Annotated in this window: 49 protein-coding genes and 6 pseudogenes; 25 read left to right on the top strand and 30 right to left on the bottom strand. The window is 72.6% G+C overall.

The window, feature by feature from the left end:
• The first annotated feature begins 257 nt into the window (after positions 1–257).
• Complete coding sequence (locus AB0E83_RS18985; protein WP_362112596.1) at positions 258–809, top strand: hypothetical protein; 552 nt, start codon at positions 258–260, stop codon at positions 807–809.
• Positions 810–906: 97 nt separating this feature from the next.
• Here AB0E83_RS18985 and AB0E83_RS18980 read toward each other — a convergent pair whose 3' ends face one another.
• Together AB0E83_RS18980 and AB0E83_RS18975 are read right to left on the bottom strand one after the other, a co-directional pair.
• Entirely contained in the window at positions 907–1,536 is a 630-nt protein-coding gene (locus tag AB0E83_RS18980) for a DUF4291 domain-containing protein (RefSeq protein WP_362112593.1), read from the bottom strand.
• 4 nt (positions 1,537–1,540) lie between these two features.
• Positions 1,541–1,750 (bottom strand): annotated as a pseudogene (locus AB0E83_RS18975) (hypothetical protein); the annotation flags it as partial.
• Between the two features lie 224 nt (positions 1,751–1,974).
• Between AB0E83_RS18975 and AB0E83_RS18970 the strand changes: the two are divergent.
• Complete coding sequence (locus AB0E83_RS18970; RefSeq protein ID WP_362112590.1) at positions 1,975–2,316, top strand: hypothetical protein; 342 nt, start codon at positions 1,975–1,977, stop codon at positions 2,314–2,316.
• Between the two features lie 304 nt (positions 2,317–2,620).
• On the opposite strand, the gene AB0E83_RS18965 is transcribed toward AB0E83_RS18970, so the two are convergent.
• The 3 genes from AB0E83_RS18965 to AB0E83_RS18955 all read right to left on the bottom strand — a co-directional run bounded on the left by AB0E83_RS18965 (position 2,621) and on the right by AB0E83_RS18955 (position 4,768).
• Positions 2,621–3,184 carry a dihydrofolate reductase family protein gene (locus tag AB0E83_RS18965; RefSeq protein WP_362112587.1) on the bottom strand — a complete coding sequence of 188 codons (564 nt, stop codon included), beginning with the start codon at positions 3,182–3,184 and terminating at the stop codon, positions 2,621–2,623.
• Positions 3,185–3,388: 204 nt separating this feature from the next.
• Positions 3,389–3,862 carry a hypothetical protein gene (locus tag AB0E83_RS18960; RefSeq protein WP_362112584.1) on the bottom strand — a complete coding sequence of 158 codons (474 nt, stop codon included), beginning with the start codon at positions 3,860–3,862 and terminating at the stop codon, positions 3,389–3,391.
• A 273-nt stretch (positions 3,863–4,135) separates the two neighbouring features.
• Positions 4,136–4,768, bottom strand: coding sequence for a hypothetical protein (locus AB0E83_RS18955; protein WP_362112581.1), 633 nt, complete (start codon positions 4,766–4,768; stop codon positions 4,136–4,138).
• An 87-nt stretch (positions 4,769–4,855) separates the two neighbouring features.
• On the opposite strand from AB0E83_RS18955, the pseudogene AB0E83_RS18950 reads away from it, so the two are divergent.
• Positions 4,856–5,763: pseudogene (locus AB0E83_RS18950) on the top strand (IS5 family transposase).
• On the opposite strand, the gene AB0E83_RS18945 reads toward AB0E83_RS18950, so the two are convergent.
• The 7 genes from AB0E83_RS18945 to AB0E83_RS18915 form a co-directional block, all read right to left on the bottom strand.
• Complete coding sequence (locus tag AB0E83_RS18945; protein WP_362112578.1) at positions 5,760–6,275, bottom strand: DinB family protein; 516 nt, start codon at positions 6,273–6,275, stop codon at positions 5,760–5,762. The pseudogene AB0E83_RS18950 and the gene AB0E83_RS18945 overlap by 4 nt on opposite strands.
• Before the next feature lie 270 nt (positions 6,276–6,545).
• On the bottom strand, positions 6,546–8,147 hold the full coding sequence (locus AB0E83_RS18940; RefSeq protein WP_362112575.1) for a peptide-N4-asparagine amidase: 1,602 nt from the start codon (positions 8,145–8,147) through the stop codon (positions 6,546–6,548).
• A gap of 263 nt (positions 8,148–8,410) precedes the next feature.
• On the bottom strand, positions 8,411–9,304 hold the full coding sequence (locus tag AB0E83_RS18935; RefSeq protein WP_362112572.1) for an alpha/beta hydrolase: 894 nt from the start codon (positions 9,302–9,304) through the stop codon (positions 8,411–8,413).
• Positions 9,301–9,894: a WHG domain-containing protein gene (locus tag AB0E83_RS18930; RefSeq protein WP_362112569.1), complete on the bottom strand. Its 594-nt coding sequence runs from the start codon at positions 9,892–9,894 to the stop codon at positions 9,301–9,303. Before AB0E83_RS18930 ends, AB0E83_RS18935 begins: the two co-directional genes overlap by 4 nt.
• A 452-nt stretch (positions 9,895–10,346) precedes the next feature.
• Positions 10,347–11,822: a hypothetical protein gene (locus tag AB0E83_RS18925; RefSeq protein ID WP_362112566.1), complete on the bottom strand. Its 1,476-nt coding sequence runs from the start codon at positions 11,820–11,822 to the stop codon at positions 10,347–10,349.
• A gap of 111 nt (positions 11,823–11,933) precedes the next feature.
• A complete protein-coding gene (locus AB0E83_RS18920) occupies positions 11,934–12,080 on the bottom strand; it encodes a hypothetical protein (RefSeq protein ID WP_362112563.1) in 147 nt (48 codons plus the stop codon).
• A gap of 222 nt (positions 12,081–12,302) precedes the next feature.
• On the bottom strand, positions 12,303–12,773 hold the full coding sequence (locus tag AB0E83_RS18915) for a hypothetical protein (RefSeq protein ID WP_362112560.1): 471 nt from the start codon (positions 12,771–12,773) through the stop codon (positions 12,303–12,305).
• Between the two features lie 246 nt (positions 12,774–13,019).
• On the opposite strand from AB0E83_RS18915, the gene AB0E83_RS18910 reads away from it, so the two are divergent.
• Positions 13,020–14,207, top strand: a complete 1,188-nt coding sequence (locus AB0E83_RS18910; protein WP_362112557.1) for a hypothetical protein — start codon at positions 13,020–13,022, stop codon at positions 14,205–14,207.
• A gap of 230 nt (positions 14,208–14,437) precedes the next feature.
• Here the strand turns inward: AB0E83_RS18910 and AB0E83_RS18905 are convergent, their stop codons facing one another.
• Positions 14,438–15,994: a hypothetical protein gene (locus tag AB0E83_RS18905; RefSeq protein WP_362112554.1), complete on the bottom strand. Its 1,557-nt coding sequence runs from the start codon at positions 15,992–15,994 to the stop codon at positions 14,438–14,440.
• A 163-nt stretch (positions 15,995–16,157) separates the two neighbouring features.
• Between AB0E83_RS18905 and AB0E83_RS18900 the strand changes: the two genes are divergently transcribed.
• Together AB0E83_RS18900 and AB0E83_RS18895 are read left to right on the top strand one after the other, a co-directional pair.
• A complete protein-coding gene (locus tag AB0E83_RS18900) occupies positions 16,158–17,372 on the top strand; it encodes a HAMP domain-containing sensor histidine kinase (RefSeq protein WP_362112551.1) in 1,215 nt (404 codons plus the stop codon).
• Positions 17,369–18,040: a response regulator transcription factor gene (locus AB0E83_RS18895; RefSeq protein ID WP_362112548.1), complete on the top strand. Its 672-nt coding sequence runs from the start codon at positions 17,369–17,371 to the stop codon at positions 18,038–18,040. The genes AB0E83_RS18900 and AB0E83_RS18895 overlap by 4 nt, the downstream gene beginning before the upstream one ends.
• A 69-nt stretch (positions 18,041–18,109) precedes the next feature.
• On the opposite strand, the gene AB0E83_RS18890 is transcribed toward AB0E83_RS18895, so the two are convergent.
• Both AB0E83_RS18890 and AB0E83_RS18885 read right to left on the bottom strand, forming a co-directional pair.
• Positions 18,110–18,835: a hypothetical protein gene (locus tag AB0E83_RS18890; RefSeq protein WP_362112545.1), complete on the bottom strand. Its 726-nt coding sequence runs from the start codon at positions 18,833–18,835 to the stop codon at positions 18,110–18,112.
• A 309-nt stretch (positions 18,836–19,144) separates the two neighbouring features.
• On the bottom strand, positions 19,145–19,354 hold the full coding sequence (locus AB0E83_RS18885; protein WP_362112542.1) for a hypothetical protein: 210 nt from the start codon (positions 19,352–19,354) through the stop codon (positions 19,145–19,147).
• Positions 19,355–19,524: 170 nt separating this feature from the next.
• On the opposite strand from AB0E83_RS18885, the gene AB0E83_RS18880 reads away from it, so the two are divergent.
• From AB0E83_RS18880 to AB0E83_RS18870, 3 genes are all read left to right on the top strand, one after another.
• Positions 19,525–23,874: a hypothetical protein gene (locus AB0E83_RS18880; protein WP_362112539.1), complete on the top strand. Its 4,350-nt coding sequence runs from the start codon at positions 19,525–19,527 to the stop codon at positions 23,872–23,874.
• A gap of 118 nt (positions 23,875–23,992) precedes the next feature.
• On the top strand, positions 23,993–25,210 hold the full coding sequence (locus AB0E83_RS18875) for an RNA ligase (RefSeq protein WP_362112536.1): 1,218 nt from the start codon (positions 23,993–23,995) through the stop codon (positions 25,208–25,210).
• Positions 25,211–25,212: 2 nt separating this feature from the next.
• The gene (locus AB0E83_RS18870) at positions 25,213–26,127 is read left to right on the top strand and encodes an AAA family ATPase (RefSeq protein ID WP_362112533.1); all 915 of its coding nucleotides are present in this window, start codon (positions 25,213–25,215) and stop codon (positions 26,125–26,127) included.
• Positions 26,128–26,271: 144 nt separating this feature from the next.
• On the opposite strand, the pseudogene AB0E83_RS18865 reads toward AB0E83_RS18870, so the two are convergent.
• The 3 genes and pseudogenes from AB0E83_RS18865 to AB0E83_RS18855 form a co-directional block, all read right to left on the bottom strand.
• Positions 26,272–26,946 (bottom strand): annotated as a pseudogene (locus AB0E83_RS18865) (SMI1/KNR4 family protein); the annotation flags it as partial.
• A gap of 163 nt (positions 26,947–27,109) precedes the next feature.
• Positions 27,110–27,844 carry a translation initiation factor IF-2 gene (locus AB0E83_RS18860; protein ID WP_362112530.1) on the bottom strand — a complete coding sequence of 245 codons (735 nt, stop codon included), beginning with the start codon at positions 27,842–27,844 and terminating at the stop codon, positions 27,110–27,112.
• A 191-nt stretch (positions 27,845–28,035) separates the two neighbouring features.
• Positions 28,036–29,055 carry a DUF389 domain-containing protein gene (locus tag AB0E83_RS18855; RefSeq protein ID WP_362112527.1) on the bottom strand — a complete coding sequence of 340 codons (1,020 nt, stop codon included), beginning with the start codon at positions 29,053–29,055 and terminating at the stop codon, positions 28,036–28,038.
• A 281-nt stretch (positions 29,056–29,336) separates the two neighbouring features.
• Here AB0E83_RS18855 and AB0E83_RS18850 point away from each other — a divergent pair, with 281 nt between their 5' ends.
• The 4 genes from AB0E83_RS18850 to AB0E83_RS18835 all read left to right on the top strand — a co-directional run bounded on the left by AB0E83_RS18850 (position 29,337) and on the right by AB0E83_RS18835 (position 33,212).
• The gene (locus AB0E83_RS18850; protein WP_362112524.1) at positions 29,337–29,774 is read left to right on the top strand and encodes a hypothetical protein; all 438 of its coding nucleotides are present in this window, start codon (positions 29,337–29,339) and stop codon (positions 29,772–29,774) included.
• Positions 29,775–29,959: 185 nt separating this feature from the next.
• Positions 29,960–31,342, top strand: coding sequence for a GAF domain-containing protein (locus AB0E83_RS18845; protein ID WP_362112521.1), 1,383 nt, complete (start codon positions 29,960–29,962; stop codon positions 31,340–31,342).
• Between the two features lie 58 nt (positions 31,343–31,400).
• Complete coding sequence (locus AB0E83_RS18840) at positions 31,401–32,924, top strand: aldehyde dehydrogenase family protein (RefSeq protein ID WP_362112518.1); 1,524 nt, start codon at positions 31,401–31,403, stop codon at positions 32,922–32,924.
• A 123-nt stretch (positions 32,925–33,047) separates the two neighbouring features.
• Entirely contained in the window at positions 33,048–33,212 is a 165-nt protein-coding gene (locus AB0E83_RS18835; protein ID WP_362112515.1) for a hypothetical protein, read from the top strand.
• A gap of 114 nt (positions 33,213–33,326) precedes the next feature.
• Here AB0E83_RS18835 and AB0E83_RS18830 read toward each other — a convergent pair.
• A pseudogene (locus AB0E83_RS18830) lies at positions 33,327–33,833 on the bottom strand (transposase family protein); the annotation flags it as partial.
• Positions 33,834–34,200: 367 nt separating this feature from the next.
• On the opposite strand from AB0E83_RS18830, the gene AB0E83_RS18825 reads away from it, so the two are divergent.
• The 4 genes from AB0E83_RS18825 (at position 34,201) to AB0E83_RS18810 (ending at position 37,695) form a co-directional block, all read left to right on the top strand.
• Positions 34,201–35,211: an aldo/keto reductase gene (locus AB0E83_RS18825; RefSeq protein WP_362112512.1), complete on the top strand. Its 1,011-nt coding sequence runs from the start codon at positions 34,201–34,203 to the stop codon at positions 35,209–35,211.
• Positions 35,212–35,248: 37 nt separating this feature from the next.
• Positions 35,249–35,668, top strand: a complete 420-nt coding sequence (locus AB0E83_RS18820) for an SRPBCC family protein (protein ID WP_362112509.1) — start codon at positions 35,249–35,251, stop codon at positions 35,666–35,668.
• A gap of 187 nt (positions 35,669–35,855) precedes the next feature.
• Positions 35,856–37,016 carry a low temperature requirement protein A gene (locus AB0E83_RS18815; protein WP_362112506.1) on the top strand — a complete coding sequence of 387 codons (1,161 nt, stop codon included), beginning with the start codon at positions 35,856–35,858 and terminating at the stop codon, positions 37,014–37,016.
• A gap of 154 nt (positions 37,017–37,170) precedes the next feature.
• Entirely contained in the window at positions 37,171–37,695 is a 525-nt protein-coding gene (locus tag AB0E83_RS18810; protein ID WP_362112503.1) for a VOC family protein, read from the top strand.
• Between the two features lie 55 nt (positions 37,696–37,750).
• Here the strand turns inward: AB0E83_RS18810 and AB0E83_RS18805 are convergent, their stop codons facing one another.
• A complete protein-coding gene (locus tag AB0E83_RS18805) occupies positions 37,751–38,224 on the bottom strand; it encodes a MarR family transcriptional regulator (protein ID WP_362112500.1) in 474 nt (157 codons plus the stop codon).
• Positions 38,225–38,362: 138 nt separating this feature from the next.
• Between AB0E83_RS18805 and AB0E83_RS18800 the strand changes: the two genes are divergently transcribed.
• Genes AB0E83_RS18800 through AB0E83_RS18785 form a run of 4 tightly spaced genes read left to right on the top strand, consistent with a single transcriptional unit; the run spans position 38,363 to position 41,257 of the window.
• Complete coding sequence (locus AB0E83_RS18800) at positions 38,363–39,568, top strand: MFS transporter (RefSeq protein WP_362112497.1); 1,206 nt, start codon at positions 38,363–38,365, stop codon at positions 39,566–39,568.
• Between the two features lie 48 nt (positions 39,569–39,616).
• Positions 39,617–40,060 (top strand): heme-binding protein, encoded by a 444-nt coding sequence (locus tag AB0E83_RS18795; RefSeq protein ID WP_362112494.1) that lies wholly within the window; start codon positions 39,617–39,619, stop codon positions 40,058–40,060.
• Positions 40,057–40,404 carry a nuclear transport factor 2 family protein gene (locus tag AB0E83_RS18790; RefSeq protein ID WP_362112491.1) on the top strand — a complete coding sequence of 116 codons (348 nt, stop codon included), beginning with the start codon at positions 40,057–40,059 and terminating at the stop codon, positions 40,402–40,404. The genes AB0E83_RS18795 and AB0E83_RS18790 overlap by 4 nt, the downstream gene beginning before the upstream one ends.
• A gap of 22 nt (positions 40,405–40,426) precedes the next feature.
• On the top strand, positions 40,427–41,257 hold the full coding sequence (locus tag AB0E83_RS18785) for an aldo/keto reductase (protein WP_362112488.1): 831 nt from the start codon (positions 40,427–40,429) through the stop codon (positions 41,255–41,257).
• Positions 41,258–41,562: 305 nt separating this feature from the next.
• Here AB0E83_RS18785 and AB0E83_RS18780 read toward each other — a convergent pair whose 3' ends face one another.
• The 9 genes from AB0E83_RS18780 to AB0E83_RS18740 all read right to left on the bottom strand — a co-directional run bounded on the left by AB0E83_RS18780 (position 41,563) and on the right by AB0E83_RS18740 (position 51,232).
• Positions 41,563–43,038, bottom strand: coding sequence for a non-reducing end alpha-L-arabinofuranosidase family hydrolase (locus AB0E83_RS18780; protein ID WP_362112486.1), 1,476 nt, complete (start codon positions 43,036–43,038; stop codon positions 41,563–41,565).
• Positions 43,038–43,745, bottom strand: coding sequence for a cupin domain-containing protein (locus AB0E83_RS18775; protein ID WP_362112617.1), 708 nt, complete (start codon positions 43,743–43,745; stop codon positions 43,038–43,040). Before AB0E83_RS18775 ends, AB0E83_RS18780 begins: the two co-directional genes overlap by 1 nt.
• Complete coding sequence (locus AB0E83_RS18770) at positions 43,742–44,602, bottom strand: PmoA family protein (protein WP_362112483.1); 861 nt, start codon at positions 44,600–44,602, stop codon at positions 43,742–43,744. Before AB0E83_RS18770 ends, AB0E83_RS18775 begins: the two co-directional genes overlap by 4 nt.
• Positions 44,599–45,645, bottom strand: a complete 1,047-nt coding sequence (locus AB0E83_RS18765; protein ID WP_362112481.1) for a Gfo/Idh/MocA family oxidoreductase — start codon at positions 45,643–45,645, stop codon at positions 44,599–44,601. The genes AB0E83_RS18770 and AB0E83_RS18765 overlap by 4 nt, the downstream gene beginning before the upstream one ends.
• Complete coding sequence (locus AB0E83_RS18760; RefSeq protein ID WP_362112479.1) at positions 45,642–46,682, bottom strand: endo-1,4-beta-xylanase; 1,041 nt, start codon at positions 46,680–46,682, stop codon at positions 45,642–45,644. Before AB0E83_RS18760 ends, AB0E83_RS18765 begins: the two co-directional genes overlap by 4 nt.
• 26 nt (positions 46,683–46,708) lie before the next feature.
• Positions 46,709–48,094, bottom strand: a complete 1,386-nt coding sequence (locus AB0E83_RS18755) for a glycoside hydrolase (protein ID WP_362112476.1) — start codon at positions 48,092–48,094, stop codon at positions 46,709–46,711.
• Between the two features lie 33 nt (positions 48,095–48,127).
• Positions 48,128–48,958, bottom strand: coding sequence for a carbohydrate ABC transporter permease (locus AB0E83_RS18750; RefSeq protein WP_362112473.1), 831 nt, complete (start codon positions 48,956–48,958; stop codon positions 48,128–48,130).
• The gene (locus tag AB0E83_RS18745) at positions 48,955–49,863 is read right to left on the bottom strand and encodes a sugar ABC transporter permease (RefSeq protein WP_362112614.1); all 909 of its coding nucleotides are present in this window, start codon (positions 49,861–49,863) and stop codon (positions 48,955–48,957) included. The genes AB0E83_RS18750 and AB0E83_RS18745 overlap by 4 nt, the downstream gene beginning before the upstream one ends.
• A 76-nt stretch (positions 49,864–49,939) precedes the next feature.
• Complete coding sequence (locus tag AB0E83_RS18740; RefSeq protein WP_362112470.1) at positions 49,940–51,232, bottom strand: extracellular solute-binding protein; 1,293 nt, start codon at positions 51,230–51,232, stop codon at positions 49,940–49,942.
• A gap of 237 nt (positions 51,233–51,469) precedes the next feature.
• On the opposite strand from AB0E83_RS18740, the gene AB0E83_RS18735 reads away from it, so the two are divergent.
• The 4 genes and pseudogenes from AB0E83_RS18735 to AB0E83_RS18720 all read left to right on the top strand — a co-directional run bounded on the left by AB0E83_RS18735 (position 51,470) and on the right by AB0E83_RS18720 (position 55,871).
• Positions 51,470–52,483 carry a LacI family DNA-binding transcriptional regulator gene (locus AB0E83_RS18735; protein ID WP_362112467.1) on the top strand — a complete coding sequence of 338 codons (1,014 nt, stop codon included), beginning with the start codon at positions 51,470–51,472 and terminating at the stop codon, positions 52,481–52,483.
• A gap of 140 nt (positions 52,484–52,623) precedes the next feature.
• Positions 52,624–53,724: pseudogene (locus AB0E83_RS18730) on the top strand (family 43 glycosylhydrolase); the annotation flags it as partial.
• A gap of 127 nt (positions 53,725–53,851) precedes the next feature.
• Positions 53,852–54,082, top strand: coding sequence for a hypothetical protein (locus AB0E83_RS18725; protein ID WP_362112611.1), 231 nt, complete (start codon positions 53,852–53,854; stop codon positions 54,080–54,082).
• Positions 54,083–54,410: 328 nt separating this feature from the next.
• Complete coding sequence (locus AB0E83_RS18720) at positions 54,411–55,871, top strand: endo-1,4-beta-xylanase (protein WP_362112464.1); 1,461 nt, start codon at positions 54,411–54,413, stop codon at positions 55,869–55,871.
• Positions 55,872–55,935: 64 nt separating this feature from the next.
• Here AB0E83_RS18720 and araD read toward each other — a convergent pair.
• A pseudogene (araD, locus tag AB0E83_RS18715) lies at positions 55,936–56,039 on the bottom strand (L-ribulose-5-phosphate 4-epimerase); the annotation flags it as partial.

The following is a 56,039-nucleotide window of genomic DNA, read 5'->3' as shown; positions in this document are numbered from 1 at the left end:
ACCCCTCGTACCGGCTGTGTCTCGGCCCAGCGGATCCCGCCCAGCCGCTCGGGGCTTCCAGACGGACCGAGAAACCGCTCGCCGGAACGGTCCCGTTCAAGAGCGCCTAGGATGAGCAGCCCTGACAGGCGGCGCGGACCGGAAGGCCACGACGCGATGAGGATCCGGGTCCGCAGCAGATCGACCGCGTGGCGGACACCGGCCCCTTGAAGCGGCCGTCACGAAGGCGGTCCACAGTGAGCAAAACCGGGGGAGCCATGAACCGACCTCTGCTGTTCCTCGACGTGGACGGGCCGCTCAACCCCTACGCGGCCAAGCCGGAGAGGCGTCCCGACGGCTACACCACGCTCCGGGTCCCCCGGAGCGACACCCGGCAGGAAACCAGCGGCCTGTCGTCCCGACGACGCCCCCTGCGGGTCTGGCTCAACCCGGACCATGGGCGAATCCTGCTCCGGCTCGGCTTCGAGCTGTGCTGGGCCACCACCTGGATGGACGACGCCAACCGGTGGATCGCACCGGTCCTCGGCCTTCCGGAACTTCCCTTCGTGGACTTCGGCGACGTCCTCCTCCAAGAACGCCCTGATGGAGTCCACTGGAAGACCGGACCGCTGGTGGACTACGCGGGCGGCCGTCCTTTCGCCTGGGTGGACGACGAGCAGAGCGAGCCGGACCAGACCTACGTGACCGCCCACCACCCAGGGCCCGGTCTCCTCCACCACGTCAACCCCCGGATCGGCCTCCGGGAGAACGACTTCCACACACTCGCCGACTTCGCCCGGTCCCTGGACACCTCACGAACCACCGTCTGAACGCCTCGCCGGCTCCGCAGGCCGCTCCGCGCTCGGAGCCAAGATCTTCGCGGGGCGGCCCTCAGACGTCGGACGTCATCTCCTTCGGTGCTCGTAGCTACCGGTACAGGTGAGCCAGAACCTCGTCACTCACGGGGTAGGGGCGTTCATGCGGTAGGAGTCGCTGGGCGGCGTCCAGGTCTCCGTCCTGCACATGGGCATGCACCAGGCGGGCCGGCGCTGTGACGTCGGTGATGGAGACGATCCACTCGTCGGCGTAGAGGCGGGCGGCTTCACCGGCCAGGCCGAGCTGGAGTGTTCGGTGGGGAAGCGGCTGGAGACGCAGGTCGCGTTCGGGGTCCCATTGCACGCGGGCAGGGGCCCGCTTCAGCCGGCGCCTCCACGTGTCGTGGTCGGTGTGGAGTCCGCGCTCATAGTGCGACAGGCAGGCGTGCCGCAGTGCCCACTCGAAGCCTTCCCGGGTGATCTCGACGGCGAGGACGTGCTCCTGACCTTCCTTGGTGCCCCATCCGCAGCGGTACATCATCCACAGGAACGACGGCTTGATCCACGTCATCCGGTCCCGCTTCCACACTGCTGGGAAGCGATCGTCCCGGGCCGCCGCCGGACCGATCTCCGGCGAGTACGCCTGGTAGACGGTGACCGTGGCGTCCGTGTGAAGGGCTCGGATCTGATGCTTGGGTTCTGTCACTTGATCAGGGTGATCACACCCCTTCGCGGGCGCCATCGAATTACCGAGGAGGGAGGCCGCCGAGTCTGCGGTAGCAGATGAGGGTGCAGGCGACGGCGGCAAAGGCGAGAAAGGGTGCCGCTTTGCGTTCGTAGCGGCGGTGGAGTCGTCGGCAGCCGGCGGGCCAGGCCATGATGGTGCGCTCGATGGTCCGGCGATGGCGGCCCAGTCGCTGCGAGGACTCGACGCTCTTGCGGGCGATGCGGTGGGTGGTACCACGCTCGCGTAGCCATCGTCGCAGGTGGGAACGGGACTCCGGCCGTAACCACGTTCCTACGCACACCGACAGTGCCCCGTGGGGACAGCAGAGCTTCTGATCGGCGCGATGTCTTCTTCACGACATCGCGTTGCCGGTGTCGGGCGTGCCGGGGTGGGGTATGCCCGCCCTGGCAACACCGAACGGGGCGACGGGGGTTGGCGATGAGTCGTGGGCGTGTGGACGTGGGGTGCCTGGCCGTCGGGGTGGTCTTCCTGCCTTTTGGCCTGGGGCTCGGGTATGTGTTGGTGATGGCGGTCTGGCGGTTCGGGCGTTATCTCTGGACCACGGGTGGGCCGCGGCTTGCCGAAGGCGATCCGGCGGCGTGGACCGTCCTCGGCATGGTCCTCTTCTTCGTCGCGGTGGTCGCTTTCATTCACTGGCATGCGGGCCGGGACGGTGGGCCGAACCCTCTTCCCGGCCGGGAGGTCCACCGGGGAGAAGACTGGTACTGGGAGGCCGAACGGGTCGAGTACCCGCCGAAACCAGAGACCGATCTCCGACGGCCGCCCTCTCCGTGACCCGGCCTCTCGCACGGACCCGGCCTCTCGTACGTCGGATCCCTCACCTGGTTCTTTTCCTGTCCCACCCCGCCTGACGGTCCCGCTTGCCCCACGGGACGTCGTCCCTCGAGTACGGGTCGGCCACCGTGGGGCCTCGATGCGGCGGTTCGTCGCCGGTGGGTGCGTGGTGGGGCCGTCTGGGGCAGCGGCGGTACCGTTCGGGAGCAGGTCGGCAGGGGCAGGATCAGTACGCGTCCGGGAGCCTTGCCGATCTGGATCGCCGAGTACGAGGGCCGCGGTCGCCCCGTTCCGAAACGGGCGGTCAGCGCGCTACGCGGTAGCGGAGGTAGACGACTCCCGAGTTGAAGGTGCGGGTCTCGACGAGTTCGAGGTCCACTCGGCGTTCGTGCTGGGGGAAGAACGGGATGCCGCCGCCGACGAGTACCGGGTAGAACACGACCCGGTACTCGTCGATCAGACCCGCCTCGGCCGCCTCTGCGGCGAGGCTCGCGCCTCCGATCGCGATGTCGCCCTCCGCCTGCTCGGCCCGCAAGCGCTCGATCTCCTCCGCCAGACCGCCGGAGACCAGGCGTGCATTGCCCTGCACCGCCGACAGCGTGGTGGAGAACACCACCTTGGGAAGCGGGTTCCAGAGCGCGGTCCACTCGCGCTCCGCGGCGCCGAGCGATGGATCCTGGTCGGCGGTCTCCCAGTACAGCATCGTCTCGTACAGCCGTCGCCCCAGCAGGTGGACGCCGATGTCGCGGAGCTCATCGATCCAGAAGCGAAAGACCTCCGCGTCAGGCTCCGACCAGTCGAAGCCGCCGTCCGGTCCGACGATGTAGCCGTCGAGGGAAACGTTCATCGAATAGGTCACTTTGCGCATCAGCGGTCCTCCTCCGTGCCGGGTTCGACAGTACGACCGCCGACGCCGCAGGGCACATCGCGGCTCGCGGGATCACCCGGGCTACGGCGTTTCCTTCCGCTGTACCCCCCATCTGCGCCCGGTGCGGAATCCGTCGATCGCCTGCTGGTGGTCCCGCCGTCTGCCGCAGCGCCTGTTGCTGGTCGGCGGGAACCGCTGCGGCCGTCATTCCGTGACGAAGGGTGCGTATCCGGCCGGTACCTCGCTCACCTGGAGGTCGGAGAAGAGCAAGGTCACGTTGTGCGCGTTGGTTTCGATGCGCACCTCGTGGAAGTCGATCCCGAGGGCTTTCGACCAGCGGCGGGTCGCCTCGGACTCGGGAAGGAGTCTGGCTCCCGGGTACAGGGCGTGCCACTTCACGCCCCAGACGTATCCGTCGAGGTCGACACCGGTTTCGTGGTCGATGAGCCGGTCGTCCAAGGAGACCTGCCAGATCTCCGCCGGCACCGACGTCTCGCACCGGGCCTCGACGCAGTACCGGAAGAGATACCGCAGGTGGGACGGGGCGATGCCGGTACGGGGATCGGCCGTCGCGTGGACGATGACCTCGTAGTCGCGCATGTAGTCGGTGTATCCGTGGTGCACGACAGCGAGATCGAAGGTCTCGTCCAGCATCTGCTCGAGTACGGCGGTGTCCATGCCGCCCTTCTACCTCACTCGGCAGGACCTTCGACAACGAGATTCCTGGGGCCTGGGGCCTGGGGTCTGGGGTCTGGGCGCCGTTTCCCTCAGGGCGGGGGCCGTCCGGACAAGCCCTGGACGGTTTCTTTCGGACGACCGCGCCGTTCGCGCTTTACGGGCCGGCCGGGCGTGGGGGCGAAATCCGGCGGGCGGGCGGCAGCGGCTGTTCGGCGTGCCCGGCGCGGGAGGTGTCCGGTGGCGTGCCACTGGGGTCGATGCCTTCCCGCGGGCTCAGGGACTCCAGCAGTCCCCACGCAAGTCGCCAGGACAGATCGCGCTGCCGTAAAGGAGGACCCTCTCGGGCTGACCGCTCGGCAGGATGGTCACCTCGTGACTCTCCCGTGGCGTGCCGTCCACGGTGATGCGTATCCGCTCGGGCGACGTCCACACCGCGTCCCGGAGTCCGTCCTCCTCGCCCATGAAGCAGCTGACCGTCCAACGGCGTTCCCCGAGCAGGCCGTCCTGGTGGACGTAGAGGCAGCGCGCGGGGTCGAAGTCGTCGTGTTGCACCATGACCAGCCTGCGGTCGCTGCGGCCCGGTGCCGCCTGCGTCTTCACCTCCCGCTCGGCGTGGTCGTACAGGCCGAGAGTTCCGCCGATCCAGGTCGACGGAACGCCCAGGAGCAGCAGCAAGGTGGCCAGTGCCGTGCGCAGCGGGGACTTCGTCAGACCGCGCAGGACCGCTACGGCCAGGAGGATCAGAACCGTGCCGGCCAGCAGGAATGCCTGCTCACGAGGCCAGGTCAGCAGTATCAGGCCGCCTTGGCCCCCTGTCGCCACCCCGGCCAGGGCCGCGGTGCCGAGAAGGAACGCCGGTGTCAGCAGCAGGAAGACCGAGCGTCTTCGTTCGCGTATGAAGCTCATGTTCCCCCCGAGCGATGCGGATCACGCAGTTTAGGGCCTGTCCGGCGGATCTTGTGATCGCGGTGCTCTCGTCTCGTTGGCGTAGTCATGGGGCGGGGAGATCTCACCAAGGACGAGTGGGCCCGGCTGAAGCCGCACCTGCCGAGGTCGGGGCAGCGTGAGCGTGGCGGACGCCGGGCCAGCCATCGCCGGATCATCAACAGGTCCTGTGTCGACAGCGCACCGGGGTGCCATGGCGGGATCTGCCTGCGCCGTTCGGGAAGTGGAAGACCATGTACGAGCGGCGCAGACGCTGGTCGGCGGACGGAAGGAACAGAGGACAGGCTCTTCGCGGCCGTCCTGGTCGCCGTCGACGCGGGCGGCCGCGTCGACTGGTCGACGGTGAGCGTCGATTCGGCCTCCTGCCGGGCCCACCAGCATGCCGCCGGGGCTCGCAGGAGCTCGCCACGAGTGCCGGGAGAAGACGCACGCCCCGGCACCACCGCCCCGACGAGGGGCTCGGACGCTCCCGGGGCGGCCTGACCCGCAAGATCCGTCTCGCCGGCGAGGGCGGACGGCGCCCCTTGGCCCTGCTGCTCGCACCCGGGCAGTGGGGTGACGCCCCGCAGTTCATCCCGGTCATGGACCGCATCCGAATCGGTCGGCCGGGCGGCGGGCGCCCACGCACGCGGCCGGATCACGTCGGCGGTGATAAAGCGCGTTCCTCCCGCCGAAACCGCAGCTACCTGCGCAGTCGCCGGATCAAGCACACCATTCCCGCACCGGGGAACCAGCGGGCCGACCGTCAGGCCCGCGGCGGCAAAGGCGGCCGACCCGCAGGCTTCGACAAGTCGATCTGCGAGCGGAGAAACGAAGTTGAGCGCACGATCAACTCCCTCAAGAACTTCCGGGCCGTGGCAACGCGGTTCGACATGCGCGCCTGCGTCTTCCACGGCACCGTCACCGTCGTCTCCATCCGGCTTCGGCTCCGGTCGCAGTCCGCCGGGGCGATCTAGTAGTACCCCTTCACCCCGTCGAGCAGCTCCCTCACGATGTCCGCGTGTCCCGCGTGCCGCCCGGTCTCCTCGACGAGGTGGATGAGCATCCAGCGGAGGTTGGCGCTGCCGGCGCGGAAGTCGGGGTGGCGGCCGACGTCGTCCAGGGAGGCCGCGGCCACGATCTCGTTGCTGCGGGCACACTGGGCCTCGTACTGCACGAGCAGCTGCTTCAGCGGAACGCCGTCGACCCGCCATTCGGCGCCCTCGTCCGCCTCGTCAAAGGACGGATTCCGTGTCTTGTCGCCGCCGAGGAAAACCACCTCCAACCAGGCGTGCTCGACCCACCGCATGTGGCTGATCAGCCCGGCCATCGTCATCGCCGGCGAGGTCGGGATCACGGAACGGTGCGCGTCGGCCTCGCTCAGACCGTCGCACTTCCACCGCAGGATCTGCCGCTGGAGGTCGAGCCAGCCGATGAGCGCCGTGCGTTCATCGGCCTGCAAGGGGGGACGCTCAAGTGAAGGTGCCATGCCTGCACGTTACGCGGTCACAAGATCCACCGGGCAGGCCCTGAGGGAGAAGGTGAGGCGGAGGCCAGAGCTTGTCTACAGAACGCGGGCCGCGAGCGTTCTCTCCTGTCCCGCTACACACTCGCGGTCATCCGTGGCGTGGCGTTCCGGCCGTGCCGGGTGCTTGCGGCTCGCCGTTCGTGCACGCGGGGAACCTTTTGCGTTTTGACGGTGGGTCAGGGTGTCCGGGCCTCGCGTGGCGGGGCCCGGACGGTTCGGCGGGCTCTCTCGTCAGCAGCGGTGGAGGTCTTCCACGAGGGTGCCCTGGACGGTCTTGAGGGAGTGGTCGTAGCAGCCGTCGGAGGAGTACAGGCGATAGCGCTCGGTGCTGGTGCCGACCGCGCGGCGCTGTTCGCGCGGGACGCCGAGGGTGAAGGAGGCGTCGCCGGTGTACGTGTCGTCGAGCCGGGACCAGAAGAGGCGCTTGCCGTTCCGTATGACGTCGGAGGAGGCGCGGTCACCGATGGTCAGGACGGTGCGGAGCCGGTTGTCGGTGCCGACGGTGATCTCGCCGTCCATGGTGTACGCGCGGTGGGTGCGGGTGGTGGTGCGGCCGGCGGTCACCGTCTCGTCGTCGCTCCAGGACGCGTCGAGCGCGTCCGGGTTCTCGTCGGCGCCCCAGGTGTGCGCGGAGCGGTGGCCGACGGTGCGGGTGACGGTGGTGGAGACCCGGCCGTGCGAGGTGTTCAGGTGGCCCGCGACGGTGAGCGTGTGGCCGCCGGTGGTCTCCAGGCGGTCGGGCGAACCGGCGGTGTACGTCGCGGAGTTGCGGAGGTCGCCGACCTCGTGGCGGTCGAGGGCTCCGGTGACGACCGCGCTGCTCTCGTCCTGCCAGAGCAGTACGTTGGTGGGGACGCTCCAGCCGGTCTGTCCGGCCGGGACGCCGGCCACGGACACCTCGACGCGGTGCGCGCGCCCGTCGTTGAGGAGCGACGCGAACGGGGTGAGGTCGTAGACGATCGGCTGGACGTCGAAGGCGCGCGGCGCGGGGGTGACGTACCAGAGGAAGGGGTTGGACCAGCCGCCGGTCCACACGTGCGGGAACGGCGCGGCGATGCCGGCCAGTCTGCCGTCGACGGAGATCTGCACCTCGCGGTACGGGCCGTCGGTGGCCTTGCAGGAGTAGGGCGCGGCGTCGGGGACGGTGAGGTACCAGAACTCCTCGCAGCCGCCGCCCGAGCCGGTGGCGTACACCTCGGCGAGGATGCGTTCGGTGTTGCGCGGGGTGGTGAGGGTGGCGCCGGTGAGCGGCAGGACCCGGTCGGGGGTGCCAGCGGCCGGTTCGACCGCGCCCCGGGCCGCGTAGAAGGTGAGGGTGACCTTGACGTCGAGGACACCGGTGTAGGTGTCGTTGACGACGTTGCCGATGAGCATCTCGATGTTCTGGGGGCGGCTGAGGGTGTCGCGGTAGCGGGTGACGTCCTTCTCCACCGACCAGGCGATGCCGTCGGGCGACGGCTCGGGGGTGGAGGTGCGGAAGATCTCGACACCGCCGACGGTGAGGTGGCCGAGCCGGTCGTACTGACGGCCCTTCACGGTGCCGTCGAGGCGGAGCACCACCTTGTTCCAGCGGTTGCCGCACTCCTTCGGCGGGGCGTAACTCCCCTTGTACGGCGTGAAGTCGCGGAACTCTGTCTCGACCAGCGTCACTTGGCAGGAGCGGGTGTCGGGGACGGCGACCGGCGGCGCGGCGGTGACCGGGTCGTGCCAGTCGGTGGTGAACTCGGGCGGCGGTGTCGGGGTTCCGTCCGCCTGCGCCGCAGGAGCGGCGAGCAGCAGCCCGGCGGCCAGGGTCAGGCCGCCGATCATGCTCATGATCTTCCGTTGTCTCATGGGGCAGCAGTGAAGCGCGGGTTCCCTGTCGCGGTCCAGAGGGCGTGGGTTCGGGTTGGCGAGATCCGGGCGGAGCGGCGGCCTGATCGGGTTCTTGCGGATCGGGTTCTTGCGGATCGAGTTCTTGGTGGCCTTCTTCGGCTCGGGTGGAGTGGCGCGGGAGCCTCCGGTGTTCTTTCCGGCGGCGGTGGGGCGGGCGGTCGGGGGTGGGTGCGTCGCGCCGGTGGCCGCGCCATGGCTCCGGCGCGGGGCGGGAGTCGGTGTCAGGCGCGGAGCGCCTTCGCCAGGAAGGCGCCGAATTCGGCCGGGTGCGTGGTCAGGCCGGTGTGTCCGCCGGGGAAGTGCCGGAGCTCCGTGCCGGTCTTCTCAGCCAGGGCGGCGGCCGCGCGGTGGGGCAGTTCGCCCTCGGAGTCCGTACCGACGGCGAGGACGAGCCGGTCCGGCCGTGCCGCCAGCGTGCGGATGTCGGGGACATAGGTCATGAACGGGGGCACGATGGACCCGACGAAGTACGGCAGGTCGGCCATCGTCCGCTCGGCGCGCGCCGCCGCCTGCGGCGGGAGTTCGGGGGCGGCCGGGGCCGCCTTCGGTGCGGTGGGTGCGCCCTCCTTCGGTGCGGTGGGTGCGCCCTCCTTTGACTTGGTGGGTGCGCCGTCCTTCGCCAGGCCCGCCGCGAACGCGGCCATCGCCGGCATGAGGCCCTGGGTGTGGAGGGTCTCCCGGACGCGTGCGACGAACGCGCGGTGTTCGGGCGCGTCCGGCAGGACCTCCACGACCGGCGGCTCGTGCGCCACGAGGCGGGCGACGCGTCCGGGGTGGGCGGTGAGGAGGTGCAGGCCGGCGATCGCTCCCGAGCTGCTGCCGAAGACGCGGGCCGGCTCGTCGGGCGAGAGCAGGTCCAGCAGGCGGAGGGCGTCGTCGGCGTGCTCGGCCACCCGCTGCTCGGCGCCGGGGTCGTCGAGCGGGCTGCGGGACAGGCCGCGCGGGTCGTAGGTCGCGACCGTGTACTCGGCGGCCAGGTCGTCGGCGACGGCGTCGAAGGCGGCGGCGCCACCGCTTCCTCCGGGGATCAGCAGCAGGAGCGGTCCCCGGCCGCGCACTTCGTAGCGCAGGGTCGCGCCGGGCACGCGCAGGCTGCCGATGGTCGGGGTGGTCATGCGGATTCTCCTTCGCGGGTGGAGGGCCAGTGCTCCAGGAGCGTGTGCAGGGCGTCGAGGGCGCGCGTCCAGGACTCCTGGGCGGGGCGCGCGTGCGCGAAACCGCCCGCCGCCTCCAGGGCGACGAACCCGTGGAACGTGCTGCGCAGCAGCCGGACCGCGTCGGTCAGGTCGGGTTCGGCCAGGCCGTAGCCGCGCAGCATGCCGTACGTCAGCTCGACCGCGCGTCGCGGGCCGGGCGCCCGCGCGGCCAGGTCGGGGTCGATCTCGATCGGGGTCTGGGTCGCCGTGTAGCGGCCGGGGTGCTGGTGGGCGTACTCCCGCCAGGCGTTCGCGAACGCGACCAGCGCGTCCTTGCCCGCCCGTCCCGCGGTCGCCTCCGCGATGCGGACGGTCTTCTCGTCCGCCGCCAGGAGGGCGATCCGGCCCCGGAGGTCGTCCAGGCCGCGGACGTGCGCGTAGAGGCTCGCGTCCTTCACGCCGAGCCGGCGCGCCACCTCCGTCATGGTCACCCGGTCGAGTCCGACCTCGTCCGCCAGCTCGGCGCCCGCGACCGTCACCCGCTCCGCCGTCAGCCCGGCCCGCGCCATGAACCCTCTCCCTCTCTCTTCTCCTAGGAGTTCTAGGTTTAACCTAGGGTCTCTAGGTACGTCAACCTGGCGCCCTTGCGGGCGGCGCGGATCCGGGCGGCCGACGCCGTCCCTCCCGCGCGGGTGACGGTCTCCACCGGTGGCGCTCCTCGGCGCGGCCCCGGCACGGATCGGGGACCTGGTGGTTGTCGAGGACCTGGCCTGCGCCGAGTACCTGAGTCGGCTCCTGGCCTCGGGTCGTCCCGGTTCTCGCCCCCGCTCCGAAGCCCCGCCGGCCAGCGGCAGGCTTCTGAATCCCCTGGCGGGGGCCGGTGTCCTCCGCCCCCGATTCAGTAGCGGGTGCTGTCGTGGCGGCGCAGGCGGGCGGCCAGGGGCCTGTCCGTGGCGCCGAGTGGCGCGTGACCACACTGTCGGCGGTGGGTCGGGAAGCCGCTGACGGCACCGGGCGTGGGTCAGTGCGCGGACGCGCTCCAGCCGGTTCCGGTCGCGATGAGCAGGGCTCCCTGGTGCAGGCCGAGGCTGCAGGCAGCGGTGGGCGTGCCCACCTGGACGAGGGCCCCGGAGCCCTGGAACGCGTCGGTGCGCAGGTGGAAGGCGTCCGGCTCGGTACAGCCGACGGTCCGCAGCCGCCAGGGTCCCGCGGGGTTCTCGCCGGGGCGGGGCGGCAGGGCGAGTTGGAGCTGGGCGGCGGCCGGACGTTCCGTCCCGTGATCGGCGTGCGCCGCCGTCCAGGACGTCATGACGAGGGCCGCCTGCTCGGGCGGTCCGGATGCGGGCGGGCCGGCGGTGAGGGAGGGGATCGTTCGCTCGGGGAGCCGGAGCGTCCCGATGAGGTCCGGACGGCCCACGTCGTGCCTGAGCACGGTGGCGAGCCAGCGGGTGAGGGCCGGGTCGCTCCGGTCGAGCCAGGTGCGCATCACCTCGCGGAAGGCCGCCTCACGGCGGGCGCCCCGCCGCGACCCCGCGGCCAGAATCGCTCCACCCGCTCCGGAGAAGGCATGGCAGAGCGCGAGCACCGGGACGCGACCGGCGTGCTCGGCGTAACGGACCGAGCGGAGCTCCCACATGGCGCGGCGCAGAAGCGTGGCGGCGGCATGCGCGTCGGAGCCCAGTTCTCCGTCCGGCGGGCGGCGGAGGCGGTCCGACCCGTCGGTGCGGGGCGGGGTGACCGCGTCTGCGCGCCGGCCGGCGGCCGACAGGTACCAGGAGCGGTCGTCCACGTAGTACTCGCCGCCGGCGGCGCGGAGCCGGCCGGCCGGGCCCAGGGAGATCCCGGTCTCCCGCGTTCCGGGGTCGAGGATCGCGCCCCGCGTGTCGGAGAGGTCGAAGGCCGCGTCCGTGACGTCGTCCAGCCACACGTTCAGCAAGGCGGGTGGCGCGGACTCCTCGACGGCGAACTCGCGGCCGACGGCCAGTTGGAGAAAGGCGGTGAGGCGCGTACCGGCACGCTCCACCCGCAGGTGGCGGACGGACGCCGTCGCCAGATCGTAGTCGGGGAGCAGCTCGTCCACGTTCCGGGGCGTGAGCCGGCGTTGCGGTGCCATGACGTGTCCGCGGTAGTCGCGGCCCGGGACGTACGGCTCCGGTGGCGGCAGGAGCGGTGCGATGTCGTACCCGGCGACCGCGGCCTGCTCGGTCATCCACGTGCGCCGCCGCTCGCCGAGACCGGCCATCCACTCCAGTACGGCCGTCGCCCGCCGGTCGCGTTCACCGGCCCTGGACGTGCTCGCGGCCCGGAACAGCGGAAACAGGTTGTTGTCCCACACGTCCGACGCCTCGCGAATGGCTTCCCGGTCGAACAGGCGGGCGTCCGCCGCGGCCTCCGCCATCCGTTCCACCGAGCGGTCCAGCAGCGCGGCCAGCACGGACATGGCCGACGCGGGACGCGCGGGCGGGTGCCGCGTGCCGGAGGGCGAAGGAGTAGGCATGACCATGTCGTGATCCTCGCACGCCTCCGGACACGGACGCGGGCGGGCGGAACGGAGCGGGCGAGCGGAACGGACGCGGACGCGTGCGGCGGCGCGAAGCGGGCGCGGACGTCAGCGTCTCCAGGGACGCTCCGGCGCGGTCGCCCACAGCGTCAGTCCCACGAGGGCGAAGACCACCACTCCTACGAGGGCGGTGGGGACGCCCAGGATGAGGAGGGACCCCAGAAGGAGTTCGGCCCATGTCGGCTCGTCGTGCATCGTGCTCCCGCCCCGTGCCGTAGAAACCATGACTCGACACAGACCATGACTCGCCGCGGACGGGTCGGGTTCCCGGCGTGCCGGCAGGTGCGCCCTCGTCGTCGGTGCGCCGCACCGGATCGTACGGGCCGTCGGCCGTGCCGTACCGGGCCGTCGGCCGCGCCGCGGGCCCGGGCCGCGGGCAGGGGCCGCTCCTGGCCATGTGTCTTCCGGCGCCCCGCGTCAGTCGCCTGAGAAACCGAAGATGCCCAGGTGGGTGGGCGCGCCGCCGGAGTGGAGAACCACGTGGTAACCGGTCCACCGCATCCGGCACTCGCCCGGAAGGCTCCGTTCGTACTCCTCGTGGCGCGCCGCCCAGCCGGCGGCGATGAGCTTCTCGAACTGCTCGACCGTGGGCTCGGCCGTGCCGAAGTGGTGCACCACCCGGTCGCGCGCCAGCGGGCGCAGGGTGCCGTGGTCCGAGGAGCGGGAGGGTGACGGCGGGGTGTCCGTGGCGACGACCCTGTCGAGGTCGAGGATCGTGTGGGTGCCCTCGGTCCCCATGAACTCCTCGTCCTCGTACAGCTCGTCCAGGCTCTCGTACGAGGAGCCGTCCCCGTACTCCTCCTGGAACACCCTGGCGTGCAGGGCCTCCACGGCCGCCTCGACGTCCCCGTCGTACTCGGTGACGTAGCTCCACCCGCTGGCGCCCATCGCGCACCCCTCCCCGAAGATTTCGTGGTGGTCGAAACGGTAACGGCCGGCACTGACATCGCCCGTGGCCCCGCCCCGCCCCGCGCCGGATGCGGTGCGCGGGGCGCCGTGTCCCTTCGCCGACGCGCCTCGTTGGCCGCACAGGCGGGTTTCGGTCGATCGGATACGAGGTGGTCCATGCAGGTCCGGATGGTGGCGGAGAGGGTGGCCGGGTCCCGTGCCGGGGCGGTGGCCCGGGAGGAGAGGATGAACACGCTGGACCGGGCGTTCGCGCTGCTCCCGGCGCGGGGCCTTCCGCCGATGGTGGTGGGCCACGTCCTGGACTTTCCCGCCGGGGCGTTCACGCTCGACGACCTGCGCGCGCGGGTGGCCGAGCGGGCGGCCGGCCTGGAGGCCCTGAACGTCGTGGCGGTCGCGGGGGCGCGCTCATGGACCCGGACCGCCCCTCCCGAGGTCGGACTGCACGTCGCCGGGGAGCGGGTGGACGGCCGGCTCGCCGGGGCGACCGACGCGGTGTGGGGCGGGCCGCTGCCCGCCCGTCCGGCGCCCGGCTGGGACCTGCGGATGCTGACGTGCCGGGACGAGCGGGTGCAGCGGGTGTGCTTCCGCGTCGACCACGCCGTCGTGGACGGCGTGGGCACGGCCCACCTGGTGGCCGCGCTGCTGGCCGACGAGCCCGTCGTCGGGCCGTACCCGTACCGTCCGCCCGCGGCGGGGCGGGCCCCGCTGGCGTGGCTGGGGGCGTCCCCGCTGGGGAAGCCTCCCGCGCACGAGGTGGTTCCCGCCGGGTGCGACACGGCGCGGAGCGGGCGGGTGGCCACGGCGTACGAGGACGTCCCGGACGGGGAGTTGCGGGCGGTGGCGGCGCGGTGGGGGGTGGGCGTCAACGACGTGTACCTCACCGCGGTGACCGGCGCGCTCGCGGCCTTCCAGCGGCGGCAGGGGGGTCGGGTGGGGGACCTGCGGGTGGTGATGCCGATGTCGGTCCGCGTCCAGGAGGCGCGGCTCGCGCCGGGGAACGCCGCCCTGCCGGCGATGCTGCGGCTGCCGTGCACGGTGGCGGGGCCGGGCGAGCGGCTGGAGTCCGTGGTCGGGCAGACCCTCGCGCACAAGGGGTCCGGGCTGCGGGAGAGCGGCTGGAGGACGCTCCTGCGGCTTCCGCCCCGCTTCCTCCGGCGGGCGGTGGAGCGCGCCGACTACCGGCTGGCCGCCAGTCACATCCACATCAACGGCACCTACCGCGTCCTGGGCGCTCCCCCGCTCGCCACGAGCGTTTTCGGTCTGAACAGCCCCGGCATGCTCGGCTACTTCTCCCTCACCCGGGCGATGGACACCGCTCGGTTCACGGTCGTCCACGACCAGGCCCATGCGGTGGCCGCCGAGCTGCCCGGACTGTGGGTGGAGGCCCTCGACGAGCTCGCCGGGCGCGGGTAGCCCTCCCCGGCCCGACGGGCCGGCCTCGTCCGGGACGGCTCGGGGCCGTCGCCATGCCCCTGTCGCACGCCCTGTTGTGCTTGAGGTGTCTGGGGTGTCTGGGGTGGCGGCGCGGGACCCAGAGGGCTCCGCGCCGCCAGGGGTCAACTCCGGTCGTCCGGCCGCCCTGCCCGTTCGTCGCCCCGCGGCAGGCGGTTCAGAGCCAGGCCCAGGAACAGCGCCGCGTACGCTCACAGCACCGCGAGCCCGGCCCACCACGGGAGCGGGAAGTATCCGGCGGAGGGGGCGTAGTGGGCGGTGACCTGCGGATGCTCGACGAGGGTCTGCTGGACGGCGAAGCCGGCGGCGGGAGTGAACCGCAACAGCCACTGGGCGAGGCCGTCGGCCAGCAGGGGGACGGAGGTGACGGCGTACGGGACCGCGATCGTCAGGACGGCCACGAGGACCGCGAGCCAGGTGCGGCGCAGCAGGGAACCGAGCGCCAGGGCGAGGACCGCGGCGAGGGCGAGGGCGGCGGCCGTGCCGACGACGACCCTCGTGCCGGTGAGCGCGGAGGCTCCGACGACGGGGATGCCGTTGTCCTTCAGGATCGTCACGCCCGCCGGGATCACGGTGCCCAGGGCGAGGAGGGCGGTCCCGAAGGTGACGGCCGCGACGACGACCGCCTTCGCCGCGAGTCGGGAGCGGGTGACCGGGACGCCCTCGGCGGCCCCGGCCCGGTCGGTCATCGAGGCCCCGGTCCGGTCGGTCATCGCGGCCCCGGCCCGGCCGACGGTCGCGGCGGTGGCAGTGGCAGTGGCAGTGGCAGTGGCAGTGGCAGTGGCAGTGGCAGTGGCAGTGGCAGTGGCGAACCGTACCGCGACCACGAGCACGACGAGCAGCGCCAGGGTCAGGCCGCCCAGGGTGCGTTCCATCGGGCGGGCGCCGTCCTCGGCGCCCGCCGGACCGATGTCGCCGGTGCCGGTGACGGTGACCGTGCCGTTCTTCTCCACCGCCCCGGACGCCAGGTGGTCCTTCTCCCAGTCCGTCCGGTTCCGCTCGCCGACGGCGGCGTCGTTCCAGCCGCCGGCGCCCGCGCCCCGGAGGGCGACGTGGTCGAAGGTGCCGCCGGCCTGGGTCCAGCGCACCTGTTCCGTGGCGCCGCCCAGGCCGGTCCGGCGGAGCGTCAGGTCGCCGGGAGAGGTGGCGAACAGGCCGACCCGCACGGTCTCGGGGAGGCCGGGGAGCCGTACCGTCCCGACCTCCGTCCAGCTCCTTCCGTCGGCGGACTCGTGGCCCGTGACGGTGTCGCCCGACCGGGTCAGGCGCAGCCAGCGCGGCGTCCCGGCCGCGACCTCGGTGGCGCTGCCGGCGATGTCGTGGCGGTAGTCGTACTGCATCCGCACGCCGTGGCCGCCGGTGGCCATCAGCGCCGCGTAGGAGGAGCCCGGGCGGACGCCGTCCTTGATGATGATCCCGGCCTTCGCCCACGGCACCAGTCCCGGGACGATCCGGTCGTGGTCCGGCGGCGGGTAGGTGATCGTGCCCGCCATGGACGTCAGGCGGACCGTGATGCTGCCGTCGGTGCCCAGGGCGCGGTGGAAGAAGGAGAACTGGTCGTTGACGAGTGAGCCGTCCGGCCCGGTGGGTTCGGCCGGGCAGGGGCCGTCGCACGAGGCGTGGTCGCCGGAGACCTGGATCAGGCCCAGGACGATGACGGCCAGGGCCGCGGCCGCCATCGCGACCAGCCTGCCCACGCGCCGGAACCCGGTCCACTCCCGTCGGAGGTGTTCGTCGGTCGGAAACATGGTCCTGGTCTACCGATCCGGTCATGACGGGGTCCGAACGGCGGCTGTCACCTCGCTGTTAGGCGGGACCGGGCATGCTGGGTCCGACCGGGCGCGGAAAGCGGAAAGGTGAGGCGGCGTGGGCGAGTTGCGGGGCGGAACCTTCCGCCGACGATTCACGATCTTGTACGCCGGCGGGTTCCTCGGGTCCGGAATCGCGCTGCTCGCCCTGATGTACCTGATGTCCGGGATCCGGGTGACCGCGCTCGCTCCCGGGCAGGGTCCGGGGCAAATCCCCGGGCAGGTCCCGTCGGGCGGGTCCGGCCTCGCCGCCGAGCAGCGGATCCAGGAGCTGGGGAGGCAGCTCGCGGAGGCGCACGCGCAGCAGAACCAGCGCCTGCTGGCCGGCTCGCTGGTCGCGCTGGCGGTGATGGCGGGCCTCTCGCTCCTGCTCGGACGGCTCCTCGCCGGCCGGGTCCTGCGCCCGCTGCGGCTGATCACCGCCGCGACGCGGCGGATCTCCGCGGAGAACCTGGACCAGCGGCTCGCCGTGGCCGGGCCCGTCGACGAGGTCAAGGAGCTCGCCGACACGGTCGACGGCCTTCTGGAACGCCTCGAAGCCTCGTTCGTCGCGCAGCGCCGGTTCGTCGGCAACGCCTCGCACGAGCTGCGCACGCCGCTGGCGACGATGCGGGCGTCGCTGGACGTCGCCGTCGCCAAACCGGGGGCGGCGGCGCAGACCGTCGCGCTCGCCGACCGGCTGCGGACCGAGCTCGACCGGGTGGACCACCTCCTCGACGGGTTCCTCGTCCTGGCACGGGCGCAGCACGGCGCCCCGGCCGACCGGACGCCCGTGTCGCTCGGCGGGCTGGTGCGGGAGGCGCTGGCCGCCCGGGCCGCCGATGTCGCCGCGAGGGCGCTGGGCGTGGAGGACGAGGTGCGGGCGGACGCCTGGACGGCGGGCAGTGCGGCGCTGCTGTCCCGGATGGTGGAGAACGTGGTCGACAACGCGATCCTGCACAACGAGGAGGGCGGCTGGATCCGGATCCGCACCGAGGAGACCGCCGCGCGGGTGCGACTGGTCGTCGAGACCGGCGGGCGCGTCCTCGACCAGGAGCGGGTGGACCGACTGACGCGGCCGTTCGAGCGGCTCGGCGCCGACCGGACGGGGCCGGAGGGGAGTTCCGGGCTGGGCTTGTCGATCGTCGCGGCGATCGTCACGGCGCACGGCGGCCGCCTCGCCCTCCTCGCCCGGCCGGCGGGCGGTCTGCGCGTCGCGGTGACGCTGCCGTCGGTGGCGCCGCCACCGGCGATGCCGTCCTCGATGGCGAAACACCCGGTGGCGATGGCGTCGGCGGCTCTGTCGTCGGCGGCCGGTCCGGAGGGACGGTCACGGTGAGGGTGCTGGTCGTGGAGGACGCGCGGTCGCTGGCCGAGGTCGTCGCCGAGGGGCTGCGGGACCAGGGGATGGCCGTCGACCTCGCGTACGACGGTCTGGCCGCCGCCGCCAAGCTCGATCTCAACGCGTACGACGTGGTGGTCCTCGACCGCGACCTGCCCGGCCTCCACGGCGACACGCTCTGCCAGATGATCACCGAGCGGGACGACCGCGCGATGGTGCTGATGCTGACCGCGGCCGGGGCGCCCGGGGACCGGGTCAGCGGCCTCGTCCTCGGCGCCGACGACTACCTCGCCAAGCCCTTCCACTTCCCGGAGCTGATCCTGCGCATCCGGTCCCTGGCCCGCCGCAGGCCGGCCGCCCGGGCCCGCACGCTGCGCGCCGCGGGCCTCGAACTCGATCCGGTCCGCCGGACCGCCCTGCGCGACGGCCGGCCGCTGGAGCTGTCCGTCAAGGAGTTCGCCGTCCTGGAGGCGCTGTTGCGCGCCAGTCCGGGCTTCCTGAGCGCCGAGGACCTCCTGGAGCAGGTGTGGGACGAGAACGCCGACCCGTTCACCAACACGGTGACCGTCACCATCGGCAGGTTGCGCCGCAAGCTGGGCGGCCCGCCGGTCATCGTGACGACGCCCGGGGTGGGCTATCGCGTCGCCGACGCTCCGGCCGTCTGAGGGGCGTCGGCCGGCCGGCGCGGAGGCGCCGGGCGGCGGACTCCGGACTCCGGGCGTGCCCGTGCCTGTTCACCTCCGCCAGAGGAGACCCGCCACCAGGACGACCAGGGCCGCGCCGAGCACGACGGCGAGGACGGTCCGCGTCCGGCCCCCGGCGGCGGGCCGGGCGGCCGGGGCGTCGGCGTACCGCTCCCGCAGCCCGGCGCTCGGCCAGCCGGGGCCGACGCCGGACAGGAGCCGGACCGGGTCCGTGTGCCGCCACCGGTGGAAATCCGCGATCAGGCCCTCCAACCGGCCGCCGGCCGCCGGGGCGTCGCCGGTGTCGAGGCGTTCCAGGTCGGCCAGGGTCTCCTCGAACAGCGGACGGACACCGCCCTCGCCGCCGTCGGCCAACGCCTCGGTCCGCAGCAGCACGTAGGGACCGAACCGGGCGTCGACGAGTGCGGCGAACTCGTCGTAGAGAGGCGAGAACCGCGCGCCGAGCCGGTCGACCAGCCCTTGGCGCCGGGCGCGCAGGCGCGCCAGCGCCGTCCGCCGGTCGACCACCAGGTACGGGTAGGTGGCGTCGCCCCACTCGCCCAGCAGCTCCGCGTGCGCGTCGGTCCCGGCGTCCTCGGTGTCGGCGATCCTCGCCTCCGCGAGGTTCTCGCGGGCGAACATCGCCCACCACAGCAGCGGAGGCCAGTTCTTGGCCTCCAGTTCCGTCGTGCCGTCGAAGAAGCCGGCCCACTCCCCCGCCGACCCGTCCGGCGTACGGGGCTGCCGGGCGCTGTTCAGATAGAGGCGCAGACTCATCTCGGTTCCCCACCCTCGCCCGCGGACGCGCCGGCCGCGGAGCGCCGGCGGCCGCCGCGGCGCCGTCGCCGCCCCTCCCCCGCCGCCGACACGGTCCTCCGCGGTCCGATCGTTCCGTCGTGTGGGGACCCACTCTCGCCGACCGCGCCTCCCGGGTGCCAGGCGGGGCACGGTGCGGGCCGTGAAGCGCCCCTGGACCGCACGGACCCGCCGTGTCCCGGTCCCCACCGCGCTTCGGCTTTCCGGTGCCGCCGGCAGCGGGTCCGGTGCGGGGCGGAGCTTCCGGTACCGCCCCGCACCGGATCCGGATCACCTCCTTCGGCGGCCCCGCCGGCCGGGGCGGTGCATGGCGGCGAGGGCCATGGCCCGCTCGCGGGGGGTGCAGCCGCGGGTCATCCACAGCAGGGAGCCGTAGCGGACGACGTCCCGGACGAGGCGCAGGCCGAGGTTGACGGCCGTCCAGGGGGCCAGGGTCTCGATCCAGTCGCCGGCGTGGTCGAGCAGTGCGTCGAGGTTCATCTCTTTCTCCCGTTCGTGTGAGTCGTTCCGACACGAACGAGGCTTCCGTCAGGGCGAGTTGTGCAGAACGGGCGCGGGCGCCGTTCGCCGTCGCCGCAATTCGCGTACGCTGCGGACCTGGTGCGATGACGCTGAGTGGTTGTTCTTCAGATCTTCGGGGAGTCGAAGAAGTGGCCGGTGGAGAACTGGAGTGGCATCCCGCCGGGCGGAACCGGCAGCTGGAGTGGCCCGAGGAGACCGGCGGCTGGAGCGAGGACCGCCTGTGGCTCCTGGACGCGCTGCGGCACTGGGCCTGGCACCGGGACCACGGGTTCGAGGGACGCCGCATGCGGAACAAGGAGCTGGCCGCCTGGTGCGGGGTGAGCGCCTCGACGATCACCTCGTGGATCCGCAACGGCGGTGTGGCTCCGAGGGGGCGCGGGCTGGATTTCTGCCAGGTGGCGCAGGAGCGGTCCGGCTGCTCTCCCGACTGCGCGAGCGGCTTCGGGGACCGGGACGTCCTGGCCGAGCGCTACGCGAAGGCCGCCGAGGACTTCGCGGCGGCCAAGGATCAGGCCCGGCACCGGACGAGCAGGCCCCGGCCGTGGCCCGCCGCCCACGGCCGGCCCCTGAAGGACGTCGCCGGCAAGCTGGCCGCGCTGAAGCGGGCGCACGACGGCGTGCTGCGGGTCCTGGGGACCGTCACGGTCAGCCCGTTCGGCTCCGGGCTGGACAAGGTGACGCTGGAGCAGGTCCGCGTCGAGCGCGTGGCGGAGAAGGAGGTGATCCGGCACGTCGACCGGCAGCTGGACGGCAAGGCGCCGGGGCAGGCCGCGGCCCTGCTGGGCGAGCCCGGTGTCGGGAAGAGCTGCTCCCTGTGGGGCGTGCACAAGGCCCTGGCGAAGCGTCCGGGGCTCCGTGTCGTCGTCCTGTCCGCGACCTCGCTGCTGGCCGGCGCGGGGCGCGAGCCGGACCTGCGGCCGCACGAACTGCCCAGGCTGCTGGAGGCCCACGCCGGCGAGCCGGCCGGTGCCCCGGGTACGAGGGGGCGCGCGGCGGCCTCCGGGCGCCCTCGGATCGTCCTGCTGCTGGACACCGCCGACCTGCTGCTGCACGAGACGGAGACCGCCCGCGACTTCACCGAGCTGATCACCGTCCTGCGGTCCAGGAACATCGCCGTGGCGCTCGCCTGCCGGTCCGGTGAGGCCGGCCTGCTCAAGCGGAACCGGGACGCGGAGGAGGGCGAGGGCGCCTACACGTCGTTGCTCTCGAACATCCCGCTCGGCCTCTACGGGACCGGGAAGGACGACCGCAGGGAACGCGGCTGGACCCCGGACTCCGAACTCGGCCGGGCGATCGCCGCCCACGGACGCGCGTACGCCCCTTCCCGGAGGGACGAGGACGGCTCCCGGCCGAGGATGGAGCAGGCGCTCGCCGAGGCGGCCGCCCGCGGCCTCCCCCTGAGCCGGCTGGTCCGCCATCCGCTGCACCTGCGCATGATCTTCGACCTGTACAGCCCCCACGGCCCCGAGGTGGCCGAACTCGACGCCGCCGGGCTCTTCCACGACTACTGGGAGCGGCGCGTCGAGCGGGACCTGCGCGACGCGGTGACGGACCTCGACGCGGTGGCGCCGGAGGAGGCCCGGCGACTGGGGCGGGCCGCGGCCGAACTCGGGCTGGCCACCCTGTTCCGGGGGACCACCGAACTGCACCGGGAGCACGCCCGCGACCTGCTCGCCTCCCGGTGCGGCGTGCCGAGCGGGACCGCGGCCCGCTGGACCGGGCTGCTGGTCCGCCGGGGCGTCCTGAGCGAAGGGCTCGCCGGGCGGGTGCGCTTCCACCACCAGGTCATCGGCGAGTACGCGGCGGGGCGCGGGCTCGCCGACGCCCCCGCCGGTCTGGCCGCCGCCGCCCGCCGGATCGTCCGGCACCCTCAGGACCTCTACCTCGCCGAGGCCGCCCGGCACGCCTTCCACCACACCGACCGATCCCGCGCGCACGAGTCGCGGCGCTGGTACCCGCACCTGGCGAAGGTGGCCCGGGCCGCCGCTCCGGTGGCGCGCGACACCTACCTCCGCGTCTTCGCGGGCCTGCGCCACGCTCCGCTCGACGCCGTCGCCGACGCGGTCGCCGTGGTCCGGGAGCCGGAGACCGGCACCCTGCACGCCGAGCAGTACATGGACGCCCTCGGCGGCGTCGTCCGGCCCGCCGAGGACATCTGGCCGACGGTCCTCCGGGCGGTCTGGGACACGGGCGGCGCCCCGCTCCGTCCCCTGGTCGTGCGCACGTTGACGGCCCTCGTCGAGCAGCAGCGCGGCGTCGTCGTCCCCTTCCTGTACGGCCTCGACGCCGGCGAGCTCGCCCGCCACGCCCCCGCGCCGCACCTGACCGCCCTGATGTGCCAGGCGCACGCGTACGACACGGAGCCTGCCACGGACGACGCGAGGACCCCCTCGGACGACGTGAACGGCGCGGACCGCGCGGACGGCACGGGGAGCACCGCGCGCACCGCCGTCGCCGTCATGCGGGAGATGCTCGACGAGGTCTTCGTCCAGCGGGGCGCGCCGCTGGAGCGCGCGCTCGCCGCGCTCGCCGGCCTGGCCGCCCGCCGGCCGGACCGGTACGGCGAGCTGTGCCGCGGACTGCCCCGGCGGATGTCGGCGGCGGACAGGATCTCCAAGGACGTCGACACGGTCATCGCCTCCGCCGCGGCCTGCTGGGCCGCCGTCCACCGGCACGAACGCACCGCCGACACCCTCCGAACGGTGCGGGAGCGCCTCACCGGACCGGCGGACGGCCCGCCCGACGGGGAGCTGCACGTCGTCCTGCACGGAGCGGCGAGCAAGCTCTGCCACCCGGACGCGCGCACCGACACCGCACTCCTGCGTTCCGCGCTGGACGACGCCGCGGCCGCGGCCGCCACGGACGGCACGCGCAAGGCCGTGGCCCGCTACTTCCTGCGCCCGCTCCTCCTGGCCGGTGAGACGCCCGCCGGGCGCGCCGCACGCGCGTGGTGCCGGGACCGGACCGGTCACGAAGCGGTCCGGCAGGAGCCGCGGCCGCCGGGCACCGCCCTGGCGCTGACCGCCCTGGGCGTCCTGGGCGGCCGGCGCCTGCCCGGGGCCGTGGTGGCCGCGTGCCTCCCCGACGACCCCCGTTCGGCCAGGCCGCGCACCGACACGCTCCTTCCCTGGACCACCGCTCCGTGGGACACCGATCTGACCGTCGCCGCCGCGGCCGGCGGCCACCACCTCGCCGTGCGCGCCCTCGACCTCCTGGCCGGAGGAACGGCACCCGCCCCGGAAGCACCGGGGACCGAAGGGGCCGAGGGGGCCGGGGAGATTGAAGGGGCCGCGGAGGACACCAAGAACACCGGGGAAACCGGGGAAGCCGCCGCGAAGGGCAGGAGCCGCCGGCGGGGCAAGCAGCCGCGCAAGCGGCTGGCACCGCCCCGCGAGGAGGTCGTCGCCCGCGTACCGGAAGCGCCCGGCCTGCTCCTTCCGTGGCTGCTCCGGGACGCCGAGGAGCGCGGGAACGCCGACGCCGTCGTCGGCTTCGTCCGGGCGAGCGAGCGGCGACTGCCCACCGAGCATCCCGAACACCTGCGCGCCCTCGCCGCCCATCTGGCGAAGCGGGACGACCACCGGGCGGCCGCCGCCGCGCACCGGCTGACCGCGCGCATGATCAGCCACGGCATGGTGCCCCTGGGGAGCCCCGGGGACCTGGTGCGGCAGGTGGAGTCGCTGAACACCAGCACCACCGCGCAGACCGAACTGCTCCAGGCGGTCGCCCAGGCCCTCGCCGCCGGCCCCGCCCCGTGGGACCTCCCCCGCGCGCGCGAAGTCCTGACGCCCTGTCTGGACGGCCTGGTCGACCGGGCCGCGGAGCTCTCCGCCGGGGTCGGCCGACCGGGGCAGGAGGGGGTCATGCTGGCCGGCGAGGCGGCGCAGCTGCTGCGCGTCCGTCTGGCCGTCCTCGACGCGCGCGGGAAGGTCGCGGCGGGCGCCGGCGACCTCGGCCCCGTCCTCGAAGAGGTCGAGGCCCTCGTCTTCCTCCCTCCGGACCTGTGCCTGCCGTCCGGGCACAGCCTGGCGCAGCCGGGCAACGTGTGGCCGCGCCGTTTCGACACCGTGCCCCGGCTGTGCGTCGACCTCCACGAGGCGGGGCACCGGAAGGACGCCGAGCGGCTGCTGGAGCGGGCGGTCACCGTGGCGACGGCGCGGTCCGGCGCCTCCGCGCGGTGGCGGAACGCCGGCTGGAACCCCTGGCGCCCCTATCTGCGTCTCCTCGTCGCCGAACGCTCCCGCCTGTACGACCTGCTCGTCGGATACGGCCCGCGCGACCACCAGCTCACCCGCCACCTGCTGGAGGTCGCGGGCCAGGCGGTGACCGACATCTCGGACGAGCTGCACCGGCTGCTCGCGGACCCCGCCTGGCCGGCGGAGCTGCACGACGCCGCGCGGCGGACCGCGTCCTGGGCCGGCCGTGACGGCGCCAACCTGCGCTGGGAGACGCTCTACGAGGACATCACGGCGTCGTGAGGCGTCGTCGGGGCATTCCAGGGCGTCCGGCGGGCGCGGGCGCCGGGTGCGCGCTAAATCGCTGGTCGAGGCCGTTGTCCGCACTGAAGAATGAGCCTCTCGACACCGGGAGGAACCCATGAGCCAGGCGTACCTGACTCTCGACGCGCTGCTGCCGCCCCAGGAGTTGGCGGCGGCGGTCGAGGCCGGGCATGTGACCCGCAAGTCGCATCCCGAGCTGCCGCTGTCCCTCTACACGTACACGCGCAGCTGTCAGTACGAAGGCGTCTGGAACGGCGTCACCACCCGCTGCCGCGGGCTCGTCGCCGACGACCGCACCGGGCGGATCGTCGCCCTTCCGCTGCCGAAGTTCTTCAACGTCTCCGAGCACGAGGCCGGTCTGCCCCACGCGCCGGCGCTGCCCGACGAGCCGTTCGAGGTGTACGAGAAGGTCGACGGCAGCCTCGGGCTGGTCTTCCACTACGAGGGGCGCTGGCGGGTCGCCTCCAAGGGTTCCTTCACCAGTGCCCAGGCGACCTGGGCGCAGCGCCGGCTCGACGCCGCCGACACGGCGCGGCTGGTGCCGGGGGTGACGTACCTGATGGAGATCGTCTACCCGCAAAACCGCATCGTCGTGAACTACGGCGACCGGCGGGACCTCGTCCTGCTCGCCGCGTTCGGTGCCGACGGCACGGAGATCGGGCTCGCGGAGGCGGCGGCCGCGTGGGAGGGGATCGGGTCGGTCGTGACCGTGCACCCGCCCATGCCGCTGGAGGCGCTCGTCAAGCTGGCCGAGACGAACACGCTGCCCGACGGCTCCGCCGCCACCGGCACGGACGCCGAGGGGTTCGTGCTGCGGTTCGCGTCCGGGGTGCGCGCCAAGGCCAAGCTCGCCGAGTACGTGCGGCTCCACAAGGTCCTCACCGGGGTCACCGAGCGCGACATCTGGCGCGGGCACGGCGTGCAGCGGTTCGCCGGCACCTCCGCCAAGGCCCTCGCGCAGGGCCTCGGCCTGTCCGTCGCGGAGCTCGGGGGCGTCCGGGCGCGGGGCGGGCGGCCCCTGGACGCGCTCCTGGAGCAGGTGCCGGACGAGTTCGACGCCTGGGTCCGGTCCGTGATCGAGGGCCTCGAGGAGGAGTTCGCCGCCCGGACGCGGGCCATCGACGAGGCGTACGAGCGGTTCGCGCCGCTCGCCGCCGACCGGGGCTCGTTCGCCCGCGCCGTCAAGGAGCTGCCCGATCCGGGGCTGCGGGCGGCGATGTTCCTGCGGCTCGACGGCCGTCCCACCGACCTCTTCGTGTGGCGCGGCCTGCGCCCCGAGACCGCTGATCCCTTCACCACCGACGAGGAGAACTGACCGTGCCCGTGGTCCACGTGATGACCGGACTGCCGGCCTCCGGCAAGACGACCGCCGCCCGTGCCCTGCAGGAGCGTTCCGGGGGCCGGATGCGCCGCGTCAACCTCGACGACCTGCGCGCCATGCTCGACCTGCCGAGCGGCGACCGCCGTTCGCGCGCCCACGAGCGGACGGTGCTCGACGTCCAGGACGTCACCGTGCGCGCCGCCGTCGACGACGGCTTCGACGTCGTCGTCGACAACACCCACCTCACCCCGCACATCCCGCGGCGGCTGAAGGCGGCCCTGGCCGGCCGCGAGGCCGCCTTCGTCGTGCACGACTTCACCGGTGTGCCCGCCGACGAGTGCGTCCGCCGTGACGCGGCCCGCGAGCGGCCCGTCGGCGAGGAGATCATCCGGATCCTCGCCGAGAAGCACGCCAAGGCCGTCCGCGGCGGCTGGCGGCTCACCGCCGACTGGCTGAACGACCGGCCCGCGGTCACCCCGTACGTCCCCGACGCCGCGCTGCCGTCGGCCGTCCTGTGCGACATCGACGGCACCCTGGCGCTGCGCGGTGACCGCGGACCGTACGACTTCACCCGCTGCGACCTCGACCTGCTCAACGTGCCGGTCCGTGACGCCCTGCGGGCCTTCCGCGACGCGCACCGGGACCGCGTCGTGCTCCTGTCCGGCCGCAGCGAGGACCACCGTGCCCTGACGGAGGCGTGGCTGGAGCGGTACGAGGTCCCGTACGACGAGCTGTGGATGCGCGCCTCCGGCGACGGCCGCTCCGACGACCTCGTCAAGGCCGAGCTGTTCGACGCGCACGTCCGCCACCGCTACGCGGTCCGGGTGTCGCTCGACGACCGGGACCGGGTGGTGGCGGTGTGGCGCCGGATGGGGCTGCCGACCTGGCAAGTCAACTACGGCGCCTTCTGAGCCACCCGCGCGGGACCGCGCGCCGACGCCGGCCGCTCAGGTGGCGGCGCGCGTGCCGGGCCACGGTGGTGGCGAGGGCGGAGAAGGCGATCGCGGGGCCGGGGGCGTCGGCGCGGACGCGGTCGGCGGCGTAGAGGGACGGGACGGCGCCGGGGGCGCGGTGCGCTCGGCTTCCTCCAGCCAGTCGGTGTACCAGCGGGCGAACGTCACCGGCCGGCCGTCGCGGTCGAGGAGCGGCGCGAGGTCGACGTCGTCCACCCGGCGGTCGGACCAGATCGTGCCGCGGTGACGGCCGCTGACGACCAGCCACTCCCGCTGGGCGCAGCCCAGGTGCGAGATGACGAGGGCTCCGGCCGTGCGTTCCGGGGCGAACATCACCGCGCCCCACCGCTCCTCCCACGCCTCGACGGCGTCGTCGAACTCCTCGACGGCGTCGTGGTCCTCCTCCTCGGGGCGCCGGGAGAGCAGCGCGTCGAGCAGGTCGGGGTCCGGTCCCCGGTCGGGGAACGGTTCGGCGAGCCGGGACAGGTCGGCCAGGTCGGCGCCATCGCCCTCCCAGCGCCAGCGCCCCCGCACGCGCCGGACCGGAAAGACGCCGCAGGCGGGGCCCGCTCCGCCCGCGCCGACGTGGAGCAGGAAGTCCCGGTACTCCCCCGGCAGCCGCACGCCCGTCTGAGCCTCCAGTTCGGCGAGCTCCTCCGGGGTGAGCGGATCCTCCAGGACCCACCGGTGCGCCGAGCCCCCGAACACCTCGTCGCCGGCCCGGGCCCCCACCGCCTCGACCCGCTCGCGCACACCCGCCCACTGTCCCTCGGTCATGCGCAGAACCGTACGCGCCGCCACTGACAGGCCGCCCCTCTTCCCGGGGCGACGCCATCAGCGCGGAGCCGTCCCGGTCTTCCCCGGCGCCGAGGGGGACGGGAGGCGTTCCGGCGGTGCGGCCCCGCGCGGGCGGGCGGCCGTGGTCCTCGTGGGGAGCCGGTCAGTGCGGCGGGGGCAGGGGGGTGAGGGCGTTGGAGACGGTGCAGCCGCCTTCTCCGGGCATCCGCTGGATCCGGGGCGGCGTCCACACCTCGGTGGCGCCGGGGGCCACGCGGGCGAGGAGGCAGTCCTGCGGGTCGAAGCCGTTGCCCTTCAGCGACAGGAGGACGCCGACGCGGTCGCCGTCCGCCGCCACCTCGGTACGGATCTCCGGGTGCAGGTCCAGGGCGGCGACCACGCGGCGCACCTCGGCCTCGTCCGCCCGGCCGCCCTTCGGCACCCGGGGGAGCTTGGCGGAGAGTTCCCCGTACGGCAGCGGGGGCGGTTCGGGCGGCGGGGCGAAGGTCAGCGGGGGGTTGTCCGGGCAGTCCACGTCCCGGGGCTCCTCGCGCCACTCCGACCTGGGCGACACCCGCACCTCGAAACAGCGCCGCACGGTGACCGGTTGGGCGTCGAACCGGTCGTCGTACGCCGTGCCGGACGTGCGGACGACCACGTCGACGCCGTCCCCGTCGTGGGTCGAGGTGCCCGTCACCCGCAGCACCTCCACCCCGTCGAGGCCGGAAGCGGAGCGCCCCACCTCCTCCGCCGTGCGCGGGCGCTGGCCGTAGAGCCGCTCGCCCGCCTTCCTGGCCGTCTCCCGTGCGGTGTCCGTCGCGTGGTCCTCGGAGTTCCGCACCAGCGCGCAGCCGACGGCGGCCAGCAACAAGGGGACGATCAGGAGTCGTCGACGCATGCGCCCACCCTTCCGGCGCCGCGCGCGGGCGGGCAGCCGCTCGCGTACTCAGACCGGTATGGGCGATCGTACTCATCCGGTACGACGGTCATCTCCCGGGTCCGGCCCGGGGGCTGGACCGTCGCTGTCGTCCGGTGGGCGCGGGTGCCGGCCGGGGTCCGGGCCGCGGGAGGGGCGGAGCGGTCCGGCGGTCAGTCGGCGCGGGAGTGTTCCACGGTGCAGGTGGTGGAGGAGGCGGGGCACCAGTGGGTGCGGCCTCCGACGAGGCGGAGCTGGAGGTCGGCGTCGCCCATGCCGGCCCGGTCGAGGGCGGCGCGCAGGGCGGTGGGGGCCGGCTGGGGCGGCAGGCCGAGGACGTCGACGAGGAGGACGCCGTTGCGGGCGTCGACGGAGGAGATCTGCCAGGAGCCGCCCGAGGCCCAGCGGTCGGCGACGGGAGCGGCGTCCGCGGCCAGGGCGTGGTCGCGGGCGACGGAGACGGTGCCGGCGGTGAGGGGGACGGCGACGAGGAGGACCACGGCCGCGACGGCGACGAGGGTGCGGCCGTGGAACGCCCCGACGGTCAGCCCGGCCCGGCCGGCCGCGTCGCGGACGCGGTAGGCGAGGAAGACGAGGGTGCCGGTGGCGACGATGGCGGCGACGTTGGTGGCGAACAGGAGCGCGGACTCCCCGGCGTCGTGGTAGCGGCCCACCGCGATCAGCAGTCCCGTGACGGCCAGGGGCGGGACGAGGGAGATGGCGATGGCGACGCCCGGCAGGGTGTCGGAGATGTCGGTGCGGACCAGGGCGAAGGCGCCGACGGTTCCGGTGGCCAGCGCGGCGAGGAGGTCGATCAGGCGCGGGCTGATGCGGGAGGACACCTGGCTGTTGCCGGAGAAGGCGTCCGGGGGCGAGACGACCCACCCGAGCAGCATCCCGATGAGGACCACGGCCACCGCGCCGCCGAGCACGAGCAGGGCGCTGCGCACGACGTGCGTCCGGTCGGCCAGGACCAGGGCCAGCGCGGTCCCGAGGATCGGGGTCATCAGCGGGGCCACGATCATCGCCCCGATGACCGTGGCGGTGGAGTCGCCGACCACGCCGGCGCCCGCGATGACCGACGCCAGGAGCAGCAGCGTCCAGAACCGGGAGGAACTGCGGCTGCGCCACTCGCGCTCGATGAACAGGGCGTCGGCCATCCGCCGGGCGGCCGCCTCGTCGACGCTTCCCACTGCCTGTCCTCCCGGCCGCGAAGTCGATGGGATCGACGGTCACGAGGCGGTCGGCGTGCCGCCGCCCCCACCTGACCATATGTCCGTTTCGAGGATTATGGAGGGTGTTGAGGTCTTCGGCGAGCCGGGGAGGGCGGGACAGGAAGGACACGCACCCCAAAGAAACGGACATCGGTGCGGCGTCCTGTTCCGTCCGGCCGGCATCGGCCCGACAGTGGACGGGAGGCCCGAGGGAACCCGACGGGTCCGAGCAGGCGACCGCCCCGGAAGGAAGCCCCGCCATGACGACCGGCTCCGCGCACGACGACGTCCCCGTCTCCCCGTTCCGCCGCCTGGCGCACCGCTGGCCCACGATCGCCGCGGTCGCCCTGGTGGTCGTGACCTTCGTCGACGGCGTGCCGCCCCTCGGGCTGCTCGCCGGTCTCCTCGCCGTGATGCCCGTCTGCTACCTGCTCTTCGGCGCGTTCCGCGGCGAGCTGCGCGGGTCCCGGGTCCTGGCGGTCCAGTTCGCGGGCCTCGCCGCGTTCACGGCCGTCGCCCTCCTCGCCCTGGCCGTCGACGAGACCTGGGGGCTGCGGGTGGTCGCCGTCGGCTGGCTGGCCCACGGCGTCTGGGACGTCGTCCACCACCGCTCGGGCCGCGTCGTCCCGAGGGCCTGGTCGGAGTGGTGCGCCGTCGTCGACCTCGGCGGCGCCCTCGCGATCCTGGCCCTCGCCTGAAAGTCCGGGGAACCCGGGGCACGGCCACGGCCCGTGCGTCGTCCCCGTGGACCGTCCGCCCCGGGGCCGTCGACGGCGGCATCCGGCACGCGCCGCCGTGAGCGGCGGTCGGGGGGTCGGTGTGCGCGGCGTCGTACGGGTCCCGGCCAGGACGCGTGTGCGGCCCCTTCCGGGCCTTGTCGGCCGTGGGCGGGGCCACGACGATGTGCGCCTGGAAGGCGTACGTCCTCGATGGGGAGGCCGAGTTGGGCGAGGCGACGACACGGTGGAGCGGGCGGCGCGAGCCGGGAGCGGGGCCTGCGGTGCGGGCGCTGGTCGCGGAGTCGTGGCGGCGGTCCGAGCGGGCGCGGGTCAGCCGGGACGGGGCGGCGCCGACGGAGCTGGACGAGGAGGAGCTGGCCGCGTACCGGGAGGGGCATCCGCTGGCGGCGGCGATGCCGGTGATCCGGGAGCTGCTCGGCGCGGACGCCCGGGACGGCGGGCATCTGCTCGCGGTGTGCGACGCGGGCGGGCGGCTGCTGTGGGTGGAGGGGGACCCGGCGGCGCTGCGGCAGGCGCGGCGGATGAACTTCACGGCGGGGGCGGGCTGGGCCGAGGCGGCGGCGGGGACGAACGCGCCGGGGACGGCGCTCGCCGTCGACCGGCCGGTGCAGGTGGTGTCGGCCGAGCACTTCCGGCCGCCGGTGCGGGACTGGACGTGCGCGGCGGCGCCACTGCACGATCCGCGCAGCGGACGGCTGCTCGGCGCGGTCGACCTGACGGGCGGCGAGCGCCTCGCCCACCCGCACAGCCTCGGCCTGGTGCGGGCGGTGGCGCGGGCGGCCGAGACGCAGTTGGCGCTGCTCGCCCCGCCGCCCGGGCCGGGGCGGGCGCGGCTGACCGCGCTGGGCCGGGACGAGGCGCTGCTCGCGGTGGACGGGCGGCGGCTGCGGCTGAGCCGGCGGCACAGCGAGATCCTGGTGGTGCTCGCGCACCGCCCGGAGGGGGTGTCGGGCGAGGAGCTGCTGACCCTGCTCTACGAGGACGAGTCGGTCGCTCCGGTGACGCTGCGCGCGGAGCTCTCCCGCCTGCGGGCCCTGCTCGGTCCGGAGCTGCTGCGCTCGCGCCCGTACCGGCTCGCCGGTCCGGTGGACGCGGACTTCGCGGTGGTGGACCGCCGCCTCGCCTCGGGGGCGGTGGCGGCGGCGGCCGGGGAGTACGCGGGCCCGCTGCTGCCGGCGTCGACCGCGCCCGGGGTCGTACGGCTCCGGGAACGGCTGGCGGGCCGGCTGCGGGCGGCGCTGGTGGCCCGCGCGGATCCGCGGCTCCTCGCGGACTGGGCGTACAGCGCGTGGGGCGAGGAGGACGCGGAGGTGTGGCGGGCCCTGTGCGCGGCGGTGCCGGCGGCGCAGCTGGCGGCCGTGCGGGCCCGGCTCGACGCCCTGGAGGCGGAGCTGTCCGCCGGCGCGCCGGGGACGCCCCCTCCGCTCCCCGTGACGGGCCCGCCGCGCCCGCTCCCCGCCGTGGGTCCGCCGCGTCCGCTTCCCGCAACGGGGTCGCAACGTCCGCTTCCGCAGACTCGGCGGTGAGCGCCGGTCGGGGACGGCGGGCGCGCACCGTCCGTCCGACCCGCAGGGAGGTCCGCCCATGACCCGTTACGCCGCACCCGGTACCGAGGGCGCGCTGATGGCGTACCGGCCGCGCTACGACCACTGGATCGGCGGCGAGTACGTCGCCCCGGCCGGCGGCCGGTACTTCGAGAACCCGAGTCCGGTCGATGGCCGGCCGTTCACCGAGATCGCCCGCGGCTCGGCCGAGGACGTCGAGCGCGCCCTGGACGCGGCGCACGCGGCCGCCCCGGCGTGGGGGCGCACGCCGCCGGCCGAGCGGGCGGCGGTGCTGCTGCGGATCGCCGACCGGATGGAGGCGAACCTGGAGGCGCTCGCGGTCGCGGAGACCTGGGACAACGGCAAGCCGGTCCGGGAGACCCTCGCCGCCGACATCCCGCTCGCCATCGACCACTTCCGCTACTTCGCGGGGGCGCTGCGGGCGCAGGAGGGGGCGCTCAGCCAGCTCGACGAGGACACCGTGGCGTACCACTTCCACGAGCCGCTGGGCGTGGTCGCGCAGATCATCCCGTGGAACTTCCCGATCCTGATGGCCGTGTGGAAGCTGGCGCCTGCGCTCGCGGCGGGCAACGCGGTCGTGCTGAAGCCGGCGGAGCAGACCCCGGCGTCGGTGCACTACTGGCTGGGCCTGGTCGCGGACCTGCTGCCGCCGGGCGTGGTGAACGTCGTCAACGGCTTCGGCGAGGAGGCCGGCAAGCCGCTCGCCTCCTCGCCGCGGGTGGCGAAGATCGCCTTCACCGGCGAGACGTCGACGGGCCGCCTGATCATGGGGTACGCCGCCGAGAACCTGAAGCCGGTGACGCTGGAGCTGGGCGGCAAGTCGCCGAACATCTTCTTCGACGACGTGTGGGCGGCCGACGACGACTTCCGCGACAAGGCCCTCGAAGGCTTCACGATGTTCGCCCTCAACCAGGGCGAGGTCTGCACCTGCCCCTCGCGGGCGCTGGTGCAGCGGGGCCACTACGGCGAGTTCCTGGAGGCCGCGGTGGCCCGTACGGAGGCGATCCTCCCCGGCCATCCGCTGGACCCGGCGACGATGATCGGCGCGCAGGCCTCGGCGGAGCAGATGAAGAAGATCCTCTCCTACCTGGAGATCGGGCAGAAGGAGGGTGCGAAGATCCTGACGGGCGGTCGGCAGGTGGACCACGGCGGCGACCTGGAGGGCGGCTACTACATCCAGCCGACGGTCTTCGAGGGCGACAACCGCATGCGGATCTTCCAGGAGGAGATCTTCGGCCCGGTCGTGGCGGTGACGTCCTTCACCGACTTCGACGACGCGATCCGGACGGCCAACGACACGCCGTACGGCCTGGGCGCCGGCGTCTGGACCCGCGACGCGAACACCGCCTACCGCGCCGGCCGTGCCATCCAGGCGGGCCGCGTCTGGACGAACTGCTACCACGCCTACCCGGCCCACGCCGCCTTCGGCGGCTACAAGCAGTCGGGCGTGGGGCGCGAGACCCACAAGATGATGCTGGACCACTACCAGCAGACGAAGAACCTGCTGGTCAGCTACTCACCGAAGAAGCTCGGGTTCTTCTAGCGGCACGAGAAAAGGCGCCTGCCCCTCCGCTCCGGAGGGCGGCCTGGCCGATGCCGGCTGAGAGCACCGGGCACGCCACCTTCCGGGCCACCCCGCGGCCGGGCCGGACGCAGCGGGGGCGCGGTGCCCGGACACATCCACGGGCATCAGCTCGCGCACGGCGACATCCCGCGGCTGGGATGGAGCACCGGCCTGACCGTGTGCCGCACCTGCGACAACCGCTCCGGCCAACAGCCGGCGCACCTCCGGCCGGTCACGGCTCTGGAGCACCGGGCCGAGTGGGTGTGACCTGGCGGCGGGACCCGGGAAGTCCGTTCGCCGACCTCTGCGGTCCCTGGAGGGTCGCGCGCCATCGGCCCCAGCCGTCCAAGCCTTGGGTGGGACGATGAGCCTTTCCCAACTTCACGCTGACGCGTGGGGGAGGACGAGTACGGCCTGGACGATCCCGGTGATGCGGTCGGTGCGGCAGCGGAGCTTCCGCAGGAGTCGCCGGCTCTTCAGGACCGCCATGGCCTGCTCGACCAGGCAGCGGATCTTGGCGTGACCACTGTTGTGCCGGCGCTTCCATCGCTTGAGCCGGCGGCCTCGGAACGGGACGCGTACGGGGTGGCCGGCTCCCTGGTACGCCTTACTTCAGCTCGGCTGCGGCGAGCGCGTCGATGATCCCGTGGGTCCGTGTGGCGGTCAGGTCGTGGGCGGACCCGGGCAGGGCGGGGGACGTCCACAACAGCCGTCCGAACGGATCGGCGAGAACCTGGACGTTCATGCCGTGACGCTTGTGTTTCCCGGAGTAGTACGGGGTGCCGGCGGCGATCCGGTCGATTGACAGGAGGGACCGTCCAGGATCGCGAACGCCTTGCTCCGGATGATCTCCACCGCCTCGGCCAGGGGCGGGGCGAGGGCGGCCAGTGGCATTCGCTGGGCCTTCTCGATCGCCGGCCCTCCGACGTCTCGCGATCAGGCCGGCGGGCGCAGTGGTGTTGCCGCGTGTGAATCACGCGCACCCGCGCCAGGCGTTCCGTGGACCTTGATCACCCTTGTGGACGGCCCGCGTGTGCGGCACTCCACCTTGCATTAGCCCGCGCATGCAATTATTGTTCTAACCCATAAGGCGCTCACGCAATCACCTTTGCCGTGCAGGGGCCCTGCCAAGCCGGCTCGTGCGCCCCTTGCCACGGCACCTCTGCCGGAGCCCGTCCACCCGCAGAGGACCTGCGCCTCACCTCTGTGCCGGGACTCGGACCAGCCCCCGCACCCCTCACCGAAAGGCATATTCATGTCGCTCAAGCACATCCTTCCCGGCCGTCTCGGCTTCGGCACCGCCCCGCTCGGCAACATGTTCCGCGCGATCCCCGACGACGAGGCCGCCGCCACCGTCGAGGCCGCCTGGGACCACGGCATCCGCTTCTACGACACCGCCCCCTTCTACGGCGCCGGCCTCGCCGAGGAGCGCCTGGGCCAGGTCCTCGCCGGCAAGCCGCGCGACGAGTACGTCCTGTCCACCAAGGTCGGCCGCGTCGTCCTCGACGAGCACGAGACCGACGTGCCCGACTTCGGAGAGAAGGGCGGCCTGTTCGAGCACGGCAACCCGAACAAGATCCTCCACGAGTGGACCGCCGACGCCACCGAGCGCTCCATCGAGGGCAGCCTCAAGCGCCTGGGCACCGATCGTCTCGACATCGTCTGGGTCCACGACATCGCGCAGGACTTCCACGGCGACGCGTGGCTGGGGAAGTTCGAGGAGGCCCGCACCGGCGCCTTCCGCGTCCTGTCCCGCCTCCGCGACGAGGGCGTCATCAAGGCCTGGGGCCTCGGCGTCAACAAGACCGAGCCCATCGAGCTGACCCTCGCCCTCGACGAGCCGCAGCCCGACGGCTTCCTCCTCGCCGGCCGCTACACCCTCCTCGACCACGAGCACGCCCTCACCCGCCTGCTCCCCATGGCCCAGGAGCAGGGCGTCGACATGGTCGTCGGCGGCCCGTACAGCTCCGGAATCCTCGCCGGCGGCACCCACTTCGAGTACCAGCAGGCCCCCGCCGAGATCATCGAGCGCGTCGGGAAGCTGAAGGCCCTGGCGGACGAGCACGACATCTCTATCAAGGCCGCCGCCCTCCAGTTCTCCCTCGCCCACCCCGCCTCCGCCGCCGTCATCCCCGGCGCCACCCGGCCCAGCCGCATCGCCGAGGACACCGCCGCCCTGAACGAGAACGTCCCGGCCGCGTTCTGGACCGACCTGCGCACCGCCGGCCTGGTCAGCCCGGCCGCCCCGCTCCCGAACAACGCCTGACCCTCACACCCCCCCCCACAGCATCAGGAGCGCCACCATGGCTTCCACGTCCGTCTCCCGCGTCGTCCCCGCCTCCCCCCAGCGGGTCTGGGACCTGATCGGCGGCTTCGACGCCCTCCCGGACTGGCTCCCGTACATCCCCGAGAGCACCGCCCTCGAAGGCGGCCGGGTCCGCCGCCTGACCAACCCCGACGGCGACGTCATCATCGAGCGCCTGGTCGGCTTCGACGAGGCCGAGCGCCACTACAGCTACGCCATCCTCGAAGCGCCCTTCCCCGTCGACGGCTACGTCTCCACCCTCCGCGTCCACACGGTCCCCGGCCGCGACGACGTCGCCGAGGTCCAGTGGTCCGGCCGCTTCCACCCCAAGGGCGCCACCGAGCAGGAAGCCGTCGACCTGTTCACCGGCATCTACACCGACGGCCTCGACGCCCTGCACAAGACCCTGTCCGCCTGACGCCACGGGCACACGAGGCCCGACCGCCGCACCACGCGAGCCCGGACACGCCCCCGGCGTGCCCGGGCTGCGGCGTGCCTGAGCACCTTCGCGTTGCGGGGTGGGCGGCGAGGCCGGATCGTGAATCCATGCCGTGCCTGAGGAGGGCGTCATCCGGCAGCAGGCCCTCCGCGAACGGAGCCACCCCATGACCAGCGGATCGTTCGTGAGGAACCTGCGCCGGAGTGTCTCCCCGCTGGAGCTGTTCTTCGACCTCGTGTTCGTGTTCGCGGTCGGCCAGCTCGCCCACCACCTGCACGACGAGCTGTCCTGGCGCGGGGCCGCCGAGACCGCGGTGATGCTGATCGCGGTGCTCTCCACCTGGGCATTGACCAGCTTCGACGCGACCTTCCTCGATGTCGAGCGGCCTCTGACACATCGGCTCGTCCTCGTCGTGATGGGGCTCGGCCTCTTCATGAACGCGCAGATCCCGCACGCCTTCGGCGACCGGCCCTGGGCGTTCGTGGTTCCCCTGGTGGCGATCCTGCTCCTGGCCGACGTCACGGCCGCGGTCGCCGCCCCGACCCCGGTCCTGCGCCGGCACTACCGCCGCGTCACGGCCTGGGCCCTGGTCTCCGTACCGCTGTGGCTGATCGGTGCCTCCATGGACCACGGGCCGCGGCTCGGCTGGTGGGCGGCGGCTGCCCTCGTCGACATGACGGGGGTGTGGCTGGCCCACCCGCTGCCCGGCAACGTCCTCTCGTCCCGGGACCTGACCTTCGACGCCGAGCACATGGTCGAGCGGATCCGGCTGTTCATCATCCTGCAACTCGGTGAGACCGTGCTGACCATCGGCACGGTGATCTCCGACGCCCCGGTCGAGGTCGCCACGGTGGCCGCGGGACTCGGAGTGTTCGTGGCCGTTGTGTGCCTGTGCGCCAGCTACTTCAAGGGCGGCGAGGACATCCTGACCCTGCACGTCACGACGACGGACGACGCGCTCCTTCCGGTCCGCCACGCGGTCAGCGGGCAGTACACCACGCTGGCCGGGCTGGTTGCGCTCGCCGTCGGGGCCGAACTCGCGATCAGCCACCCCACTGGACACGGCAGCGCCGAGATCGCCCTCCTGCTGTTCGGCGGCCCGATTCTGTACGTGATCACCCAGGCTTGGTGGTACTACGTCTCCACCGGCCGGGCCTGGGGCGCACGCCTGCTCGGCTGCCTGGCCCTCGCCGCTGGTGGCGTCGCCGCGGTGTGGCTGCCACCGCTGGTCTCCGTGCTGATCCTGGCCCTGATCCTCGTCACGCTCGTCACCGCGCTGAAGCGGGTGCACCAACGGGTGCTCACCGTGATGACCGCCGGCACCTGAGTGACCATGAGCAGCAAGCGCTCCGCGCGCCCTGCCTCATCGCGGCCGTTCCGCGGCCGGCGCGACCGTAGGGCTGGATGCGGACAGCTCGGCGCACCGACCCGGTCTTCTCGCGCGGCAGGATGCGAAATGCATCACTTTCGGAAGAATTGCGATGAATACCCGCACAAGCCCGTTCTGGAGGACTCCCATGGCCGTCTCCGACACGCCGATGCACCTCACGCAGGGTGCCCACGTAGGGATCTCGGTGTCCGATCTGGACGCCTCGATCGCGTTCTACTCGGCCCTGACCGGCCGTGAGCCCGTCGCACAGGGAACCATGAACAGCGAGCCGTTCGGCCGCACGCAGGGACTGCCGAACGCGAAACTGCGGTACGCGACGATCAACCTGGACGGGCTCGGCATCGACCTGATCCAGTTCCAGGACCCGGTCGGCGAGCGCACCAACGGCAAGGCGAACCGGCCCGGCTCCATGCACCTGTGCTTCAAGGTCGACGACTTCGACGCGGTGTACCGGCGCATGAAGGACGCCGGCTACGACTTCCTGGGCGACGACTACACGTTCATCGCCGGCGAGGTCACCCCGGAAGCCGCACTGGGCACGAAGGTCGCGTACTTCAACGACCCCGACGGCACCAATCTGGAGATCATCGAACCCAAGGGCGGGTTCGCCAACTGACCCCGTCAGGGCCGGCGCCGGCGCCGCCGCGCCGAGGGGGTGGCCGACGTGTGCCTCAGGCCGCGGGAACCGTCGGCGGCACGCCCGCGCCCTCGACGGCCTGCACCAGCGGCGTGAGCCGCTCGTCGCCGGCCGCCTCGGCGAGGGCCTCGCGCAGAGCCGCGTCGTTCGTCGGGCGGGCCTCTTCGAGGAGCTCGAGTCCGGCGTCGGAGACGTCGGTGTAGATGCCGCGGCGGTCGGTGGGGCACAGGTAGCGCATGAGCAGGCCGCGGTCCTCGAGGCGGGTGACCAGGCGTGTGGTGGCGCTCTGGCTGAGGACGACGGCGTCGGCGACCTGCTTCATCTGGAGGTGGCCGCCCTCGCCGTCGTGCTGGCGGCTGAGGACGTCCAGCAGGGAGTACTCCCGCACGCTCAGGCCGTGACGGGACTGCAGGGCGCGCTCGATGTGGGCCTCGAGCCGCCCGTGGAGCAGGGAGAGGGCGGTCCAGCCCTGGGCCAGGGCGGTCAGCGCGGGGTCGGTTGCGGTCATGGCGACCTCCTTCTGACTCAATAGTTGCATACGCGGACTACAACTATCCAGAGCTTCGCGCGCTTGCATTTATACCGCGCTTGCAATTATTGTCTTTCGACGTAAGCGCTCCGTGCAATCACTTGGAAGGCTGTCTCCATGCCTCTCGCACTCTTGGCCCTGGCCATCGGGGCCTTCGGGATCGGCACCACCGAATTCGTGATCATGGGCGTGCTGCCCCAGGTCGCGGGAGACTTCGGCGTCACCATTCCCACCGCAGGCTGGCTCGTCTCCGGCTACGCCCTCGGCGTCGTCATCGGCGCCCCGCTGCTGACGATCCTCGGCACCAAGGTGTCCCGCAAGAAGATGCTCATGGCCCTCATGGCACTCTTCGTCGTCGGGAACACACTCTCCGCGCTCGCCCCGACCTTCGGCCTCATGCTGGCCGGCCGGGTCGTCGCCTCCCTCGCGCACGGTGCGTTCTTCGGTATCGGCTCCGTCGTCGCCGCCGACCTGGTCGCCCCGCAGAAGAAGGCGTCCGCGATCTCCCTCATGTTCATGGGCCTGACCGTGGCCAACATCGTCGGCGTCCCCGGCGGCACCTCCATCGGGCAGGCCGCGGGCTGGCGCGTCACGTTCCTCGTCGTCGCCGCGCTCGGGATCATCGGCTTCCTCGGTGTCGCCAAGCTCGTCCCCGAAGCCGGCCGCCCGGAGTCGGTGAGCGTGCGCCGCGAGTTCGCCGCCTTCAAGAACGTGCAGGTCTGGCTCGCCATGGCGATGACCGTCCTCGGCTATGGCGGTGTGTTCGCCGCGATCACCTACATCACCCCGATGATGACCGAGGTCGCCGGCTACACCGAGAGCGCCGTGACCTGGCTGCTCGTCCTGTTCGGGATCGGCATGTTCCTCGGCAACCTGCTCGGCGGAAAGTTCGCCGACCGCGCCCTGATGCCGATGCTCTTCACCGCCCTGGCCGCCCTCACCGCCGCCCTGCTCCTGTTCACCGCGACCGCGCACGACAAGGTCCTGGCCGCGATCACCCTCTCCCTGATCGGCGCCCTCGGCTTCGCGACCGTTCCGCCGCTGCAGAAGTGGGTCCTCGACCAGGCGTCGGCCGCCCCCACCCTGGCCTCCGCCGCCAACATCGGCGCCTTCAACCTCGGCAACGCCCTCGCCGCCTGGCTCGGCGGTGTCGTCATCGCCGCCGGCCTCGGCTTCACCGCCCCCAACTGGGTCGGCGCGATCCTCTCCGGCACCGCGCTGCTCCTCGCCTTCCTCGCGGCCCGCCTCGACCGCCGCACCCGCAAGGCGAGCCACGTCGTCACCGGATCCATGACGACCGAGCCCGCCCCGGCGACCGTCTGACCCCCACACACAGCGACAACCCTCCGAGAAAGACCAGAAGGACCCCTCATGAGCACCACCACCGCCCCCACCCCCGTCGCCCCGCTGACCACGCAGGACGCCGAGACCCTGATCACCGCCGCCCGCCGCGCCGCCGAGGACGCCGGCGTCACCGTCAGCGTCACCGTCCTCGACGCCGGCGGCCACCTCCTCGCCTTCCGCCGCGACGACCAGGCCGTACTCATCTCCGGCGAGACCAGCACCCGCAAGGCGTACACCGCGCTCCAGCTGAACGCGCCCACCGCCGACCTCGTCGACCTGGTCAAGCCCGACGGCCCGTTCCACTCGCTGCCCACCGCCCTCGACAAGCCGCTGCTCTTCATCGCCGGCGGCATCCCCGTCCACCGCGACGGCCGCCTCATCGGCGCGATCGGCGTCGGCGGCGGCGCCCCCGAGCAGGACCACTCCTTCGCCGCCGCCGCGCTCACCGAGCCGGCCGGGACCGCCCGATGAGCCGCACCCCGCAAGAGGTCTTCGCCGACCACGGCACCCGCCTCGGCACCGGCGACCTCGACCTCATCAGCCAGAACTACACCGAGGACGCCGTCTTCCTCACCCCCGAGGGCACCCTCACGGGACGCGAGGGAGTACGGCGGGGCATCGGCAAGCTGCTCGCCGATCTCCCGGACGCCGACTGGCAGTCGACCCCGATCTTCGCCGGGAACGTCCTGCTCCTCCAGTGGACCGCCGCCACCGGCACCCACGAGGTCACCGACGGCGTCGACACATTCGTCTTCCGCGACGGACTCATCAGCGCCCAGACCGTCCGCTACACCCTCACCCCCCGCACCGCCTGAAACTCCGAAAGGCCCGCACACCATGGCACCCCTCAGCGTCCCCACCGTCACCCTCGACAACGGCGTCGACATCCCCCAGCTCGGCTTCGGCGTCTTCCAGGTCCCCGACGCCGAGACCACCGCCGCCGTCGCCTCCGCCCTCGAGGCCGGCTACCGCTCCATCGACACCGCCGCGATCTACGGCAACGAGGCCGGCGTCGGCAAGGCCCTCGCCGAGTCCGGGATCGCCCGCGAGGACCTGTTCATCACCACCAAGCTGTGGAACGCCGACCAGGGCTACGACGCCACGCTCCGCGCCTTCGACGCCAGCCTCGCCAAGCTCGGCCTCGACCACGTCGACATGTACCTGATCCACTGGCCCACCCCGGCCCGTGACCTGTACAAGGAGACCTGGAAGGCCATCGAGCAGCTCGTCGCCGACGGCCGCGTCCGCACCGCGGGCGTCTCCAACTTCCAGCCCGACCACCTCAAGCGGCTGATCGACGGCGCCGGCCTCGTCCCGGCCGTCAACCAGATCGAGCTGCACCCCGGCCTCCAGCAGAGCGAACTGCGCGCCGTCCACGCCGACCTGGGCATCGCCACCGAGGCGTGGAGCCCGCTCGCCCAGGGCGCCGTCCTCAAGGACGAGCCGATCACCGCCATCGCCGGCCGGCACGGCAAGTCCCCGGCCCAGGTCGTCCTGCGCTGGCACCTGCAGCTCGGCAACATCGTCATCCCCAAGTCGGTGACGCCCGAGCGCATCCGCCAGAACCTCGACGTCTTCGACTTCACCCTCACCGACGACGACATGGCCGCCATCGCCGGCCTCGACCGCGGCCTGCGCACCGGCCCGCACCCGGACCAGTTCAACTGACCCTGACGGGGCGGCGGTTGACCCGCCTCTATCCCTGAAGGATCACCCGGCTCGCGCGGGCAGGACGGCAGGTCCCGCCCGCGCGAGCTCCCTGTTCCGCAATTCCGCTCCGTGGCTCCCCGGCCCGCGCGCCGACAGCCTGCTCGCCGCCGACCACCCTCGCCGGCTCGGAGTGACGGCACAGACCTGGTGATCACTCCTCCTCGCCCTCGGTCAGGTGCTGGGCAAGCCGCTTGAGGGAACCTCCTCGGGTCCTGTGCGCCCGCCCCCGGTGCCGCCGTGGCGCCGGGGCGGGCGCCGTGGCGTCAGCGCTGGAGCGTCAGCAGTCCCGGCCGGTAGGGCCACTGGCCGTAGTCGCCGCCGGAGGCGGGGTCGCGTCCCTGGTAGAGGAAGCGCAGGTTGCAGGGGTCGACCGTGAAGGTCTGGTCGGCGCTGGTGCGGATGAGCTCCCCGTGGCTGATGTCGTTGGTCCAGGTGGCGCCGCTGTTGGCCTTGCCGGCGAAGGGGTTGCTCTCGGTGGCGGCCTGGGGCGTCCAGGTGCCGTTCAGACTGGTGGCCGTGAACGAGCGGAAGTAGCGGCCCTGGGAGCCGATCGCCTCGACGATCATGAGGTAGCGGTTCTGGCCCTGGAGCTTGTAGACCTGCGGGGCCTCGAACAGGTTGTTCGTCGTGTCGCTCATGATCGTCGTGTACGACGAGCCGAAGCTGCCCGGGAAGTTCCCGATCGGCATGCTCGCCCGGTAGATCTTGCCGTTGTCACCGGCGAAGAACAGGTACATGTGCGTGTCGTCGGCGATCAGCGTCTGGTCGATCGGGCCCGTTCCTGAGCCGGTGATCGATCCGGAGAAGAGCTCCTGCTCCGCCGACCAGCCGTTCGGGTCGGTCGGGTCGGTCGACGTCCGGTACGAGAAGGCGGTCCTGCCCCACTGGTAGGCGAGCACCCAGATGTTCTTCGGCGCGAAGTAGAAGAGGGTGGGGGCGACGACGGACGTCGACATCGTGTTCTGGGACGCCGAGGCCATCTCGGACCAGTTGGTGAACGGGCTGAAGTTCATCGAGCCCCAGCCCGCGCCCGTGCCCGCGGCGCCGTGCGTCGTCGCGTAGACGAGGTGCCGCCCGTTGTGGGGGGCGACGGTGAAGTCCTTCAGCGAGGCCCATCCGGCCTTGGGCTGCGCCAGCGCGCCCGTCGACGACCAGCGGTACGTCGAGGGAAGGGCGCAGGTGCCGGGGGTGCCGCCGCCGGCGACCTTGACGAGCTGCCACTGCTGGTTGGCGCCGCCCCAGTCGTCGTACTGGACGACGTTGGCGCCGTCGGCGGTGGAGGCGCCCTGGACTTCGAGGGCCTTGCCGCTGTGGCGGGCGACGAGCCGGACGTGGCCGTCCGGGCTGTCGGCGAGCCGCCACTGCTGGTTGGTGCCGTTCAGGTCGGTCCACTGGACCACCGCGCCGCCGTTGGCGGTGGAGAGGTTGTGGACGTCCAGGACCTTGCCGGAGTGGCGGGACTTGACGCGGTAGTAGCCGTCGCCGGAGGCGACGAACTGCCACTGCTGCTGGTTCTGGTCGTTCCTGGTCCACTGGGTGATGCGGGCGCCGTCGCCGGTCGCGAGGTTGTGGACGTCCAGGGCCTTGCCGCTGTTGCGGTTGACCAGGACGTACCAGGCGTTGGTGTCGACGGTCGCCGCGGCGGCGGGCGGGGCCGTGAGGAGGGTGGCCCCGAGCAGCAGGGACGACAGGACCGCGAGGACGAGCCCCAGGACCAGGGGTGGGCGGCGAAATCTCATCAGGAGAGCTCCTTCGGGGGATGGGGGTGGGACGGGGGAACGGGGTAGGGGTGGAGGCGGCCGCACATGCCGAAGCGCGGTTCCGCGGGGCGCTCCAGTCGCGCGACCGCGCCGTGGTCGAGGTGGGAGAGGTCTCCCGTCCTCAGCGCCGCCAGCTGGCCGCCGGTCGCGAGGGCCGCGGCCAGCGGGCCGTCGCGCCAGCGGACCCACCAGGCGTCGAGGAGCTCGCGCTTCAGGCGGTGGGCCGCGGCGTGGAACTCCCGGAGCCCGCCCTCGCGCAGCAGCAGGAAGCCTTCGAGGGCCAGGTCGCGGCGGCGGCGCGCCGCCGCCGCGTGGTCCCCGGTCAGGACGGCCGCCGCCCGGTAGGCGTCGGGGTCGGCGAGGACGGGGGCGGGGAAGGTGAAGACGGCGTCGCCGGCCTCGGGGAGCCCGCTGTTCTGCATGAGCACCACGAGGCGCAGGCCGCCGGTGTTGACGAGGCGGTGGATCGTGCCGGGGGTGAACCAGACGACGTCGCCGGGGCGCAGCGGGGTGTCGGCGTAGCCGCTCGTGGTGAGGGTCTGGACGCTGCCCGTGCCCTCGATGACGAGGTACGCCTCCGAGCAGACGAGGTGCATGTGGGGGGTGCCTCCGCACAGGCCGTCGGCGGCCTCCCAGTCGTACACGGTCAGGCCGGAGACGCCCACGCCGCCGGGGAGCGGTGTCACCACGGGTGCTCCATGACGTGACGGGCCAGGCGCTCGGGGGTCCAGGCGCCGTCGGCGACGACGATCCGGTAGCGGCGCGCCAGGGTGTGGCCGGGGGCCAGCGGCAGTTCCTCGTCGAAGGCCAGGGACGGGTTGACGGCGGGGATGGGCTCGCTGCGGACGAACCAGCGGCCGGGGGCGTCCGGATCGTCGTGGAACAGGAGCGTGGAGGCGCGGTCGACCTCGTCGTGGGTGCCGACGAAGGCCAGCCAGTCGCCCTTCTCCCCCATCGCGGGGCCGATCACCCGGCCGCCGGTGAAGTCGCGCGGTCCGCGCCAGAACAGGCCGGAGTATCCGGCGAGTTCCCTGCCCTGGGTGCCGGGGCTGCCGAAGGTCAGGGCGGTGTCGTGGACGTTGGTGAGCGCGGTGGTGATCTCCAGGGTCCAGGAGTCGGTCTCGACGTCGCGCGCGGTCAGGGTGCGGCGCTCGTCGATCCAGTGCTCCCCCGTCATCGTGTGCCAGGCGAGGTCCTCGGTGATCACGGCGCGGCCGTGGCCGGTCTCGGCGGACGGGCCGAGGCTGCGCATCGTGCCGAGGTTCGGCAGGTCGACGTAGCCCCGGCCCCGCAGGTAGGTCCCGCCGCCCCAGAAGTTCTGGCCCGACACCCAGGACGCCGTGAGCTGGATGCCCTTGTGCCAGCGGTGGTCGTGCGGCCGGTAGCCGGTGACCGCGTCGCCGGCGAGCGTGCGCACCGGATGCAGGTAGGGCTTGGGCGCCTCGAAGGGGTCCATGACCGGCCGGTGCACATAGCGGAAGAGGTCGACCCCGCGCGTCCGGACGGTCAGCGAGTCCTCTTCCCGGCGGAGTTCGAACGTCATCGGAACACCTCCGGGCGTCCCCCGTGGAGCGAGCCGTAGAACGGGTCGGCGGTGTCGATCTCGCCGCGCCGGACCGGCAGGCCGGTGATGGCGGCCTTGTACAGGGCGGTGACCAGTTCCATCGTGGGCCGGCCGAGGTCGGGCCGGAGCCCCTTCTCGTAGCCGTCGAGGAAGGCCGCGAGCTGGGCGGTGTGCGAGCTGGGCAGGTCGTCCGGCGGTTCCCACGTCGCGCCGGGCGACCTGGCGGTGAACGTCCAGTCCGCGTTGGAGTAGCCGTAGAGGTGGCGCAGTTCGACGGTGGCGTCGGTGAGGTCGAAGCGCAGGTAGCTCTCCTCGCGCGGGGACAGGACGCTGTTGACGACCGTGGCGAGGGCTCCGTTCTCGAAGCGGACCAGGGCCGCGGAGACGTCCTCGGTCTGGACGTCGCGGTCGAGGCGGCCGGCCATCGCGCGGACCTCGGCCCACGGGCCGAGCACGTCCAGCATCAGGTCCATCTGGTGGATGCCGTGGCCGAGGGTCGGGCCGCCGCCCTCGCTCCGCCAGGTGCCGCGCCAGGGCACGTCGTAGTAGGCGTCGTCGCGGTACCACGCCGTGACGCACTGGGCGACCAGCGGACGGCCCAGGGTTCCGGCGGCGATCCGCTCGCGCAGGTGCCGCGCCCCCGAGCCGTACCTGTGCTGGAACACCGCGCCCGCGGCGGCGGGGCCCTCGGCGGCCTGGATCCGGTCGAGCTCGGCCAGCGACAGGGCCACCGGCTTCTCGCACCACACCCATGCCCCCGACTCCAGGCAGGCCACGGCCTGTTCGGCGTGGAGGAACGGCGGTGTGCACAGGTGGACGACGTCGGGGCGCTGCTCCCGGAGCATGGTGCGCAGGTCGGTGTGGACGGCGGGGATGCCGTGCTCGGCCGCGAAGTCCTCGGCGCGCAGGGCGTCGACGTCGACGGCCGCCACGATCTCGACGCGGTGCGCCTGGGCCCGGAGGGCGGGGACGTGGCAGATGCCGGCGATCCCTCCCGTTCCGACGATGGCGGTCCTGATCATCCGCCGAGCACCTTCCTGATCGCGTGGTAGGCGGGCTTGGGCGCCAGGTTCTCGTCGTAGGGCAGTGCGGCGCCCTCGCCGGGGAAGACGGAGGGGATCCACGAGTACTTGTCCGTGTAGTCCCAGACGGTGACCCCGACGCACTTCTCGACCTCCAGGCATGCCTTGACGTAGTCGGCGTACCAGGCGGCCTGGGTGGCGAGCTTCTCGGGGGTCGCCGGGAGCTCCATCCGGATGTCGAGCTCGGTGACCGCGACGTCGACGCCGAGGTCGGCGAAGCGCTGGATGTTCTCCTTGATGCCGGCGGGGTAGCCGTACTGGAGTGCCAGGTGGCCCTGGAGGCCGAAGCCCTCGATCGGGACGCCGTCGGCCTTCAGCCGCTTGATGAGCTCGTAGTAGGCGTCGCTCTTGGCGTTGATGCCGTCGACGTTGTAGTCGTTGAGGTAGAGCTTGGCGTGCGGGTCGGCCTCGTGGGCCCAGCGCAGGGCGTCGGCGATGTAGCCGGGGCCGAGCGTCTTGTAGAAGACGGACTCGCGGTAGGTGCCGTCCTCGTTGAACGCCTCGTTGACGACGTCCCAGTGGATGACCTGGCCCTTGTAGTGCCGGGCGACGGTCTGGATGTGGTTCTTGAGGACGGGGCGCAGTTCCTCGGCGGTCCAGCTGCGCTCGGTGAGCCAGGCGGGGAGCTGGCTGTGCCAGACGAGGGTGTGGCCGCGGACCTTCTGGTGGTGGGCCTTGGCGAAGGCCACGACCTCGTCGCCGGCGGTGAAGTCGAAGACACCGGGCTGGGGTTCGGTGGCGTACCACTTCATGGCGTTGCCGGGGGTGGTCTGTCCGAACTCGCTGCCGAGGAGCTTCAGATAGGCGGTGTCGGTGAATTCGGGGTTGTCGGTGGCGGAGCCGAAGTACTTGTGGTGCTTCTTGGCGAGTTCGCCGAGCGTTCTGGGCTTGGGCTCGGCGCTCGCGGGGGCGGCGGCGAGGCCGGCCGCGACGCAGACGGCGGCGGAGAGGGCGACGAGATGCCGGGACAGGGACACGGGTGGCTCCTCGGGGGTTGGGGGGGTCAGTCGAGGACGATGGTGGTCAGCGCGCGCGGGGCGAGCGTGGCCGTGAGGGTGGTGCCGTGGACGGAGGCCACGTCGGCCGGGGTGATCGAGCGGGTCTCGTCGGTCACGTACGCGTCGGGGTGCCGGTCGTGTCCGCCGCGCAGGGTGAAGGCGGCGGAGGTCCCGGTGGTCGCGGTGTTGAGGATCTCGATGACGCGGCTGCCGTCGGCGTTGCGGAAGGCGGTGACCTGGAGGGCCGGGTCGGCGTGCGTGACCGGGACGCGGACGGCGCCGGGGCGGATGAAGCGGCTGAAGGCGGCCAGGGCCCAGTACCGCTTGGACACCCGGTAGTCGTCACCGGGATTGGCTAGCTGGATGAGTCCGCGGGTGGCGCCGAGGGAGGCGCCGGTCCAGTAGACGTAGGCGTTGGCATTGCCGGTGGTGAGGGTGGTCTGGATGTCGGCGGCGACGCTGAGGCCGTCGTAGCCGCTGCCGTCGTCCCAGTTCTCGTTCCAGGTGGTGCCGTCGGGCGACCATTCCGACATCCACACGTGCTTGTCGGTGGGCTGCGGGACCGTGGTGGGGCCGCTGTAGCGGTGGCCGGTGACGGTCCGTACGGCCTTGTCGGCCTCGGGGTCGGCCTCGATGGCCTCGGTGTAGGCGACCTGCCGGTCCCAGCCGGCGGCGTCGCAGCAGACCAGTTCCGTCTTCAGTCCGGAGGCGCGGACGGTCGGTCCGAGCACCTTGAGGAAGTCGACGGCCTGCTGCGGGGTGAAGCGCATCGAGGCGTAGGTGGCCGTCCAGTCGGGTTCGTTGGTGAATCCCAGGTCGGTGATCCGGATGCCCTCCCGCTCGTAGAACTTGGCGTACTGGACGAGGTAGTTCGCGTAGGCCTGGCGCCATTCGGGCCGGAGCTCGCCGCCGTCGTTCTCGCTGTTGTTGGTCTTCATGAAGGCCGGGGCGCTCCAGGCGTCGGCGAAGAACCGTTCGACGCCGTACTTCTTGGCCTCCTTGGCGAGCCAGACCTGGCCGCCGTCCCAGCCGTCCCAGACGTATTTCGGGGTGGCGTCGGGGCCGCCGGGGTCGGTCGGGAGGATGGTCGGCATGTGGTCGTAGACCCGGTCGGTCGAGGACCCGATGCCGAGGCGGAGGATGGACAGGCCGGCGCCCTTCTCCTTGCTGAGGAGCAGGTCGAGCACCTCGCGCCGCTTGGCGGGGCCGAGGCCGCGGGCGCCGTGCAGCAGGTCGGCCCGCTGGAAGGCCATGGAGAAGCCGAATCCGTCGATGGGCTGGAGCCGGGCGCGGAAGTCGACGGCGGCCCGGGCGGGGGCGGCGGGATCGGCCGCGGCCTGTGTTGTGAGCGCTAACAATACGACGGCCGTCAGCGCGGTCAGACGTTTCACGAGGTCTCCTCGGGTGAGGGGGTGAGGGAGGGGTCAGCCCTTGGTGGCGCCCGCGGTGAGGCCGCCGATCAGCTGCCGCTCGGCGACGGCGTAGAAGGCGAGGGCGGGGACCATGGCGAGCACGATGTAGGCGAGGACGAGCGCGTAGTCGGTCGAGTACTGGCCCTGGAACTGCTGCACGCCGACGGGGATCGTCTGCCACTTCGGGTCGTTGAAGACCAGGAGCGGAAGGAAGAAGTTGTTCCAGCTCGCGACGATCGCCAGCACCGAGACGGTGCCCAGGGCCGGGCGCGCCATCGGCAGCAGGATCTTCCAGAAGAAGCGGAGCTTGCCGCAGCCGTCCATGACGGCGGCCTCCTCGATCTCCGCCGGGATCGTCCGGAAGAAGCCGCGCAGGATGATGATGGTCATGGGGAGCCCGAAGGCCGCCTGCGGGAGGATCACTCCGAGCGGGTTGTCGAGCAGCCCGAAGGTGCGCAGCATCAGGAAGAGCGGCAGGACGGCCACCGCGAACGGGAACATGAGCCCGATCGTGAAGAGTCCGTAGAACAGTTCCCTGCCCCGGAAGGCGTAGCGGGCCAGGACGAACGCCGCCATCGCGGAGGCCGCCACCGTGAAGAACGTCGTGCCGATGGCGATGCCGGCGCTGTTGGCGATCTGCCGCCAGAACATCCCGTCGCCGAGGATGCCGGTGTAGTTGCCGATCTTCCACTCCTCCGGCAGCCCGAACGGGTTGCTGGTGAGCTCGCCGGTGCTCTTGAACCCGGAGAGCACCGCGTAGATCAGCGGGACGGCGACGAAGGCGCCGATCAGCCAGATCACCGTGTGCAGGGAGAGGCCGCGTGCCGTCCGGCGGGCGTTCACCGGGCGCCTCCGGAGGTGACGGCCCCGCTCAGGTCACGGCGGAGCACATAGCGCTGGTAGAAGAGGGAGAAGACCAGGCTGATCATGAACAGCACCACGCTGATGGCGCTGGCGTAGCCGACCTGGTAGCGCTTGAACCCGAACTGGAACATCGCGATCGCCATCGTCTCGGAAGAGTGGTTGGGCCCGCCCGCGGTCATGACCCAGACGAGGTCGAAGAGCTGGATGGAGCCGATGACCGAGAGGAAGACGCTGATCCGGATCGTCGGGCCGAGCAGCGGCAGCGTCACGTGCCGGAAGCGCTGCCAGGCGCCGGCGCCGTCGATGGAGGCGGCCTCCAGGACCTCGGCCGGGATGCCCTGCAGTCCGGCGAGGAAGAGCATCATGTGGAAGCCGAAGTACTTCCAGATCATGACCACGAAGAGGGTCGGCATGACCGTCGAGGGATCGGCGAGCCACCTGCCCTGCAACCCCTCCAGGCCCAGGAGGCCGGCGAGGTGGTCGGCCATGCCGGAGCCGGGCAGGAAGACCATCGTGAAGAGGACCGCCGTGACGACCTCGGACAGGATGTACGGGGCGAAGAACAGCATCCGGTAGACGGCCCGGCCGCGCAGCCGCTGGTTGAGCAGGACCGCGGTGAACAGGGCGAACGGCAGCTGCACCGTGACCGACAGGACGATCAGGTACAGCCCGCGGCCCAGGTCGCCGAGGAAGACCTGGTCCTCGAAGAGCCGGGTGTAGTTCCCGAAGCCGACGAAGTCGTCCATGGGGCCGATCCCGCCCCACTTGAAGAAGCCGGTGAAGACGGCGACGACGATCGGGGCGAGGACGAAGACGAGGAAGAGGACCAGGGCCGGGACGAGGAACCAGGCGACCGAGGCCCACTCCCGCCACCCGCGCGGCAGCGACCCGACCGGGGCGGGCGGGCGGCGCACCGGCACGGCGTCCTCGGTCCGCTCCTTCGTCAGGGTGGGCACGGAGCTAGGCACTCTTCGCAGCCTCGGTGATCGACGCGGTGACCTGCTCGGGCGTCTTCTTGCCCGCGATCAGGTCGGCGACGCTGTCGTTGACCTCCTGGCCGACGGCCGGCGGATACGCCTGGTCGAGGAAGAGCTGGAAGCCCGTCGCCTTCACCAGGCTCTCGGCCACCACCTTCTTGTTGGCGTCGGTGAGCCGGCTCTCCGCGCCCTTGACCACCGGCAGGTAGCCGTTGGAGGCCAGCAGCTTGGACTCGTTCTCCAGGACGAAGAACTTCAGGAAGTCCAGCGCCTCCTTGGGGGCTCCCTTGCGCAGGGCGAAGCCGCCGCCACCGCCGAACACCTCGGTGACCTTCCCGACGCCCCCGCCGACCGTCGGGAAGGGGAAGAAGCCCAGGTCCGCCCCGAGGTCGGCGCCCGCGTCCTTCTGCACCGACGGACCCCATTGGCCCATCAGCTCCATGGCGGCCTTGCCGTTGCCCATGGTCGCGGCCTGCCCGCCGGGGGTGGCGTAGCCGGCGCCGAGGAAGGCGGGCTGGAAGGGCTGGAGGTCGACGAGCTCCTTGAGGTGGACGCCTGCCTGGACGAAACCCTCGCCGGTGAAGTCCTTGGTGGTGGCGGCCTGTTGCAGCGCGGGGAGGCCGGCGACGCGCATCGCGAGGTAGGCCCAGTAGTAGTGGCCGGGCCACTTCTCCTTGCCCGCGAGGGCGATCGGGGTGATGCCCGCCGCCTTCAGTTTCCTGACGTCGTCGAGGAGTTCGGCCCAGGTGGTCGGCGGGGCGGTGATCCCGGCCTCGGCGAAGAGCTTCTTGTTGTACCAGAAGCCGACCATGCCGATGTCGTACGGCACCCCGTAGGTCCGGCCCTCGAACTGGTAGGCCTGCAACGAGACCGGGGTGAGCTCGGACGACCAGTCGAGCAGGTCGGTGAGGTCCTCGACGAGGCCCGCGTCGACCTGCTGCCGCAGCACGCCGCCGCCCCAGGTCTGGAAGACGTCGGGGAGCTTCCCCGACGACGTGGTGGCGGTCAGCTTGGACTTGAACGCCTCGTTCTCCAATGAGGTCGTGTTGATCACGACGTTCGGGTGGGCGGACGTGAACGCCGAGGAGATCTGCGGGAAGAGGGACTTGCCGGGTTCCGTGGTGGCGATGTTCCACCAGGCGAAGGACACCTTGCCGTCGGCCGCCGGCCCGCCGCCGGATCCGCCGGCCCCGCAGGCCGTGGCCAGGGAGGCGGACAGGGCGGTCAAGCCCGTGAGCGCCAGGAAGCTTCGTCGGCTCGGGAGGGTGTGGGCCATGGGACCTCCGGGGTGGGGAATGCCGGGGCGGACGCGCCCGAAAATTTTTCGAAATACTCTCGAATTCTGCGCTGCCACAAACTAGGAACGTGAGGCTTATCGGTCAAGACCTCGCGCCAATTTATTTGCGGGCAGCGGCTGTTCGCAGGGTTGACAAGCACGTCGGGCCGCCCGGAAACTCGTCGAAAGTTTGCGATACCTGTCGTCGGCCGAAGGCATCCGCGCAGAGGAGAGAAGTTGAGCGAGCAGCGCCCGACCCTGGCCGTCATCGCCGCGGCGGCGGGGGTGTCCCAGGCCACCGTGTCCAAGGTGATCAACGGCCGCTCCGATGTCGCGCCCTCGACCCGCGAACGGATCGAGGGCCTTTTGCACACGCACAACTACCTGCCGCCCGGCAGGCAGGGCAGGGCCCGCAGATCGGGTCTCGTCGACCTGATCATCGGCGGTCTGGACAGCGCGTGGGCGGTGGAGATCCTGCGCGGCGTCGAGGCCGAGTGCGCCCATCGGACCGTCGGCACCGTGGTGTCGCTCGTCCCGCCGGGCGAGGCGGCGCCGTCCAGTTGGACCGCGCTGCCGGCCCTGCATCGCAGCGACGGCGTCATCCTCGTCACCGCCTCGGTCACCCAGGCCCAGCGGGCCCAGGTCGAACGGGCCGGGGCGGCGCTGGTCGTCATCGACCCGATCGACATGCCGGGCAACGGCGTGCCGAGCGTCGGAGCGACCAACTGGGCCGGCGGCCTCGCCGCCACCGAGCACCTGCTGGAGCTGGGACACCGCCGGATCGCCACGATCGGCGGGCGCAAGGAGATGCTCTGCAGCCAGGCCCGCATCGACGGGTACCGGGCCGCCCTGGAGCGGGCCGGGATCGAGGTCGACCGCGGCCTGATCCGGTACGGCGACTTCCAGCACGAGGGCGGATTCCGGTGCGCCCGGGAACTGCTCGCCCTCCCCGACCCGCCGACCGCCGTCTTCGCCGGCAGCGACCAACAGGCGATGGGCGTCTACGAGGCCGCCCGGCAGGCCGGGCTGAGGATTCCGCAGGACCTCAGCGTGGTCGGCTTCGACGACCTGCCGATGTGCGACTGGCTGTCACCGCCGCTGACGACGGTGCGCCAGCCGCTGGAGGAGATGGGCCGGGTCGCCGCTCGCACCCTGTTCCAACTGCTGGACGGCCAGCCCCTGGTCAGCCCCCGGATGGAGCTCTCGACCGAGCTCAAGGTCCGGCTCTCCACCGCCCCGCCCCGCCTCTAGGAGCCCTCCTTGACCGAGCCCCGGCGCGTCCCCCTCCCGCCGCCCGCCTCCGCGGGCCGCTCCGGCACTCCGTACGCCCGCGCACGTCCTCCGGCGGCCGGTCCGGTGCCGTCCGTGCCGGTCGACGGCGCCCCGGCCTCATGAGCACGCCGTTCGGCGATCCCGTGCTGCCCGGGTTCCGGCCCGACCCCTCCGTCTGCCGGGTGGGGCCGGACTACTACCTGGTGACGTCCAGCTTCGAGTGGTTCCCGGGCCTTCCCGTCTTCCACAGCCGCGATCTCACGCACTGGCGGCGTCTCGGCTCCGCGCTGGACCGGCCGTCCCAGCTCGACCTCGACGGATGCGGGCCCTCGCGCGGCCTGTTCGCGCCGACGATCCGGCACCACGCCGGGGTCTTCCACCTCGTCTGCACGCTGATGGACGGGCCCGGCCACTTCGTCGTCACGGCGACGGACCCGGCGGGACCGTGGTCGGAGCCGTACTGGCTGGAGGGCGAGGGGTTCGACCCGTCGCTGTTCTTCGACGACGGGCCCGACGGGGACGGCCGGGCCTGGTTCACCGCCGCCCGCGTCCTGGACGAGGCCGCCGGCCGCACCGAGATCTGGATGCGCGAGTACCTTCCCCGCGAGCGGCGGCTCACGGGACCCGAGTACGTCCTGTGGTCGGGCAGCCGGCCGGGGGCCCGCTGGTCGGAGGCCCCGCACCTCTACAAGGTCGGCTGCTCCTACCTGCTGCTCACCGCGGAGGGCGGCACCGGAGCCGGCCACAGCGTCGTGGCCGCCCGGGCGGACCGGGTGACCGGCCCCTACCGGGGCGACCCCGGCAACCCGGTGCTCCCTCCCGCCGAGGGCCCGGTCACCTGCACCGGGCACGCCGACCTCGTCCAGACCCCGTCCGGCGACTGGCGGGCCGTGCTCCTGGGCGTCCGCCCGGGCTCCGCCCTCGGCCGCGAGACCTTCCTCAGCCGGGTCACCTGGGACGGCGGCCGGCCGGTCTTCTCCCCCGTCGGCCACACCGGGGACCGCCGCCCCCTCCACGACGACTTCGCCACCCTCTCCCCGGAGTGGAGCACCCTGCGCACGCCCCGCGCCCCGTTCTGGAGCACCGGCGACGGGCTCCACCTCCGGCTCCTCCCCGGGCGGCTCGGCGAGCGCACCGCCCTCTCCCTCCTGGTCCGCCCCCAGGAGCAGCCCGACTGCGACGCCTCCACCGCCCTGCACTTCACCCCCGCCGCGCCGGGCGAAGAGGCCGGCCTCGCCGTCGTCCTCGACGACGACGCCCACCTGCTGCTCCTCCGCACCGCGGGAGGAGTCGTCCTCCGCCGCGGGCCCGCCGTCCTGGCCCGCGCCCCCCCTCCCCCCGGGCCCCGTGCGTCTGGGGGTCCGCGTCCGCGGCTTCCACCACGCCTTCGCCTACGCGACGGCCGACGGCGCCTGGCACGACCTGGCCGCCGTCGAAGCCGCCTTCCTCGCCCCGCTGTTCACCGGCGTCCAGCTCGGCGTCTACGCCACGTCCCACGGCCGCCCGTCCGCCAACAGCGCCCGCTTCCCGTGGTTCGACCTCACGTATCCGCCTCCGCGGAATTCATCGGGGCGGTAGCGGCGCCGGCGGGCGGCATATTCGCGTGCGCGTTTCCGGCATCGGACGATTCGGGCCGGTCCTGGATTCACTGGGCCCTCCGCAGCGAAATGTTTCGCATCCTCGGAACTTCGAAACATCTTCGAAACTATTGACATGCACATGGCGAATTTTTCACACTGATTCCAGAGGCGGCTCGACTTCTTCGCCGCCGCACCACGGTGCCGGTCCCGCGAATTCCTCGCGTTCTGACGGAACGCGCCCTTTCCCATGGGCGCGGACGTCGCGGACAGGAATTCCTTCCGCCGTGTTCGAACCATTCCGCGAATTCCCTCCTGGAGGTCCAGCGATGCGTTCACCCACTCTTTCCCCGTCCAGTGCCCGCCGGAGGATCGGCGGCCTGGGCGCGGCGCTGATCGTCGGCGTCCTCGGCTCCGCCGCCGTACTGGTCGCTCCCCCGGCCTCGCAGGCCGCCGAGAGCACCCTCGGCAGCGCGGCGGCGCAGAGCGGCCGGTACTTCGGCACCGCCATCGCCTCGGGCAAGCTCGGCGACTCGGCCTACACGACGATCGCGAACCGCGAGTTCAACTCGGTGACCGCCGAGAACGAGATGAAGATCGACGCCACCGAGCCCCAGCAGGGCCGGTTCGACTTCACCGCCGGCGACCGCGTCTACAACTGGGCGGTGCAGAACGGCAAGCAGGTCCGCGGCCACACCCTCGCCTGGCACTCCCAGCAGCCCGGCTGGATGCAGAACCTCAGCGGCAGCGCGCTCCGCCAGGCCATGAACAACCACATCACCGGCGTGATGACCCACTACAAGGGCAAGATCGCCCAGTGGGACGTCGTGAACGAGGCGTTCGCCGACGGCACTTCGGGCGCCCGGCGCGACTCGAACCTGCAGCGCACCGGCAACGACTGGATCGAGGTCGCGTTCCGCACCGCGCGCGCCGCCGACCCGGCCGCCAAGCTCTGCTACAACGACTACAACGTGGAGAACTGGACCTGGGCCAAGACCCAGGCCATGTACGCCATGGTGAAGGACTTCAAGCAGCGCGGCGTGCCCATCGACTGCGTCGGCTTCCAGTCGCACTTCAACAGCGACAGCCCCTACAACTCCAACTTCCGCACCACCCTCCAGAACTTCGCCGCCCTCGGCGTCGACGTGGCCGTCACCGAGCTCGACATCCAGGGCGCCTCGGGCACGACCTACGCCAACGTGACCAACGACTGCCTGGCCGTCCCGCGCTGCCTCGGCATCACCGTCTGGGGGGTGCGCGACACCGACTCCTGGCGCGCCGAGCACACGCCGCTGCTGTTCAACGGCGACGGCAGCAAGAAGCCCGCGTACACCTCCGTCCTCAACGCGCTCAACGCCGGCTCCTCCAACCCCAACCCCACGCCGACCCCCACGCCGACCCCCTCCCCCGGCTCCGGCCCGATCAAGGGCGTCGCCTCCGGCCGCTGCGTGGACGTGCCCGGCGCCGTCACCACCGACGGCACCCAGGTCCAGCTGTGGGACTGCAACGGCCGCACCAACCAGCAGTGGACCCACACCGCCGCGGGTGAGCTCAGGGTCTACGGCGACAAGTGCCTGGACGCCGCCGGCACCGGCAACGGCGCCAAGGTGCAGATCTACAGCTGCTGGGGCGGCGACAACCAGAAGTGGCGGCTCAACTCCGACGGATCCATCGTCGGCGTCCAGTCCGGCCTCTGCCTCGACGCCGCCGCGAGCGGCACCGCCAACGGCACGCCGGTCCAGCTGTACTCGTGCTGGAACGGCGCCAACCAGCGGTGGACGCGCGGCTGATCCGGCCCGCTGACATCCGCACCAGGGAGGGGAGCCAGGATGATCCTGGCTCCCCTCCGCGCGCTCAGGCGCGAGCCGGGTTGCCGTAGTACGCATCCGGGCCGTGTTTGCGGGTGAAGTGGCGGTCCAGGAGGTGCCGCGGGGGCTCCACCTCGCCCAGGGCGAGGG

The sequence above is a fragment of the Streptomyces sp. NPDC035033 genome (assembly GCF_040636735.1).
GTDB lineage: Bacteria > Actinomycetota > Actinomycetes > Streptomycetales > Streptomycetaceae > Streptomyces.
Note: the sequence above shows the minus strand (reverse complement) of the source record. Positions and strands in the feature narration are given on the sequence as shown.

Coding starts and splice junctions, on each gene's coding strand:
- AB0E83_RS18985 (WP_362112596.1), top strand. CDS start 258: ATGAACCGACCTCTGCTGTTCCTCGACGTGGACGGGCCGCTCAACCCC.
- AB0E83_RS18980 (WP_362112593.1), bottom strand. CDS start 1,536: ATGGCGCCCGCGAAGGGGTGTGATCACCCTGATCAAGTGACAGAACCC.
- AB0E83_RS18965 (WP_362112587.1), bottom strand. CDS start 3,184: ATGCGCAAAGTGACCTATTCGATGAACGTTTCCCTCGACGGCTACATC.
- AB0E83_RS18960 (WP_362112584.1), bottom strand. CDS start 3,862: ATGGACACCGCCGTACTCGAGCAGATGCTGGACGAGACCTTCGATCTC.
- AB0E83_RS18955 (WP_362112581.1), bottom strand. CDS start 4,768: ATGAGCTTCATACGCGAACGAAGACGCTCGGTCTTCCTGCTGCTGACA.
- AB0E83_RS18945 (WP_362112578.1), bottom strand. CDS start 6,275: ATGGCACCTTCACTTGAGCGTCCCCCCTTGCAGGCCGATGAACGCACG.
- AB0E83_RS18940 (WP_362112575.1), bottom strand. CDS start 8,147: ATGAGACAACGGAAGATCATGAGCATGATCGGCGGCCTGACCCTGGCC.
- AB0E83_RS18935 (WP_362112572.1), bottom strand. CDS start 9,304: ATGACCACCCCGACCATCGGCAGCCTGCGCGTGCCCGGCGCGACCCTG.
- AB0E83_RS18930 (WP_362112569.1), bottom strand. CDS start 9,894: ATGGCGCGGGCCGGGCTGACGGCGGAGCGGGTGACGGTCGCGGGCGCC.
- AB0E83_RS18925 (WP_362112566.1), bottom strand. CDS start 11,822: ATGCCTACTCCTTCGCCCTCCGGCACGCGGCACCCGCCCGCGCGTCCC.
- AB0E83_RS18920 (WP_362112563.1), bottom strand. CDS start 12,080: ATGCACGACGAGCCGACATGGGCCGAACTCCTTCTGGGGTCCCTCCTC.
- AB0E83_RS18915 (WP_362112560.1), bottom strand. CDS start 12,773: ATGGGCGCCAGCGGGTGGAGCTACGTCACCGAGTACGACGGGGACGTC.
- AB0E83_RS18910 (WP_362112557.1), top strand. CDS start 13,020: ATGAACACGCTGGACCGGGCGTTCGCGCTGCTCCCGGCGCGGGGCCTT.
- AB0E83_RS18905 (WP_362112554.1), bottom strand. CDS start 15,994: ATGTTTCCGACCGACGAACACCTCCGACGGGAGTGGACCGGGTTCCGG.
- AB0E83_RS18890 (WP_362112545.1), bottom strand. CDS start 18,835: ATGAGTCTGCGCCTCTATCTGAACAGCGCCCGGCAGCCCCGTACGCCG.
- AB0E83_RS18885 (WP_362112542.1), bottom strand. CDS start 19,354: ATGAACCTCGACGCACTGCTCGACCACGCCGGCGACTGGATCGAGACC.
- AB0E83_RS18875 (WP_362112536.1), top strand. CDS start 23,993: ATGAGCCAGGCGTACCTGACTCTCGACGCGCTGCTGCCGCCCCAGGAG.
- AB0E83_RS18860 (WP_362112530.1), bottom strand. CDS start 27,844: ATGCGTCGACGACTCCTGATCGTCCCCTTGTTGCTGGCCGCCGTCGGC.
- AB0E83_RS18850 (WP_362112524.1), top strand. CDS start 29,337: ATGACGACCGGCTCCGCGCACGACGACGTCCCCGTCTCCCCGTTCCGC.
- AB0E83_RS18840 (WP_362112518.1), top strand. CDS start 31,401: ATGACCCGTTACGCCGCACCCGGTACCGAGGGCGCGCTGATGGCGTAC.
- AB0E83_RS18825 (WP_362112512.1), top strand. CDS start 34,201: ATGTCGCTCAAGCACATCCTTCCCGGCCGTCTCGGCTTCGGCACCGCC.
- AB0E83_RS18820 (WP_362112509.1), top strand. CDS start 35,249: ATGGCTTCCACGTCCGTCTCCCGCGTCGTCCCCGCCTCCCCCCAGCGG.
- AB0E83_RS18815 (WP_362112506.1), top strand. CDS start 35,856: ATGACCAGCGGATCGTTCGTGAGGAACCTGCGCCGGAGTGTCTCCCCG.
- AB0E83_RS18810 (WP_362112503.1), top strand. CDS start 37,171: ATGAATACCCGCACAAGCCCGTTCTGGAGGACTCCCATGGCCGTCTCC.
- AB0E83_RS18805 (WP_362112500.1), bottom strand. CDS start 38,224: ATGACCGCAACCGACCCCGCGCTGACCGCCCTGGCCCAGGGCTGGACC.
- AB0E83_RS18800 (WP_362112497.1), top strand. CDS start 38,363: ATGCCTCTCGCACTCTTGGCCCTGGCCATCGGGGCCTTCGGGATCGGC.
- AB0E83_RS18795 (WP_362112494.1), top strand. CDS start 39,617: ATGAGCACCACCACCGCCCCCACCCCCGTCGCCCCGCTGACCACGCAG.
- AB0E83_RS18790 (WP_362112491.1), top strand. CDS start 40,057: ATGAGCCGCACCCCGCAAGAGGTCTTCGCCGACCACGGCACCCGCCTC.
- AB0E83_RS18785 (WP_362112488.1), top strand. CDS start 40,427: ATGGCACCCCTCAGCGTCCCCACCGTCACCCTCGACAACGGCGTCGAC.
- AB0E83_RS18780 (WP_362112486.1), bottom strand. CDS start 43,038: ATGAGATTTCGCCGCCCACCCCTGGTCCTGGGGCTCGTCCTCGCGGTC.
- AB0E83_RS18770 (WP_362112483.1), bottom strand. CDS start 44,602: ATGACGTTCGAACTCCGCCGGGAAGAGGACTCGCTGACCGTCCGGACG.
- AB0E83_RS18765 (WP_362112481.1), bottom strand. CDS start 45,645: ATGATCAGGACCGCCATCGTCGGAACGGGAGGGATCGCCGGCATCTGC.
- AB0E83_RS18740 (WP_362112470.1), bottom strand. CDS start 51,232: ATGGCCCACACCCTCCCGAGCCGACGAAGCTTCCTGGCGCTCACGGGC.
- AB0E83_RS18720 (WP_362112464.1), top strand. CDS start 54,411: ATGCGTTCACCCACTCTTTCCCCGTCCAGTGCCCGCCGGAGGATCGGC.